At 70.8% G+C, this 55,656-nt stretch carries 57 protein-coding genes and 1 pseudogene (2 of these 58 running past the window's edge); 44 read left to right on the top strand and 14 right to left on the bottom strand.

Features of this window, described 5'->3' with window-relative positions:
- Nucleotides 1-325 carry the 5' portion of a (2Fe-2S)-binding protein gene (locus AB0J55_RS22220; RefSeq protein WP_364251366.1) on the bottom strand. The gene continues 302 nt to the left of window position 1, outside the view, so 325 of the gene's 627 nt are visible here — the first part of the coding sequence; the start codon lies at nt 323-325; the stop codon falls past the left edge of the window.
- Entirely contained in the window at nt 322-1,173 is an 852-nt protein-coding gene (locus AB0J55_RS22215; RefSeq protein WP_364251363.1) for a putative RNA methyltransferase, read from the bottom strand. The genes AB0J55_RS22220 and AB0J55_RS22215 overlap by 4 nt, the downstream gene beginning before the upstream one ends.
- 173 nt (nt 1,174-1,346) lie before the next feature.
- Between AB0J55_RS22215 and AB0J55_RS22210 the strand changes: the two genes are divergently transcribed.
- The 4 genes from AB0J55_RS22210 to AB0J55_RS22195 all read left to right on the top strand — a co-directional run bounded on the left by AB0J55_RS22210 (nt 1,347) and on the right by AB0J55_RS22195 (nt 7,174).
- Nucleotides 1,347-2,732 (top strand): ammonium transporter, encoded by a 1,386-nt coding sequence (locus AB0J55_RS22210; RefSeq protein WP_364251360.1) that lies wholly within the window; start codon nt 1,347-1,349, stop codon nt 2,730-2,732.
- The gene (locus AB0J55_RS22205; RefSeq protein WP_354909621.1) at nt 2,729-3,067 is read left to right on the top strand and encodes a P-II family nitrogen regulator; all 339 of its coding nucleotides are present in this window, start codon (nt 2,729-2,731) and stop codon (nt 3,065-3,067) included. The genes AB0J55_RS22210 and AB0J55_RS22205 overlap by 4 nt, the downstream gene beginning before the upstream one ends.
- A 10-nt stretch (nt 3,068-3,077) precedes the next feature.
- Nucleotides 3,078-5,390, top strand: coding sequence for a [protein-PII] uridylyltransferase (locus AB0J55_RS22200; RefSeq protein ID WP_364251356.1), 2,313 nt, complete (start codon nt 3,078-3,080; stop codon nt 5,388-5,390).
- A gap of 89 nt (nt 5,391-5,479) precedes the next feature.
- On the top strand, nt 5,480-7,174 hold the full coding sequence (locus tag AB0J55_RS22195) for a DUF262 domain-containing HNH endonuclease family protein (protein WP_364251353.1): 1,695 nt from the start codon (nt 5,480-5,482) through the stop codon (nt 7,172-7,174).
- Here the strand turns inward: AB0J55_RS22195 and AB0J55_RS22190 are convergent.
- The 3 genes from AB0J55_RS22190 to AB0J55_RS22180 form a co-directional block, all read right to left on the bottom strand.
- Complete coding sequence (locus tag AB0J55_RS22190) at nt 7,171-8,475, bottom strand: GGDEF domain-containing protein (RefSeq protein ID WP_364251350.1); 1,305 nt, start codon at nt 8,473-8,475, stop codon at nt 7,171-7,173. The genes AB0J55_RS22195 and AB0J55_RS22190 overlap by 4 nt on opposite strands.
- Nucleotides 8,476-9,277: 802 nt before the next feature.
- Nucleotides 9,278-10,030 carry a glucose 1-dehydrogenase gene (locus AB0J55_RS22185; protein ID WP_364251347.1) on the bottom strand — a complete coding sequence of 251 codons (753 nt, stop codon included), beginning with the start codon at nt 10,028-10,030 and terminating at the stop codon, nt 9,278-9,280.
- Nucleotides 10,031-10,053: 23 nt separating this feature from the next.
- Complete coding sequence (locus AB0J55_RS22180) at nt 10,054-10,638, bottom strand: TetR/AcrR family transcriptional regulator (RefSeq protein ID WP_364251344.1); 585 nt, start codon at nt 10,636-10,638, stop codon at nt 10,054-10,056.
- 120 nt (nt 10,639-10,758) lie between these two features.
- On the opposite strand from AB0J55_RS22180, the gene AB0J55_RS22175 reads away from it, so the two are divergent.
- On the top strand, nt 10,759-11,121 hold the full coding sequence (locus tag AB0J55_RS22175) for a hypothetical protein (protein WP_103350112.1): 363 nt from the start codon (nt 10,759-10,761) through the stop codon (nt 11,119-11,121).
- A gap of 53 nt (nt 11,122-11,174) precedes the next feature.
- Entirely contained in the window at nt 11,175-12,050 is an 876-nt protein-coding gene (locus AB0J55_RS22170; protein ID WP_364251341.1) for a Ku protein, read from the top strand.
- Nucleotides 12,051-12,551: 501 nt separating this feature from the next.
- Here the strand turns inward: AB0J55_RS22170 and AB0J55_RS22165 are convergent.
- Both AB0J55_RS22165 and AB0J55_RS22160 read right to left on the bottom strand, forming a co-directional pair.
- On the bottom strand, nt 12,552-13,001 hold the full coding sequence (locus AB0J55_RS22165) for a MarR family transcriptional regulator (RefSeq protein ID WP_364251338.1): 450 nt from the start codon (nt 12,999-13,001) through the stop codon (nt 12,552-12,554).
- Between the two features lie 9 nt (nt 13,002-13,010).
- Nucleotides 13,011-14,789, bottom strand: a complete 1,779-nt coding sequence (locus AB0J55_RS22160) for an ABC transporter ATP-binding protein (protein ID WP_364251335.1) — start codon at nt 14,787-14,789, stop codon at nt 13,011-13,013.
- A 195-nt stretch (nt 14,790-14,984) separates the two neighbouring features.
- Between AB0J55_RS22160 and ffh the strand changes: the two genes are divergently transcribed.
- The 18 genes from ffh (at nt 14,985) to AB0J55_RS22070 (ending at nt 29,831) form a co-directional block, all read left to right on the top strand.
- Nucleotides 14,985-16,520: a signal recognition particle protein gene (gene ffh / locus AB0J55_RS22155; RefSeq protein ID WP_364251333.1), complete on the top strand. Its 1,536-nt coding sequence runs from the start codon at nt 14,985-14,987 to the stop codon at nt 16,518-16,520.
- Between the two features lie 8 nt (nt 16,521-16,528).
- Nucleotides 16,529-17,605 (top strand): amidohydrolase family protein, encoded by a 1,077-nt coding sequence (locus AB0J55_RS22150; protein WP_364251937.1) that lies wholly within the window; start codon nt 16,529-16,531, stop codon nt 17,603-17,605.
- A 45-nt stretch (nt 17,606-17,650) separates the two neighbouring features.
- Nucleotides 17,651-18,376, top strand: coding sequence for a type II CAAX endopeptidase family protein (locus AB0J55_RS22145; RefSeq protein WP_364251330.1), 726 nt, complete (start codon nt 17,651-17,653; stop codon nt 18,374-18,376).
- 100 nt (nt 18,377-18,476) lie between these two features.
- Nucleotides 18,477-19,280: a type II CAAX endopeptidase family protein gene (locus tag AB0J55_RS22140; protein ID WP_364251327.1), complete on the top strand. Its 804-nt coding sequence runs from the start codon at nt 18,477-18,479 to the stop codon at nt 19,278-19,280.
- A 171-nt stretch (nt 19,281-19,451) separates the two neighbouring features.
- Nucleotides 19,452-19,895, top strand: coding sequence for a 30S ribosomal protein S16 (gene rpsP / locus AB0J55_RS22135; protein WP_191310269.1), 444 nt, complete (start codon nt 19,452-19,454; stop codon nt 19,893-19,895).
- On the top strand, nt 19,892-20,131 hold the full coding sequence (locus AB0J55_RS22130) for an RNA-binding protein (RefSeq protein ID WP_003103110.1): 240 nt from the start codon (nt 19,892-19,894) through the stop codon (nt 20,129-20,131). Before rpsP ends, AB0J55_RS22130 begins: the two co-directional genes overlap by 4 nt.
- A 22-nt stretch (nt 20,132-20,153) precedes the next feature.
- Nucleotides 20,154-20,666 (top strand): ribosome maturation factor RimM, encoded by a 513-nt coding sequence (rimM, locus tag AB0J55_RS22125; protein WP_364251324.1) that lies wholly within the window; start codon nt 20,154-20,156, stop codon nt 20,664-20,666.
- Between the two features lies 1 nt (nt 20,667).
- Complete coding sequence (gene trmD / locus AB0J55_RS22120; protein WP_364251321.1) at nt 20,668-21,447, top strand: tRNA (guanosine(37)-N1)-methyltransferase TrmD; 780 nt, start codon at nt 20,668-20,670, stop codon at nt 21,445-21,447.
- 133 nt (nt 21,448-21,580) lie between these two features.
- Nucleotides 21,581-21,949, top strand: coding sequence for a 50S ribosomal protein L19 (gene rplS, locus AB0J55_RS22115; RefSeq protein ID WP_072480952.1), 369 nt, complete (start codon nt 21,581-21,583; stop codon nt 21,947-21,949).
- A gap of 31 nt (nt 21,950-21,980) precedes the next feature.
- Nucleotides 21,981-22,919: a signal peptidase I gene (gene lepB / locus AB0J55_RS22110; protein WP_364251318.1), complete on the top strand. Its 939-nt coding sequence runs from the start codon at nt 21,981-21,983 to the stop codon at nt 22,917-22,919.
- Nucleotides 22,920-23,001: 82 nt separating this feature from the next.
- Nucleotides 23,002-23,844 carry a ribonuclease HII gene (locus AB0J55_RS22105; protein ID WP_364251934.1) on the top strand — a complete coding sequence of 281 codons (843 nt, stop codon included), beginning with the start codon at nt 23,002-23,004 and terminating at the stop codon, nt 23,842-23,844.
- On the top strand, nt 23,841-24,164 hold the full coding sequence (locus tag AB0J55_RS22100; RefSeq protein WP_003096226.1) for a DUF2469 domain-containing protein: 324 nt from the start codon (nt 23,841-23,843) through the stop codon (nt 24,162-24,164). The genes AB0J55_RS22105 and AB0J55_RS22100 overlap by 4 nt, the downstream gene beginning before the upstream one ends.
- Nucleotides 24,165-24,429: 265 nt before the next feature.
- On the top strand, nt 24,430-24,807 hold the full coding sequence (locus AB0J55_RS22095) for a YraN family protein (protein WP_364251315.1): 378 nt from the start codon (nt 24,430-24,432) through the stop codon (nt 24,805-24,807).
- Nucleotides 24,807-26,318: a YifB family Mg chelatase-like AAA ATPase gene (locus AB0J55_RS22090; RefSeq protein WP_364251312.1), complete on the top strand. Its 1,512-nt coding sequence runs from the start codon at nt 24,807-24,809 to the stop codon at nt 26,316-26,318. Before AB0J55_RS22095 ends, AB0J55_RS22090 begins: the two co-directional genes overlap by 1 nt.
- Nucleotides 26,315-26,650: a hypothetical protein gene (locus tag AB0J55_RS22085; RefSeq protein ID WP_364251309.1), complete on the top strand. Its 336-nt coding sequence runs from the start codon at nt 26,315-26,317 to the stop codon at nt 26,648-26,650. The genes AB0J55_RS22090 and AB0J55_RS22085 overlap by 4 nt, the downstream gene beginning before the upstream one ends.
- Nucleotides 26,647-27,789 carry a DNA-processing protein DprA gene (dprA, locus tag AB0J55_RS22080; protein WP_364251306.1) on the top strand — a complete coding sequence of 381 codons (1,143 nt, stop codon included), beginning with the start codon at nt 26,647-26,649 and terminating at the stop codon, nt 27,787-27,789. The genes AB0J55_RS22085 and dprA overlap by 4 nt, the downstream gene beginning before the upstream one ends.
- Before the next feature lie 103 nt (nt 27,790-27,892).
- Entirely contained in the window at nt 27,893-28,873 is a 981-nt protein-coding gene (locus AB0J55_RS22075) for a tyrosine recombinase XerC (protein WP_364251303.1), read from the top strand.
- Between the two features lie 109 nt (nt 28,874-28,982).
- On the top strand, nt 28,983-29,831 hold the full coding sequence (locus tag AB0J55_RS22070; RefSeq protein ID WP_364251300.1) for a FliA/WhiG family RNA polymerase sigma factor: 849 nt from the start codon (nt 28,983-28,985) through the stop codon (nt 29,829-29,831).
- Here the strand turns inward: AB0J55_RS22070 and AB0J55_RS22065 are convergent, their stop codons facing one another.
- Nucleotides 29,832-30,305, bottom strand: coding sequence for a M23 family metallopeptidase (locus AB0J55_RS22065; RefSeq protein ID WP_364251931.1), 474 nt, complete (start codon nt 30,303-30,305; stop codon nt 29,832-29,834).
- 888 nt (nt 30,306-31,193) lie between these two features.
- Here AB0J55_RS22065 and rpsB point away from each other — a divergent pair.
- The 5 genes from rpsB to AB0J55_RS22040 all read left to right on the top strand — a co-directional run bounded on the left by rpsB (nt 31,194) and on the right by AB0J55_RS22040 (nt 35,629).
- A complete protein-coding gene (gene rpsB / locus AB0J55_RS22060) occupies nt 31,194-32,054 on the top strand; it encodes a 30S ribosomal protein S2 (RefSeq protein ID WP_364251297.1) in 861 nt (286 codons plus the stop codon).
- Nucleotides 32,055-32,144: 90 nt separating this feature from the next.
- Nucleotides 32,145-32,960, top strand: coding sequence for a translation elongation factor Ts (gene tsf, locus AB0J55_RS22055; protein ID WP_191310245.1), 816 nt, complete (start codon nt 32,145-32,147; stop codon nt 32,958-32,960).
- Between the two features lie 117 nt (nt 32,961-33,077).
- On the top strand, nt 33,078-33,821 hold the full coding sequence (pyrH, locus tag AB0J55_RS22050; RefSeq protein WP_003065595.1) for a UMP kinase: 744 nt from the start codon (nt 33,078-33,080) through the stop codon (nt 33,819-33,821).
- Between the two features lie 48 nt (nt 33,822-33,869).
- Nucleotides 33,870-34,427 (top strand): ribosome recycling factor, encoded by a 558-nt coding sequence (gene frr, locus AB0J55_RS22045; RefSeq protein ID WP_003065592.1) that lies wholly within the window; start codon nt 33,870-33,872, stop codon nt 34,425-34,427.
- A gap of 329 nt (nt 34,428-34,756) precedes the next feature.
- Entirely contained in the window at nt 34,757-35,629 is an 873-nt protein-coding gene (locus AB0J55_RS22040; RefSeq protein ID WP_364251929.1) for a phosphatidate cytidylyltransferase, read from the top strand.
- Here the strand turns inward: AB0J55_RS22040 and AB0J55_RS22035 are convergent.
- A complete protein-coding gene (locus AB0J55_RS22035; RefSeq protein ID WP_364251292.1) occupies nt 35,579-36,508 on the bottom strand; it encodes a LysR family transcriptional regulator in 930 nt (309 codons plus the stop codon). The two genes, AB0J55_RS22040 and AB0J55_RS22035, sit on opposite strands and share 51 nt — an antisense overlap.
- Before the next feature lie 94 nt (nt 36,509-36,602).
- On the opposite strand from AB0J55_RS22035, the gene AB0J55_RS22030 reads away from it, so the two are divergent.
- Nucleotides 36,603-37,928 carry an MFS transporter gene (locus tag AB0J55_RS22030; RefSeq protein ID WP_364251289.1) on the top strand — a complete coding sequence of 442 codons (1,326 nt, stop codon included), beginning with the start codon at nt 36,603-36,605 and terminating at the stop codon, nt 37,926-37,928.
- Here the strand turns inward: AB0J55_RS22030 and AB0J55_RS22025 are convergent.
- On the bottom strand, nt 37,916-38,761 hold the full coding sequence (locus AB0J55_RS22025; RefSeq protein WP_364251286.1) for a VOC family protein: 846 nt from the start codon (nt 38,759-38,761) through the stop codon (nt 37,916-37,918). The two genes, AB0J55_RS22030 and AB0J55_RS22025, sit on opposite strands and share 13 nt — an antisense overlap.
- A gap of 111 nt (nt 38,762-38,872) precedes the next feature.
- On the opposite strand from AB0J55_RS22025, the gene AB0J55_RS22020 reads away from it, so the two are divergent.
- Nucleotides 38,873-39,682 (top strand): class I SAM-dependent methyltransferase, encoded by an 810-nt coding sequence (locus AB0J55_RS22020; protein WP_364251283.1) that lies wholly within the window; start codon nt 38,873-38,875, stop codon nt 39,680-39,682.
- Here AB0J55_RS22020 and AB0J55_RS22015 read toward each other — a convergent pair.
- Nucleotides 39,622-40,251 carry a PadR family transcriptional regulator gene (locus AB0J55_RS22015; protein ID WP_364251280.1) on the bottom strand — a complete coding sequence of 210 codons (630 nt, stop codon included), beginning with the start codon at nt 40,249-40,251 and terminating at the stop codon, nt 39,622-39,624. The genes AB0J55_RS22020 and AB0J55_RS22015 overlap by 61 nt on opposite strands.
- A gap of 162 nt (nt 40,252-40,413) precedes the next feature.
- On the opposite strand from AB0J55_RS22015, the gene AB0J55_RS22010 reads away from it, so the two are divergent.
- From AB0J55_RS22010 to AB0J55_RS21985, 6 genes are all read left to right on the top strand, one after another.
- Complete coding sequence (locus AB0J55_RS22010; protein ID WP_364251277.1) at nt 40,414-41,421, top strand: iron chelate uptake ABC transporter family permease subunit; 1,008 nt, start codon at nt 40,414-40,416, stop codon at nt 41,419-41,421.
- A complete protein-coding gene (locus tag AB0J55_RS22005; RefSeq protein ID WP_364251274.1) occupies nt 41,418-42,440 on the top strand; it encodes an iron chelate uptake ABC transporter family permease subunit in 1,023 nt (340 codons plus the stop codon). The genes AB0J55_RS22010 and AB0J55_RS22005 overlap by 4 nt, the downstream gene beginning before the upstream one ends.
- Before the next feature lie 10 nt (nt 42,441-42,450).
- Entirely contained in the window at nt 42,451-43,269 is an 819-nt protein-coding gene (locus tag AB0J55_RS22000) for an ABC transporter ATP-binding protein (RefSeq protein WP_364251271.1), read from the top strand.
- Nucleotides 43,259-44,266: an iron-siderophore ABC transporter substrate-binding protein gene (locus AB0J55_RS21995; RefSeq protein WP_364251268.1), complete on the top strand. Its 1,008-nt coding sequence runs from the start codon at nt 43,259-43,261 to the stop codon at nt 44,264-44,266. The genes AB0J55_RS22000 and AB0J55_RS21995 overlap by 11 nt, the downstream gene beginning before the upstream one ends.
- Nucleotides 44,267-44,279: 13 nt before the next feature.
- Nucleotides 44,280-44,765 (top strand): Lrp/AsnC family transcriptional regulator, encoded by a 486-nt coding sequence (locus AB0J55_RS21990; protein WP_364251265.1) that lies wholly within the window; start codon nt 44,280-44,282, stop codon nt 44,763-44,765.
- Nucleotides 44,766-44,872: 107 nt separating this feature from the next.
- Complete coding sequence (locus tag AB0J55_RS21985; RefSeq protein ID WP_364251262.1) at nt 44,873-47,167, top strand: pyruvate dehydrogenase; 2,295 nt, start codon at nt 44,873-44,875, stop codon at nt 47,165-47,167.
- Here the strand turns inward: AB0J55_RS21985 and AB0J55_RS21980 are convergent.
- On the bottom strand, nt 47,160-47,738 hold the full coding sequence (locus tag AB0J55_RS21980) for a hypothetical protein (protein ID WP_364251259.1): 579 nt from the start codon (nt 47,736-47,738) through the stop codon (nt 47,160-47,162). The two genes, AB0J55_RS21985 and AB0J55_RS21980, sit on opposite strands and share 8 nt — an antisense overlap.
- A 139-nt stretch (nt 47,739-47,877) precedes the next feature.
- Between AB0J55_RS21980 and rlmN the strand changes: the two genes are divergently transcribed.
- From rlmN to AB0J55_RS21960, 4 genes and pseudogenes are all read left to right on the top strand, one after another.
- Complete coding sequence (gene rlmN / locus AB0J55_RS21975) at nt 47,878-48,984, top strand: 23S rRNA (adenine(2503)-C(2))-methyltransferase RlmN (protein ID WP_364251256.1); 1,107 nt, start codon at nt 47,878-47,880, stop codon at nt 48,982-48,984.
- 33 nt (nt 48,985-49,017) lie between these two features.
- Nucleotides 49,018-49,290, top strand: a complete 273-nt coding sequence (locus tag AB0J55_RS21970) for a hypothetical protein (protein ID WP_364251253.1) — start codon at nt 49,018-49,020, stop codon at nt 49,288-49,290.
- Nucleotides 49,291-49,547: 257 nt separating this feature from the next.
- The gene (locus tag AB0J55_RS21965) at nt 49,548-50,069 is read left to right on the top strand and encodes a hypothetical protein (protein ID WP_364251250.1); all 522 of its coding nucleotides are present in this window, start codon (nt 49,548-49,550) and stop codon (nt 50,067-50,069) included.
- Nucleotides 50,070-50,220: 151 nt separating this feature from the next.
- A pseudogene (locus AB0J55_RS21960) lies at nt 50,221-50,362 on the top strand (23S rRNA (adenine(2503)-C(2))-methyltransferase RlmN); the annotation flags it as partial.
- Between the two features lie 158 nt (nt 50,363-50,520).
- On the opposite strand, the gene AB0J55_RS21955 reads toward AB0J55_RS21960, so the two are convergent.
- Nucleotides 50,521-51,972, bottom strand: a complete 1,452-nt coding sequence (locus AB0J55_RS21955; protein ID WP_364251926.1) for an NB-ARC domain-containing protein — start codon at nt 51,970-51,972, stop codon at nt 50,521-50,523.
- A gap of 422 nt (nt 51,973-52,394) precedes the next feature.
- On the opposite strand from AB0J55_RS21955, the gene AB0J55_RS21950 reads away from it, so the two are divergent.
- Complete coding sequence (locus AB0J55_RS21950) at nt 52,395-53,246, top strand: hypothetical protein (protein ID WP_364251247.1); 852 nt, start codon at nt 52,395-52,397, stop codon at nt 53,244-53,246.
- Nucleotides 53,247-53,339: 93 nt separating this feature from the next.
- Here AB0J55_RS21950 and AB0J55_RS21945 read toward each other — a convergent pair whose 3' ends face one another.
- A complete protein-coding gene (locus AB0J55_RS21945) occupies nt 53,340-54,542 on the bottom strand; it encodes a cytochrome P450 (RefSeq protein WP_364251244.1) in 1,203 nt (400 codons plus the stop codon).
- A gap of 163 nt (nt 54,543-54,705) precedes the next feature.
- Between AB0J55_RS21945 and AB0J55_RS21940 the strand changes: the two genes are divergently transcribed.
- Together AB0J55_RS21940 and AB0J55_RS21935 are read left to right on the top strand one after the other, a co-directional pair.
- Nucleotides 54,706-55,260 carry a sigma-70 family RNA polymerase sigma factor gene (locus AB0J55_RS21940; protein ID WP_364251241.1) on the top strand — a complete coding sequence of 185 codons (555 nt, stop codon included), beginning with the start codon at nt 54,706-54,708 and terminating at the stop codon, nt 55,258-55,260.
- Between the two features lie 11 nt (nt 55,261-55,271).
- Nucleotides 55,272-55,656 carry the beginning of a hypothetical protein gene (locus tag AB0J55_RS21935; protein WP_364251239.1) on the top strand. It continues 662 nt past the right edge of the window, so only the first 385 of its 1,047 coding nucleotides appear in the window; its start codon is at nt 55,272-55,274; its stop codon lies beyond the right edge, outside the window.

The following is a 55,656-nucleotide window of genomic DNA, read 5'->3' as shown; positions in this document are numbered from 1 at the left end:
CGATCGCGGTGCCCAGGGCGCCGGTGAGCGCGGCGCCCAGCTCGGGCAGGCCGCCGTCGAGGGCGCGGGTGGACCGGGCGCCCAGGAACCGCCCGTCGGCGACGAGGTCGAGCTCCACGGCGTCCAGCGAGGGATTTATCAGCGTCCCGGCCACCAAGCCCTCGACTGCCGGGGCCACGAGGACGGACGACAGCGAGTACCACCAGATCGTCCCCAGCACCTCCGGCCGCGCGCAGCCGTACAGCTTCGCCGCGCCGCCGATGCGGGACCGCACCCAGTCCTCGTCGGCGAGCCGGGTCGCGGACACGGTCCAGTCCGGCTTCACTCCTTCCTCCGATACGACGAGACGGTGAACGACACCGTGACGACCTGGGCCTCGGTCAGCGCGTCCAGGCGCTCCCGGCGGCCGTCGCGGTCCAGGTGGAACCCGGCGGGGCCCATCTCGACGGCCTGGCGCACCTGCCGCGGCGTCAGCTCGACCTCGCGCCGGACCTCCGTGCGGTCCGTGCGCGTGAAGTACCCGCCGAGGGTGGCGTCGAGGCGCTCGTCCTTGCGCTCGTCGACGGCCAGGACGAGGTCGCCCAGCTCACGGAGGTGGTCGGGGGCCGGCGCGGCGACCACCAGGAGGCCCCCGGGCTGCAGCACGCGGTGGAACTCCGGCCCGTTTCGCGGCGCGAAGACGTTCAGCACGACCGATGCCACGCCGTCGCCCACCGGCCACGGCTCCCACAGGTTCCACACCGCCGCGCCCAGCCGCGGGTGCGCCCGGGCCGCCCGCCGCAGCGCGACCGCCGAGACGTCGAGGGCGAGCCCGAACGCCTCCGACGTCTCCAGCACGCGAGCGAGGTAGTACCCCGTGCCCGCGCCCGCATCGATCACCAGGCCGCCGGCTTCGGCGCAGACCCGGGCCAGCTCGTCGGCGAGGGGCTCGTAGGCGCCCGACGCGAGGAAGTCCGCACGCGCGGCGACCATCGGCGCGGTGTCCGCCGTCCCGGCCGGGATTCGCGCGTGCAACAGGTTCACGTAACCCTGGCGCGCTAGATCGAAAGAGTGGCGGTTCCCGCAACGCAGCGTGCGTTCCGCTGCGCCGATCGGGTCGCCGCACACCGAACACCGCAGTGCGGCGACCACCGGGGGTGGCAGTGGGTCATTCCCGTGGTCGGCCGGTGTCATGGGGATATTCGACCACGACGTTTCGCAACCGGACACCCGAGGCGGGGGTCCGGGAAACCTGCCCGTAACAACCGGGCGCGGACAGTTCACGCGGGTGAAACCTCGCGCGCCGCCCCGTGAAACACCGCGCGCCAAAACTGCCAACGCACGAACCCAGGGCACGGGAGGACGATGTGCTGAACGCAGGAGACACCGCGTGGGTATTGGCCAGCGCCGCGCTGGTCATGCTCATGACCCCAGGACTGGCGTTCTTCTATGGCGGCATGGTCCGCGCGAAGAGCGTCCTGAACATGCTGATGATGAACTTCATCGCGCTGGCCGTCGTGGGGGTGCTGTGGGCCCTGTACGGCTTCTCGATGTCCTTCGGCGACGACGCGTTCGGAGGATTCCTCGGTAACTTCCACTTCGCCGGCCTCGAGAACACCTTCGGCAAACTCGCCGGGTTCGCCGTCGCCGCGACCGACACCTCGCCGGCGGTCGCCTGGCCCGGCTCGGACGGCCTGCCCGTCCTCGCGTTCGTGATGTTCCAGCTGATGTTCGCGATCATCACGCCCGCGCTGATCTCCGGCGCCATCGCCGACCGCGCGAAGTTCTGGGGCTGGACGCTGTTCGTCGTCATCTGGGTGACGGTCGTGTACTTCCCGGTCGCGCACTGGGTGTTCTCCTTCAACGGCTTCATCGGTGAGAACGCCGTCGGCGGCTGGATCGCCAACAACCTCAAGGCACTCGACTTCGCCGGTGGCACCGCGGTCCACATCAACGCCGGTGCCGCGGGTCTCGCGCTGGCGATCGTGCTCGGCAAGCGCAAGGGCTGGCCGAAGGACACCGGGCGCCCGCACAACGTGCCGTTCGTGCTGCTCGGCGCGTCCCTGCTGTGGTTCGGCTGGTACGGCTTCAACGCCGGTTCGGCGCTGGCCGCCAACGACCTCGCCGCGGTCGCGTTCACCAACACCACCGTCGCCACGGCCGCCGCGGTGCTGGGCTGGCTGCTGATCGAGCAGATCAAGTTCGGCAAGCCGACCACCCTCGGCGCGGCTTCCGGTGCGGTCGCCGGCCTGGTCGCCATCACCCCGGCGTGTGGTTTCGTGAGCCCGCTCGGGGCCATCGCGATCGGCCTGATCGCCGGTGCGGTCTGCGCGCTTGCCATCTCGCTCAAGTTCAAGTTCGGCTTCGACGACTCGCTCGACGTCGTCGGCGTCCACCTGGTCGGCGGCATCGTCGGCACGCTGCTGATCGGCTTCTTCGGCACCACGAGCGTCAACTCCCTCGGCGCGGACGGCCTGTTCTACGGCGGTGGGTTCACCCAGCTGGGCCGCCAGGCGGCGGCCGCCGGCGCGGTGCTCGCGTACTCCTTCGTGCTGTCCTTCATCATCGGCTTCGTGATCAAGAAGGCCGGCGGCTTCCGCGTCAGCACCGAGGACGAGGTCAGCGGCATCGACGAAGCCCAGCACGCGGAGAGCGCCTACGACTTCACCGGGACGGGCGGGGGCCTCGGCCACCCGAACACCATCCCGGTCAAGTCCACCCCGGCCGCGAAACTCGAGGAGAGCAAGGCATGAAGCTCATCACGGCGATTGTGAAGCCGTTCACGCTCGACGACGTCCGCTCCGCGCTGGAGCAGCTGGGCGTGCTGGGCATGACGGTCAGCGAAGTCCAGGGCTACGGCAGGCAGAAGGGCCACACCGAGGTCTACCGCGGTGCGGAGTACTCGGTGGACTTCGTGGCCAAATTGAAGATCGAGGTCGTCACCGACGACGCAGGAGTGGAGAAGGTGCTCGACGCCATCACCACGGCCGCGCACACCGGCAAGATCGGTGACGGCAAGGTGTGGGTGACGCCGGTGGAGACCGTCATCCGGGTACGGACCGGCGAGCGCGGCACGGACGCTCTATAAGGCGTCTGGGATGGCCGACGGGGGCGAACTGGTCAAGGCCACCGAGCGCTTGCTCGAGGGCAGGCACGGGAGGCTGGGGGCGTCCGCGCTGCGGGCGGCCCTGGTCGACCTCTACGAGTTCTGGCTGAGCAGGGGAGCCTCGGCGGCCGGCGTCGACACCGCGGAACCGGGTGTCGCGCTGGTCGCCGTGGGCGGGCTCGGCCGCCGGGAGCTGGTGCCGTTCTCCGATCTCGACCTGCTGCTGGTGCACAACGGCAACAGCGGCGTCGGCGAGATCGCGGACGCGCTCTGGTATCCCTTGTGGGACGCGAAAGTCGGGCTCGACCACTCGGTCCGCACGCCGGGTGAGGCGCTGAAGGTCGCTTCGGAAGACCTGCGCGTGGCCATGGGCCTGCTCGACGCCCGGCACCTCGCCGGGGACGCCGAGCTGACCGGCCGGCTGGTCGCCGCGGCACGGGACCAGTGGCGCCGCACCGCGCGCAAGCAGATCCCGGACCTGACGGCGTCGGTCCGGCAGCGCTGGGCCCGCAGCGGCGAAATCGCGCAGTCCGCCGAACCGGACCTCAAGCACGGCCGGGGCGGGCTGCGGGACTTCGCCGTCCTGGAAGCACTGGCGGCGGCGCAGCTCACCGCGCGGCCGGGCGAGGAGCTCCTGGAAGCCAAGGGGCTCCTGCTCGACGTCCGCACCGAGCTGCGGCGCGAAATCCGCCGTGAACGGGACGTCCTGTCCGCACCGGAAGCCGAGCTGGTCGCGGCCGAGCTGGGCTTCGGCGACCGGTTCACCCTGGCCCGCAAGCTTTCCGGCGCGGGCCGCACGATCGCCTACGCACTGGACGTCGCTCTCCGGTCCACTGTGGAGCCACCACGGGCGCGCTTCGGCCGGCGTCCCGCGCGGACGCCGCTCGCGGAAAACGTGGTGCTGCACGGGAACGAGGTCGCGCTGGCCCGCGACGCCGTCCCGGCGAAGGACCCGGCGCTGCTGCTTCGGGTCGCCGCGGCGTCGGCGCGCACGGGCAAGCCGATCGCGCTCGGCACCCTCAAGGCACTGGCCGAGTCGGCGCCGGAGCTGCGCGCACCGTGGCCGGCCGAGGCGCTGAACGCGCTGGTCGAGCTGCTGGGCGCGGGCGAGGGCCTGGTCGACGCGGTCGAGTCCCTGGACCGGACGGGCCTGTGGTCCCGGCTGTTCCCGGAATGGGGCGCGGTCCGCGACCTGCCGCCGCGCTCGCCGGTGCACCAGTGGACGGTCGACCGCCACCTGGTCCGCACCTGCGTCGAGGCGGCCAAGCTGACCACCACGGTCCCGCGGCCGGACCTGCTGCTGATCGGCGCGCTGCTGCACGACATCGGCAAGGGCCGCGACGCCGACCACTCGGAACTGGGCGCGAAGATCTCCGCCCAGGTCGCGACCCGGCTGGGCCTCACCCCGGCCGACACGGCGACGGTGTCGGCGATGGTCCGCCACCACCTGTTGCTGCCCCACACGGCGACCCGGCGCGACATCAGCGAGCCGGACACGGTGGCGCGGGTGGTGAAGACCCTGGACAGCGACATCGTCCTGGTCGAGCTGCTGCACGCGCTGACCCAGGCCGATTCCTTGGCCACCGGCCCCGGCGTGTGGACGGACTGGAAGGCCCGCCTGCTGGCCGAGCTGGTGTCGGGCTGCGAGGAAGTGCTGCGGGGCAAGGGTTTCACGGCCCCCGCCCCGATGGACGACGAACAACGCGAACTCGTCGCTTCGGCGGTGGCCTCGGGCACGGGCGAGATCCGGATCAGCTCGCACGGCAAGGTGGTGACGGTCCTGCTGGCGGTCCCGGCCCAGGCGGAGCTCCTGGCCCCGGCGGCGGGCGTACTGGCCCTGAATTCCCTGGAGGTCCACTCGGCAATCCTGCGCGGCCACGACGGCGGCCGGGCGGGGCTGTTCACGGCATCCCCGAAGTTCGGTTCCCTGCCGGACGCAACACTGCTGCGCGAGCAGTTCGCCCGCGCGGTGGCGGGAACGCTGCCCTTGACCCAGCGCCTGGCGGCGAAGGAGCGCGATTACGCCTCACCTGCGGCCCCGGTGGCCCCGAAGGTGCTGTGGTTCGACGACGAGACGTCGGGCCCGGACACGGTGGTGCTGGAGCTGCGCGCGGCGGACCGCATCGGCCTGCTGTTCCGGGTGGCGGGAGCGTTGCGCCGGTGCGACGCGGAGGTCCGCTGGGCGAAGGCATCGACGTTGGGCGGGGCGGTGGTGGACTCGTTCGCGGTGACACCCCGGAGCGGCCGGATCGAGCCGGGCTGGCGGCGTGAGGTGGAGCAGGCCGTCCTGGCGGCGGCTTCCTGAGTGCGTTGTTCGGAGCCGCGCGCTCGCGCGGCTCCGAACGATGCGGTAACTGCTGTAACAAGTGATCCTCTTGCGCCGAGTTCATGCGCATGGCCGGGACCAAAATCCAAGCAGCAGAGCACGCCGTCGAGGAGATCTTCGACGACACCTACCAGTTCACCATCCCTCCTTACCAGCGTCCCTACGCCTGGACGACGGAGCAGGCCGGGGAGATGTTCGACGACCTCCTCGCCGCCTCCCGGGCGAAGGACTCGATCGCGGAATCGGATCCCTACTTCTTGGGGAGCATCGTCCTCGTCAAGGCGGAGAAGCAACCGCTGTCCGAGGTGGTCGACGGGCAACAACGCCTCACCACTTTGACGATTCTCCTCGCCGTCCTCCGCGCATACGTCTCGCCGGGCTTCGCCGCATCGCTCGAGAAACGCATCTTTCAAGAGGGCGACCCGGTCAAGGGCACCGCCGACCAGCCGCGGCTCCGGCTGCGGGACCAGGACCAGGGGTTCTTCGAGAAGTACATCCAGGAGCGCTCGGGCAACGACGAGTTGCCGGCTCTTCAGAACGTGACCCTCGACAGTCAGCTCCGGATGGTCGAGAACGCGCTCCTGCTCAAGTCACGAGTGGGCGCCTTGTCGGGCACAGACCGCGAGCGCCTGGTCTCGTTCATCTACGGCAACACTTACCTCGTTGTCGTGACGACCGCCGACTTCGAGTCCGCTTACCGGATCTTCTCGGTCCTGAACGAACGCGGCCTGGATCTCACCCACACCGACATCCTGAAGTCGGAGATCATCGGCAAGATCCCGGAAGCCGACAAGGACGCTTACACCACCAAGTGGGAGCAGGAGGAGAACGATCTCCGACGCGACGGCTTCGGCGACCTCTTCTCCCACATCCGGATGGTGTATGCGAAGACCAAAGCCCGGGAGTCGATCCTCAAGGAGTTCCGGGCCTCTGTGCTGCAAGCGGTTCCTGACGGCAAGAAGTTCATCGACGACGTGCTCGTCCCCTTCTCGGATGCCTTCGAGGTGGTCACGCGGGCCGGCTATGCCGGGGGACCGGACGCCAAAGCGATCAACCGGCTGCTGGGCTGGCTGAACCAGCTGGGCAACACGGACTGGATCCCGCCGGCAATCAGCTACTTCAGCCGTCCGACGGCCGATTCGGCGTCTCTTCTCCGGTTCCTGACCGACCTCGAACGGCTCGCCGCCAGCATGCTCATCCGCCGTGTGGACATCACCCGCCGGATCGAGCGCTACGGACGCGTGCTCGACTGGATGGAGAACGACCGCGATCTCTACTCGGCGGAGTCGCCGCTGCAACTGTCCGCCGCCGAGCAGAACGAGACTCTCGGCAAGCTGGACGCCGAGATCTACACGGTGCTTCGCGTCCGGCTTTACGTGCTGCAACGTCTGGACTCGGCGTTGTCGGACGGCGGGGCGAGCTACGACGATTACCCGTCGATCAGCGTCGAGCACGTCCTGCCGCAGAACCCGGCAGCGGGCAGTGGGTGGACCACGGCGTTCACCGCGCAGGAGCGGGCCTACTGGGTGCATCGGCTGGCGAACTTGGTCCTGCTCTCGAGGAGGAAGAACTCTCAAGCGAGCAACCTCGAGTTCGAGGCGAAGAAAACCAAGTACTTCGAGAAGACCAGCTGGGCGCCGTTCGTGCTGACTTCCCAGGTGGCCGCGAGCGACGTCTGGACCCCGGCCGTCCTCGAGGAGCGCCAGGAAACCCTGCTGAAGGTGCTCGGCAGCCTCTGGCGGCTGGAGGCAGCGGCCTCCTAGGCGGTCGCCGTGCCGTCGACCACCTGGTTGCGGCCCGCGTCCTTGGCTCGGTACAGGGCCTTGTCCGCGGCCTGCAGCAGGCGGTCGACGGCCGTTCCGCCGTCCGGGTAGGTCGCCACGCCGATCGAGGCCGACAGGTTCGCGATCATCCGGATGTCGGTGCCGTCCTCGTACTCGACCTTCAGCGCTTCGATCGCCGACCGGATGCGCTCGGCCACCGCCAGGACCGCCGCCGGGCCGATGTCCGGGAGGAGGACCACGAACTCCTCGCCGCCGAAGCGGCCGACCGAGTCGTAGTCGCGGACCGCGCTCTTGATCGTCGCCGCGACCGCGCGCAGGACCGTGTCGCCCGCCAGGTGGCCGTGCTGGTCGTTGATCAGCTTGAAGTGGTCCAGGTCGATCATCAGGACGCCGAACGTGCTCCGCGTGCTGCGCTGCGCCCTGGCCAGCTCGCGGGAGGCGAGCAGGTGCCAGCCGGTCGTGTTGAACAGGCCGGTCTTCTCGTCGGTCGTCGCGGCGATCTCCAGCTGCTTGATCAGCACCGCCCGGTGCAGCACCAGCAGCGGCGGCACGATCGCGACGGCCAGCGCGGGCAGCGTCGCCAGCGTCAACGCCGTGAGCATGCCCAGGCAGAGCGTCGCGACTTCGAGGAGGTTGTCGCCGAGGCCGCCGAAGAACGCCTTCACCGAGCGGGTGGTGATGGTCAGCGCCGGGATGATCGTGATCGCCGCGACCAGGAAGTACGTGCCGGCCGCGAGCGCGATCGCGGTGACGCCGCGCCAGCCCGCCGTCAGCGCGGCGGACATGTCGCCGACCCCGAGCCACGCGAGCACGAAGTCGGCGGAGTAGCAGGTGACGACGACCAGCGTCGCGTTCAGCGCGATCCGGAACGGCGGGACGCGCTTGATCCGCGCCAGGCTGCGCGTCCCGAGGTGCACGTACAGGACGACGACGAGGGCGGCCCCGAGCGCCGGCGGCAGGAGCAGCACGCCGGCGAACGTCCAGACCGACGTCAGGTTGATGTGCGGGGTGTCGGAAACCAGCCGCCGGACGCGCTCGACCTGCCGCCCCAGCTCGGCCTGCAGCACGCCGAGCCCGGCGAGCACCCCGAAGACGACGAGGTCCCAGGTCCGCACGGGCACCACGACGGCGGTCCAGACGGTGGCGACGACCGCGACCGACTCGACGAGGAAGCAGTAGAAGACGAGCGACCGCCGCTGTCGCCAGAGCGTCCAGAGAGCAGGGTTCAGCGCCCCTCGGATCCGGGCCGGGTGGCGTTCGGCCGGACGGGCGCCGTCCATACTCAAGGCGGTGCAACTCCCCTGGGGGTGATCCGACGATCCACAACCACCCCACCACACCGGACGGCCGCGATCGACGATTGCCACACGTTCGGAGCAGTGAAGGGAGGCTGCCGCCGTGCGCAACCGCGAATCCTGAGGCCCCCTGAGTTCCGATGTCCGCGCGAACCGCCGGAGGGAGGCCGCCATGCGCAACCGCGAGTCCTGAGCCTCGAGCCCTTTGTCACCGCCTTCGAGAGGAGCGCTGTCGTGCGCAATCGCGAGTCCTGAATCCCCGGCCGTCGATCCCTGCGTCCGGAAGGAGTGCTGCTGTGCGTAACCGCGAGTCCTGAGTTGCCGCGACCCCCTGTCATCGCGCTGGGAAGGAGGCTGCCGTGCGTAACCGTGAGTCCTGAGCTGCTGCGCCCCCCGTCACTGCGCTGGGAAGGAGGCTCGTCGTGCGTAATCGCGAGTCCTGAGCTGCTCCGACCCCTGTCAGCCCCCCGAGAAGGAGAGCCGTCGTGCGTAACCGCGAGTCCTGAAGTCGCTGCAACCCCCGCCACCGCGTCCGAGAGGAGAGCGCTGTGCGTAACCGCGAGTCGTGAGCCCGAGGCCGTCGACCCCTGCGTCCGGAAGGAGAGCTGCCATGCGCGACCGCGAGTCCTGAGCCGCCGCGTTCCCGTCACCGCGCCCGGAAGGAGAGCCGTCGTGCGCAACCGCGAGTCCTGAAGGTCCGCCGCCCCCAGCCCGTCCCAGCCGAAGAGAGGAATGCCGCCATGCGCAACCGTGAGTCGTGAACGGTCACCGCGTCCGGGTGGGCCGCTCAGGCGGTCGCGCCGCCGTCGACCACCAGGTCGTGCCCCACGGTGAACGCCGCCTCGTCCGAAGCCAGCCACAGCACCGCGGCGGCCACTTCGGCCGTGGCGCCCACCCGGCCCAGCGGGATCGCGTCCTTCAGCCGCGCGGCGCGGTCCGCGTCCGTCTCGCCGGGGCGGCGGGACATGTCCGTGTCGGTCGCACCCGGGCTGACCGCGTTGATGCGGACCCCGTCGCCGATGTGGTCGCGCGCCGCCGTCCTGGTCAGCGCGCTCACCGCGGCCTTCGACGCCGCGTAGGCGGCCATGTTCGGCAGCCTGCCGTGCGCGCCGATGTTCGACGCCATGTTGACGATCGCGCCGCCGCCGTGCACCCGCATGTGCGCGACCTCGTGCTTCAGGCACAGCCACGTTCCGGTGACGTTCGTGTCCAGCACGGCGCCGAAGCCGTCCTCGTCGAGGTCCGCGACCGGCGCCGGCGACCCCAGGATGCCCGCGTTGTTGAACGCGACGTCGAGCCGGCCGTGCCGCGCGACGACCGTCTCGACCATCCGCGCCACGTCCCCGGAGTCGGTCACGTCGACGGTCACCGCGCTCGCGTCGCCGCCGATTTCCCCGACCGCGGACGCCAAGCGCTGCTCGTCGCGGCCCGCGACGACCACGGTCGCGCCTTCGGCCGCGAACGCCCGTGCCGTCGCCCGTCCGATACCCGAGCCGCCGCCCGTCACCAGGACGACCTTGCCCGCGAAACGTGCCCCCATCGTGTACTCCCGTTCTGGTCCGATCAGTCTTGAATGAGTCGTAGAGCTTGCGAGACGGCCGCGTGTACCCGGCTCTCCGCGTCCGCGCCCTTGCCGAGGACGCGCAGTCCCTGGAGCACGGTGAGCAGGAACCGCGCCAGCGTCGCCGGGTCGCTTCCGCCGGGGAGTTCGCCCTGCGCCCGCGCGCGTTCCAGCGCCATGGTGAGGGCGACCTCGAGGGTGTCCCAGCTGCGTTCCACCAGCCGGGCGACATCGGGGTCGTGGGGGAGCAGTTCGATCGCCGCGTTGACGACGAAGCAGCCCATTTTCGCCTCGTCGCCGAGGATTTCCGCCACATAGCCGTCGAAGAGCCGGCGCACCGCGGCCACGCCGGAACCCGGCTCCGACAACTGGGACATCACCCTGGCGTCGGCCTGCTCCGCGTAGCGCTTCAACGCCGTGACGTAGAGGTCGTGCTTCGTGCCGAAGGTGGCGTACAGGCTGGCCTTGGCGACGCCGAGATGCGTGACGAGATCGCTCACCGACGTCGCCTCGTACCCCTGGCGCCGGAAGAGTGTGAGGGCGCCGTCGCAGGCTTCGCCGACGTCGAACTCCTTGACCCGGGACATGATCGAAACCCTAGTGTCATCGAGAACGATCGGTCAAATATGTGAGCGGCGGTGTGTCGGATCCGGTGACGGCGCGTGCGGTGGCACTATGGCTGCTCTGACCGGCCCGAGGGGTGATCGATGCAAGATCGGCTGACGCTGCCGCCGACGGTTGTCGCCACCCACCTGCGCACCTGCGCCGAAGAACTCGCCGCTGGCCTGCGCTGCGGCGGCCCGGGCGCCACGACCGGCGAACTCACCGACGTCGTCGCCCAGCTGGTGGCCGGCCAGGAGGCCATTTCCCACGCGCTCGCCGGCCTCGCCGCCCGCGTCGAAGGCGGTTCGGCCGCACTCGCCGCGGCCCCGCCCCTGGACGTCGAGGTGGTCACCGAGGTGCTCCGCGCGGCGGCCATCGCCTCCCGCTGTTCCGCGGAGGCCCTGGATGAAGTCACGCCGTCGTTCGAATGTGTGAGCGAGGCCGTCGCGCCTGACACCCGTTTGTAGCTGTCGAGCCCCGCAGGTGGCTGTCTAGCCTGGGAGCTGCGGAGGTGGTTCGCATGCGTGCGGTGTGGACGGGCACGATCGGGTTCGGCAGTTACGCCGTTCCGGTGAAGGCGTACAGCGCCACCGAAGAGCGGGAACTCCCGCTGCATCAGGTGCACGAAGCCGACGGCGGCCGCGTCCGGGTCAAGCGGGTCTGCGAGGTCGACGGCGCCGAGGTGCCGCCCGAAGAGATGGTCCGCGGCTACCCGGTCCCCGGCGGCGACGTCGTCCTGCTGTCCGACCACGAGCTGGCGTCCCTCCCGATGCCGGGCCGCACGATCGCCATCCGCGGGTTCGCCCCGCTCGCCGACGTCGACCCGATCTGGTTCGCGAAGAGCTACTACCTCGAGCCGGAGCCGGCGGGCACGAAGCCGTACGTGCTGTTCAGCGAAGCCCTCCAGCAGTCGGGCCGGATCGCGCTGGTCACGGTCGCGCTGCGCCGCCGCGAGACGCTCGGCGCCCTGCGCGTGCGCGACCAGGTCATCGTGCTCGAGACGATGCGCTGGCCGGACGAGGTACGCGAGCCCGACTTCCCCTTCCGCCACGCGGACGTCGACATCCGCCCCGGCGAGCTGCGGCGCGCGGTGAACCTGGTCGAGGAGCTGACGGGCGAGTTCGACCCGGGTAGCTACCCCGACCGTTACCGCGAAGCGTTCCAGGCGTTGGTCCAGGCGAAGATCGACGGCGCCGAAGTCGTCCAGCCGACGGCCGCGGAGCAGGCCGAGGGTGTCACCCGGCTGCTGGTGGCGCTGCAGGAGAGCGCCGCCGAAGCGGAGGGCGCGCGCAACGCGGCCGTCGCGAAGGCGAAGGCCGCAGCGTCGAGGGCGGCGAAGGCGCGTACGACGGCGAAGCGGGCTGCGACGCGCAGGGGCACGAAGACCTCCGGCTGAGTATTACTACCCACGGGTAATTGAGGGTTCTCACACTCAACCCGCCGACCCCGGCGCGGCAGACTTTGTCCTGCCGGCGGGTACCGGACCACCGGCCAGCAAGGAAGTCCGGACGGCCCCTGGGGAGGTGAGCCGTCCGGGCACCAGGGTTCCGGGGCGGGCCGGAGGAGGAGCGGCCCGTTTCGGAACCCGTCTCGCACCGCGGGGGAGGCGGTGTGGGCAAGGGGGTGTCCGAAGGCTGCCGTGGAGGGATCGAGGGGTCTCCACGGCAGCTTTCAGGCGTCTGCGCCCGGGGGTGGGGATGAATTCACGCGCTCCAAGGTAGGCGACTCCGGGGGCAGCGGCCGGCGCTGACCAGCCCCGATTCGGGCGCGGACGGATACGCCCGGCTCAGGAGGGCTGGCTCGGAGCCCGCCGCCGGGCGTCGGCTCGAGGTGCGCGCAGGCGTCCGCGCCCAGGGCCAGGACGTCGGCTACGAGCCCACCGGCCGGCTCGGGCGGATCAGGCGTCTGCGACCCGGATCAGCAGGTCGGCCGCCAGCCGCAGCAGCTGCCGCTCGGTCGGCGACAGCGTCGACTCGAGCGCCGCCGCCAGCCACCGTTCGCGCTGGCTGCTGTATTGGCGCAGCACGGCAAGCCCGTCCGCGGTGATGCTGATCCGCGCCCGGCGCCCGTCGTCGGGATCGGGCAGCCGGTCGATCCACCCGCGGATCGTCAGCGCCGCCATGATCCGGGTGAGCGACTGCGGCTGCAGCCGTTCCGCCTCGGCCAGCTCGGTCGGCGTCTGCGTGCCCGCGCGGTAGAGCCGGCTCAGCACCGCCAGCACCGCCGGTCCGGGGTTGCCCTGGTCCGCCTCGGCGCGCATCCGCCAGTTCAGCCGTCCCACGCCTTCGCGCACGCGCCGGGCCAGGTCGGCGAGTTCGGTGTCCGCGGGGATCGTGTCGGGCTGCATGGCCCCAGGTTAGAGGGTTCCCCGCACCAACCGGGCATAACGCCCGCCGCGCGTCAGCAGCTCTTCGTGCGTTCCTCGTTCGGCGATCCTCCCTTCGTGCAGTACCACGATCTGGTCCGCGTGTTCCACTGTGGACAGCCGGTGCGCGATCGTCAGCGTCGTGCGGCCCGCGGCGAGCCGGTCGAGCTCGGCCTGCACCGAGCGTTCGGTGCGGGTGTCGAGCGCGCTGGTCGCCTCGTCGAGGATGAGCACCGGCGGGTTGCGCAGCAGGATCCGCGCGATCGCCATCCGCTGCTTCTCGCCGCCGGAGAACCGGTAGCCGCGCTGGCCGACGACCGTGTCGTACCCCTCGGGCAGGCCGGCCAGCGTGTCGTGGATGTGCGCCGCCTTCGCCGCCCGCTCGATCTCGTCGTCCGTCGCGTCCGGCTTGGCGAAACGCAGGTTCTCCCGCACGGTGTCGTGGAAGAGGTAGGTCTCCTGCGACACCAGCCCGACACCCGCCGCGAGCGATTCCAGGGTGACGTCCCGGACGTCGGTGCCGTCGATCGTCACCGAACCGCTGCTCACCTCGTAGAGCCGCGCGACGAGGTAGGCGAGCGTCGTCTTGCCCGAGCCGGTCGAGCCGACCAGCGCCGTCGTGGTCCCGGCCGGGACGTCGAGGTCGATCTCGTGCAGGGTCGGCGGGCCGTCCTGGTCGTAGCGGAACGAGACGCCGCGCATCGCGATGTCGCCGCGGCGCACCTCCAGCTCGCGCGCACCGGGCTTGTCGGTGATCTCCACCGGCAGGTCCAGGACCTCGAAGATGCGGCCGAACAGCGCTTTCGACGTCGCCACGTTCTGCCCGATCGACTGCATCGCGCTCGCCGGCGCGACCAGCCGGTTGAGCATGCTGGTGAACGCCACGACGGTGCCGAGCGAGATCGGCGACGCGCCGCCCGCCAGCGCCAGCCCGGCGATCCAGTAGACCAGCGCCGGGATCACGCTCAGGCTCATCGCCCGTGACGCCGTCTGCCAGCGGCCGGCCAGCGCGGCGGCCCGTTCCAGCGACGCGATTTCCCGCGACTCCGCCCCGAACCGCTCGCGCATGGCCCGCTCGTTCCCCATCGTCTTGGCCAGCAGCACCCCGGTGACCGACAGGGACTCCTCGACCATCGTCGTCAGCCGCGCCATCCGGCGGGTGCGGCCGCGGGCCAGGTTCCGCCGCTTCTTGCCCAGCCGCAGCGTGAACAGCAGGAACAACGGCACGACGATCAGCGAAAGGGCCGCCAGCTGCCAGTCGAGCAGGATCAGCGCGGTGGCGATGGCGATCGTCGTGGTCGCGTTCTGCACCATCGACCCGGCGGTCGTGGTGATCACGTTGTCGACCCCGCCGATGTCGTTGAACACCCGCGAGAGCACTTCGCCGCTCTTCGTCCGCGTGAAGAAGCCGAGTGACATCCGCTGCAGGTGGCCGTAGACCGAGACGCGCAGCTCGTTCATGACCCGTTGCCCGATGGTGTTGGACAGCCCGGTGGTGGCGACGCCGAGCGAGCCGCTGCCGACCGAGCAGACGATCATCCCGGCCGCCAGCAGGCTGATCAGCAGCGTGTCCCGGTGCGGCAGGGCGTCGTCGAGGATCTCGCGCAGCAGGAACGGCGAGACGACACCGAGGCCGGCCTGCACCACGATCAGCGCGAACAGCGCGCCGAGCGGACCGCGGTGCGGGCGGAACAGCCCGGCGATCCGCCGCAGCGGGACGGGCTCGTCGATGTCTGCGGCCGGTTCGCGCAGCACGGGGACGGAGGTCATGCACCTATGTTTACCAAAATCCGCGCCACGCACCACCGATTTTCGGCAATGCACCCGAAAGTGCGTCGAAGGGTAGTTAACTCACGCGTACTACTGGGCGCACACCCGCGGAGGGAGGCAGCCGGAGCGACTACCCTCGACAAGGCCGGCTGTGTCCGGCGCGCCACCATCGACCCAGCTGGAGCGTGCACACCCGTGTTCGACACCCTCTCCGATCGGCTCACCGCCGCCCTGCAGACGCTCACGCGCAAGGGCAAGCTGTCCGACGCCGACATCGACGCCACCGCGCGCGAGATCCGGATCGCGCTGCTGGAGGCCGACGTCGCCCTCGGCGTGGTCAAGACCTTCATCGCGAGGATCAAGGAGCGGGCGAAGGGCGCCGAGGTCTCCCAGGCGCTCAACCCCGCGCAGCAGGTCATCAAGATCGTCAACGAGGAGCTCGTCGGGATCCTCGGCGGCGAGACGCGCCGGCTCAACCTGGCCAAGACCCCGCCGACGGTGATCATGCTGGCGGGTCTGCAAGGTGCCGGTAAGACCACCCTCGCCGGCAAGCTCGCGCTGTGGCTGAAGAAGCAGGGCCACGCGCCGATGCTGGTCGCCTGCGACCTCCAGCGCCCGAACGCCGTCACGCAGCTGCAGGTCGTCGGCGAGCGCGCCGGCGTCGTCACCTTCGCGCCCGAGCCGGGCAACGGCGTCGGCGACCCGGTCGACGTCGCCCGCCGCGCCATCGCCGAGGCCAAGCACGCGCAGCACGACGTCGTGGTGGTCGACACCGCGGGCCGCCTGGGTGTCGACGAAGAGCTGATGAAGCAGGCTGCCGACATCCGCGACGCGGTCGAGCCGGACGAGGTCCTGTTCGTCGTCGACGCGATGATCGGCCAGGACGCCGTGACCACGGCCGAGGCGTTCCGCGACGGCGTCGGCTTCAGCGGCGTCGTGCTCACGAAGCTCGACGGCGACGCCCGCGGTGGTGCCGCGCTGAGCGTCCGCGAGGTCACCGGCCAGCCGATCCTCTTCGCCTCCAACGGCGAGAAGCTCGAAGACTTCGACACCTTCCACCCGGACCGGATGGCGTCGCGGATCCTCGGCATGGGTGACGTGCTCACCCTGATCGAGCAGGCCGAACAGGCCTTCGACCAGAAGCAGGCCGAGAAGGCCGCCGAGAAGCTGTCGAGCGGCCAGCTCACTCTGGAGGACTTCCTCGAGCAGATGCTCGCCGTCCGCAAGATGGGCCCGATCGGCAACCTGCTCGGCATGCTCCCGGGCGCCGGCCAGATGAAGGACCAGCTGGCCCAGGTCGACGACAAGCACCTGGACAAGCTGCAGGCGATCATCCGCGGCATGACCCCGGCCGAGCGCGAAGACCCGAAGATGATCAACGGCTCGCGGCGGCTGCGCATCGCCAACGGTTCGGGCGTCACCGTCCGCGAGGTCAACGACCTGGTCAACCGGTTCTTCGAGGCCCGCAAGATGATGGCCCAGATGGCCGGCCGGTTCGGCTTCGGCGGGGGCGGCGGCTCGAAGTCCCGCAAGGGCAAGAAGGGCAAGAAGGGCCGCGGTCCCACGCCCCCCAAGGTCCGCGGCGGCTTCCCCGGCGGCATGCCGATGCTGCCCCCGGGCGGGAAGATGCCGGGCGGCATGCCCGACCTGTCCCAGCTGGGCGGCATGAACGACGTCCCGGGCTTCGACCCGACGAAGTTCAAGCTCCCGAAGAACCCCAAGGACAATTGAGCCGCGCTGTGGAGAAGGCACTGCACGCCGCCGGGGTGGTCCTGCCCGGCGGCGAGCCGGGGGAGCTGTGGATCACCGGCGGCCGGATCTCGTTCGAGCCGGTCCCGGACGCCGAAACGCTGGGCCGGGACGTCTTCCTCGTGCCCGGCCTGGTCGACGCGCACTGTCACCCGGGCATCGGCGTCGGCGGCCCCGTGTCGCTCGAAGAGGCAACCGAGCAGGCGATCGCCGACCGGAACGCCGGGACGCTGCTCATCCGCGACTGTGGCCTGCCGATCGACGTCCGGCCCCTGCAGCAACGGGCGGACCTGCCGACGATCATCCGTGCCGGGCAGCACCTCGCGCTGGCCAAGCGGTACATCCCGGGCCTGGGCATCGAGCTGGACGACCCCGCTCAGCTGCCGGAAGCGGTAGCCGAGCAGGCGCGTGACGGCGACGGCTGGGTCAAGCTCGTCGGCGACTGGATCGACCGCGGCGCAGGCGACCTCGCGCCGCTCTGGCCGGACGACGTCCTGGCCGAAGCCGTGAAGGTCGCGCACGAGAACGGCGCCCGCGTCACCGCGCACGTGTTCGGCGAAGCGGCGTTGCCCGGGCTGATCGCGTCCGGCATCGACTGCCTGGAGCACGGCACCGGCCTGAGCGCCGATCAGCTGGCCGAGCTGGCGCGCCACGACGTCGCGCTCGTACCGACGCTGATCAACATCGAGAACTTCCCGGGCATCGCGGACAAGGCGGGCAAGTACCCGACGTACGCCGCGCACATGCGCGCGTTGCACGCCGGCGTCGGCGAAATGGTCGCTTCAGCCATCGAAGCGGGCGTACGCATCTTCGCGGGCAGCGATGCCGGCGGAATGGTCGAGCACGGCAGGCTCGTCGACGAGATCGAAGCCCTCCACCGCGCCGGCATGACCCGCGAAGCGGCCCTCGCGAGCGCGTCCTGGGCCGCCCGCGACTGGCTCGGCCACCCCGGCATCGCCGACGGCGCGCCCGCCGACCTGCTCGTCTACCCCAGCGACCCACGCGAGGACCTGGCCGTCCTCCGGCATCCTTCGCACATCGTGCTCGGCGGGGTCGTGTACGCCTAGACCCCGCTGATTTCCTTGCGGGGTCGGCACTTTAGCGTGGGAGACGTGACGGACGACGACGGCGCACGGCGCGTGCTGGGGGCGCATTGGTGTTTCGTGGCGTTCTTCGCGGGGATCGCCGGCTACTACCTGACCAACCTGATCATCGCCGCCGCGGTCAACCGCAATGTCGGCGAATTCGACCCCCTGGAGCTGCGGGACATCGGCCCGCTGCTGCTCCTGGCGTTCGTGCCCAACCTGCTGCTCGGCCTCGGCCCGGCGGCGGGATCGTGGCTCTGGGGCGACGGCCTGCGCGCGGACTTCGGGCTCAAGCCGACCTGGCGCGACGTCCGGATCGGCCTCGCCTGCGGGGTGCTCGCGCTGGTCGTCGGCTACCTGCTCAACCTGATGCTGATCGCGGTCTACGGCGCCGACGACGTCTCCGACAGCCCGCTGACCGACCTCGCCGACACCTTCGACGGCGACACGGTGTGGCTGGTGCTCGCCGCGGTGATCGTCATCGCCGGCGCCCCGATCACCGAGGAACTGCTGGTCCGCGGCACGCTGTGGAACGCGCTGTCGTTCCACCGGATCCCGCCGTGGGCCGTGCTCGTGCTCACCTCGCTGGTGTTCGCCCAGCTGCACGGCGAGCCGACCCGCACCATCGCCCTGTTCGGCCAGGGCCTCGCGATCGGCCTGGCCCGGCACCTGTCCGGCCGGGTCAGCGCGGGCGTGATCGCCCACGCCGCCAACAACCTGCCGCCTGCGGTGCTGCTGTTCGTCGCGCATTAGCCGTTGCGAAGTTCGATGGACAGTAGTTGGACGGATACTGTGCGATCACATCCCGGCGGCTAGGCTCGACGCAGGAGCCGAGCGACGCGGAGGGCAAGGCGTGACCACTTCCCAGCCCCGGGACCCGGCTGCCGACCCGACGCCGTTCCCCGAGCCCGAGGAGCCCGCCGCGACCGCCTTCCTGCCGCCCCCGCCGCGGCACCGGTGGGGTTTCGGCGCCTTCCTGCTCGTCGAAGCGGTGCTGCTGGCGTCCGCGGCCTTCGTGTCCGCCCTGGTCGGCGACACCGGCCCCGGTCCGCTGCCGATGCGCGTCGTGCTGCTCGGGACCATGCTGCCGACGATGATCGCGGCGGGCGTGGCCGTGCTGATCACCTTCGTGCGCGGCAACGGGCCCATCGCCGATCTGCGGCTCGAGTGGCGCTGGGCCGACGTGAAGACGGGGTTCCGGTACGGCTGCGTCGGGCTCGTCTTCACCACCATCGCCGCCTACCTGTGGACGCACCTGGTCGGCGACGCCAACGCGACGTCGGCGATCAGCGCGCTGGTCGAAGACCGCCGGATGTCGATCTCCGCCGCCGTCGTGATGTTCGTCTACCTCTGGCTGCTCGGCCCGATCTGCGAGGAGATCATCTACCGCGGCCTGCTCTGGGGCGCCGCCGAGCAGCTGCAGTGGCGCAGCGAGCGCTGGGGCCGCGTCGCGGCCTTCCTGCTGTCCACGGCGGTGTTCGCCGCCAGCCACCTGGAGCCGCTGCGGACGACGTTGCTGCTGGTCATCGCCGTGCCGATCGGCCTGGTGCGGCTGGTCACCGGCCGCCTGCCGGGCAGCATCGTCGCGCACCAGGTCAACAACTTCCTCCCGGCGCTGACCATCCTGCTCGGGGCGCTCGGCGTGGCCTCTTTCTGAGCCTCTTTCGGGGGTCGCGGGTGCCGTCTGGCAGAATGGGTCACTGCCTGCTTCCGCCGGACCCTCTCACCGCGCGAAAGCTCCTGACCTCCGGGTGCCCGCGTCCGTGTCCCCACTCGGCCCGCGTGCGCCCAGCCCAGCACCAGAGAGACTCGAGGAGAACCCACACCCGTGGCCGTCAAGATCAAGCTGCAGCGCCTCGGCAAGATCCGTGCGCCGTACTACCGCATCATCGTCGCCGACGCGCGCACCCGCCGGGACGGCAAGGCCATCGAGACGATCGGCAAGTACCACCCGAAGGAAGAGCCGAGCCTGATCGAGGTCGTCTCCGAGCGCGCCCAGTACTGGCTGGGTGTCGGCGCGCAGCCGACCGAGCCGGTCCAGCGCCTGCTGGAGATCACCGGTGACTGGCAGAAGTTCAAGGGCCTGCCGGGCGCCGAGGGCACCCTGAAGGTGGCCGAGCCGAAGCCGTCCAAGCAGGACCTGTTCAACGCGGCGCTCGCCGCGGCCGGCGAGGAGCCCACCACCGAGGCCACCACGCCGAAGAAGAAGTCCGCCCCGAAGAAGGCCGAGGCCGAGAAGGCGGAGGCCGCTGAGGGCGAGAAGTCCGAGTGAGTTTCCTCGCGGACTCCCTCGAGCACCTGGTGCGCGGGATCGTCGACAACCCGGACGAGGTCCGGGTCGAGCTGCTGACCACGCGCCGTGGCCGCACGCTCGAGGTGCACGTGCACCCCGACGACCTCGGCAAGGTGATCGGCCGGGGTGGTCGCACGGCGACCGCCCTGCGCACCGTCATGGGTGGCATCGGTGGCCGCGGCGTCCGCGTTGACGTCGTCGACACCGACCGCTGAGCCTTTCGGAAGCACGGTCAGGATGGACGTCGTAGTCGGCCGCATCGCGAAGGCGCACGGTATCCGCGGGGAACTCGCGGTGGACGTGCGCACGGACTCGCCGGAAGAGCGGTTCAAGATCGGTGCGGCCGTCACGACGAAGCTGCGTGACGGCAGCAAGAGGGAACTCACCATCGCAGCCGCCCGCGAACACAGCGGGCGGCTGCTGGTGCGTTTCGAGGAGGTCCTGACCCGCGACGTCGCCGAGACGCTGCGGGGCGCGCTCCTGCTCGCCGACACCGACACCCTGCCGCCGACTTCGGACCCCGACGAGTTCTACGACCACGAGCTGGCCGGCCTGCGCGCCGAGCTGGCCGACGGCACCGTCGTGGGCAAGGTCGTCGAGGTCGTCCACTCGCCCGCGGGTGAGCTGCTGGAGCTGGACGTCGAGGGCCGCGAAGTGCTGGTGCCGTTCGTCCGCGCGATCGTCCCCACGGTGGACGTCGCCGGCGGCCGGGTCGTGCTCGACCCGCCCGAAGGGCTCCTGGACGCCTGAGATGCGGATCGACGTCGTCACGATCTTCCCCGAGTACCTCGACCCGCTGCGCGCCGCGCTGCTGGGCCGGGCGATCGACCGCGGCCTCATCGAGGTCGGCGTGCACGACCTGCGCGACTGGACCCACGACGTGCACCGCGCGGTCGACGACGCGCCGTACGGCGGTGGCCCCGGCATGGTCATGAAACCGCAGATCTGGGGCCCGGCCCTGGACGACGTCTGCACGTCGGAGACGCGGCTGGTCGTGCCGACGCCGGCCGGGCGGCCGTTCACCCAGGAGCTGGCGCACGAGTACGCGTCGGAGAAGCACCTCGTGTTCGCGTGCGGCCGGTACGAGGGCATCGACCAGCGGGTCGTCGACGACGCGGCCCGCCGGATGCCGGTCGACGAGGTGTCGATCGGCGACTACGTCCTGGTCGGCGGCGAGGCGGCGGTGCTGGTCATCGTCGAGGCCGTCGTCCGGCTGCTGCCCGGGGTGCTCGGCAACGCGCGCTCGGCCGCCGAGGACTCGTTCTCCGACGGCCTGCTCGAAGGGCCCAGCTACACGCGCCCGGAGGTGTGGCGGGACCTCGCCGTGCCGGACGTGCTGCGGTCCGGCAACCACGCGCTGATCGACCGCTGGCGGCGTGACCAGGCCCTCGAGCGCACCGCCCGCCGCCGCCCCGATCTCCTGGCGGCGCTGCCGGAAGGTAGTCTCGACAAGCACGACCGCGGGGTCCTGGAGGGCTTGGACCCCGGGCAGGCCGAGGGCCGGTTCTCCCGGCCCGATCCCGGTCTGTAATACTTGACAGGTTGGCGTGAGTGGACCTCCTCGTCCACGAGCCCGCCATCAGCCCCCCGGGTCGCCCGCAGCGGCACCGTTGCGCGCCCGGGATCTGTACGCAAGCCATACCGAAGACGAGGACGGACCACCGATGAACACCCTGGACGCGCTGGACAAGCAGTCGCTGCGTTCCGACATCCCGGACTTCCGCCCGGGCGACACGCTCAAGGTGAGTGTCCGCGTCATCGAGGGCAACCGCGAGCGCAACCAGGTCTTCCAGGGCGTGGTCATCCGCCGTCAGGGCGGTGGCATCCGGGAGACCTTCACCGTGCGCAAGGTTTCGTTCGGCGTCGGCGTCGAGCGCACCTTCCCGGTGCACTCGCCGAACATCGCCTCGATCGAGGTCTTCAAGCGCGGTGACGTCCGCCGGGCGAAGCTGTACTACCTCCGCGACCTGCGCGGCAAGGCCGCCAAGATCAAGGAGCGCCGCGAGAACCGCGAGACGGCCTCGGCTAACTGAGTCACCACCCGGTTACCGGTAGCCTGACGACGTGGCCGAACCCGTGTCCCAGAACGCTCCCGAGGATGACCCCGACCGCTCCGAGGAGGACAAGCCCAGGCTGTCCCGCTCCGAGGAGCGCGGGGGATCCCGCCGGCGGCGAGCCAAGCCCGCCAAGAAACGGTCGTTCTGGAAGGAACTGCCGATCCTGCTCGTGATCGCCCTGGTGCTCACGATCCTGATCCAGACATTCCTCGCGAAGGTCTTCATGATCCCTTCGGGCTCCATGGAGGCCACCCTGCACGGGTGTCCCGGGTGCACCGGAGACCGGATCCTGGTCGACCGGGTGACCTACGACTTCACCGAGCCCGCCCCGGGTGACGTGATCGTGTTCAAGGGCCCGCAGGCGTGGATCAACAACGAGATCGCGCCGCAGGAGTCGAGCAACATCATCGTGCAGGGCCTGCGCGGTCTCGGCTCGCTGGTCGGGTTCGCTCCGCCGGACGAGCGCGACTTCGTCAAGCGGGTGATCGCGGTCGGCGGGCAGACCGTCCAGTGCTGCGACTCGCAGGGCCGGATGATCGTGGACGGCAAGTCGCTCGACGAGCCGTACATCCACTGGGAAGACCCGGCGAACCAGGAGCAGAAGACCTTCGACCCGGTCAAGGTGCCGGCCGGGATGGTCTGGGTGCAGGGCGACAACCGCAACAACTCCGACGACTCCCGGTTCCAGGGCGGCGGCGGCGTGAACGGTGCGGTCCCCGTGGACAACATCATCGGCAAGGCGCGGATCATCGTCCTGCCGCCGAGCCGGTGGGGCGGGATCACCGACCACAACCCGCAGGCGTCGGCGCAGCCGGTGGCGCTGGGCGCGCCGGCCTGGCAGAGCGGGCTCCCGCTGGGTGCCGGTATTGCGGCGGCGTGGCCGGCGCTGTTCCTCGGGCGCAAGCTCAAGTCCGGACTGCGCCGGGCGGCCGGGCGGAAACCCTAGCCTTTCCCGGCAGACGGGTGATCCAGCCTTGACACTTCCCGTTCCCCTGACGGCGGCCGAGCCGATCCGGCCACCGCGAGCCGTGGTGCGCGGCGACCTCTTCTGGGGTCTGCAGGGCGCGCTCGACCGCCGTGGCCTCGGTCCGGTCGCCGGCGTGGACGAAGCCGGCGCCGGGGCGTGCGCCGGGCCGCTGGTGGTCGCGGCCTGCGTGCTCAAGCAGGGCGACGCGGCGAAGCTGACCGAGCTGACGGACTCGAAGCTGATGACGGCCAAGGCGCGCGACCGGGTCTACGACCTGGTCCTCGCCCGCGCCGTCGACTACTCGGTGATCGTCGTCCCGACCGAAGAGGTCGACCTCTACGGCATCCGGGTGATGAACCTGGAGGCCATGCGCCGCGCGGCGGCGGCGCTGCGCGTGCAGCCGGGGTACATCCTCACCGACGGGTTCCGCGTCCCGGGCCTGACGGCTCCGAACGCGGCGGTCATCAAGGGCGACCGTTCGGTCGCCTGCATCGCGGCCGCGTCGGTGCTGGCGAAGGTGACGCGAGACCGCATCATGGCGGGCTACCACGAGGAACTCCCGCACTACGGCTTCGACGTGCACAAGGGTTACAGCACGTCCGATCACCTGGCGGCGCTGCGCGAGCACGGCCCGAGCGACGTCCACCGCTGGTCTTACACGAACGTGGCGACGGTGGCGGTCAAGCGCGGGCTGCGCCCGGCGCGGCCGGTCCTGCTCACGTATGCGGCGCTGGAGAAGGCCATCGAGACCCCCGGTGCGTCGAGCCTGGCGGCGGTCCTCGACGAGGCATTGGAACCGCAACTCAGCCTGCCGCTGCATGCCCCGGCCGCGGGTGTGGGTCACAATGAACGCTCTGCCGGCGGAGCACCAGCACGATCCCGAGGAGGGGCGCGGATTTCATGAGCGCAGAGGATCTCGAGAAGTACGAGACCGAGATGGAGCTCTCGCTGTACCGCGAGTACCGCGACATAGTCGGCCAGTTTTCGTACGTGGTGGAGACCGAGCGACGGTTCTACCTGGCCAACGCGGTGGACGTCCAGGTCCGCGACGGCGGCGGCGAGGTGTACTTCGAGGTCCGCATGTCGGACGCCTGGGTCTGGGACATGTACCGCCCGGCCCGCTTCGTCAAGCACGTCCGGGTGATCACGTTCAAGGACGTCAACGTGGAGGAACTGGACAAGCCGGACCTCCGCCTCCCCGAGGACGGTCCGTTCTCGGGCTGACCCCGGGTTTCGACCACACCGCGCCGGCTCAGTGTGAGCCGGCGCGGTGTTTTTCCGCGGGTCCGCCGCCCGTAGCACACCCCACCGACAATCCGGGCTTCCCCACGGCGATCCGTGGGTGAGTTGTCCCCAGCACCCCGGTTGTCCACAGATCCGCGATTCCGGCCTGGCCCGGCCGGCTCGCCCCCTGCCATCGTCGAAGGCACACGCACCGTGATCGCCGGGACCGCCCCGGTGACGAGGGCGAACCGACGAGGGGGCGACCATGACGGGCACCGACGAGCTCGCAAGACACCGCCGCGACCTGGGTGCCTGGGGCGAGGACCTCGCGCTCCGCTACCTCCAGGACCGCGGCCTGGTCCTGCTGGCCCGCAACTGGCGCTGCCGCGAGGGCGAACTGGACCTCGTCTTCACCGACCGGACCCGCGTCATCGTCTGCGAGGTCAAGACCCGCACGGGCACCGAATTCGGCCTCCCGACCGAAACGGTCACAGAGGAGAAGGCCGGCCGAGTCCGCCGCGCGGCCCAACGCTGGCTACGAGAGTTCCGCATCGGCTGGTGCCCGATCCGCTACGACGTGGTGACGATCCTGGCGGAACCGGGCACCCAGGCCCGCCTCCAGCACATCGAGGCGGCGTTCTGATGCCCATCGCGAAAGCCTTCTCGGTGGCGCTGCTCGGGATCGACGGCCGGGTGATCGAAATCGAGGCCGACCTCGGCGGTGGTCTGAGCCGCGTCACCCTCGTCGGCCTGCCCGACGCGGGGTTGCGGGAGGCCAAGGACCGCGTCCGCTCCGCCGTCCGCAACTCCGGTCAGCCCTGGCCGGACGGCAAGGTGACGCTCGGGTTGTCCCCGGCGAACCTGCCGAAGGTCGGCTCGGCCTACGACCTCGGCATCGCCACCGCCGTGCTCGCGGCGACGGGCGCGGTCCCGGCGACCCGGCTGCTCGGCACGGTGCTGCTGGGCGAGCTCGCTCTCGACGGCCGGGTCCGCCCGGTCCGCGGCATCCTGCCCGGCCTCCTGGCGGCACGCGCGGCGGGTTACCGGCGAGCTGTCGTCCCGGCGGACTCCCTGGTGGAGGCGGCTCTCGTCGACGGCATCGAGGTCGCGGGCGCGCCGCACCTGCGTGATCTGGTGGCCTGGCTGAAGAACGAGGCCGGGCTGGCCGCACCCGAGCCGCCGGGACCCGCCGCGCCCCCGGCGGTGCCCGACCTCGCCGACGTCGTCGGCCAGCCCGAAGCGCGCTGGGCCCTGGAGGTCGCCGCCGCGGGCGGTCACCACCTGCTGTTCACAGGGCCGCCGGGCGTCGGCAAGACGATGCTGGCGAGGCGGCTGCCGGGTCTCTTGCCGCGGTTGTCGTCCGAGGAATCCCTGGAAGTCACCGCGGTGCATTCGGTCGACGGATCGCTGTCGAAGTCCTCGCCGTTGGTCACCGTGCCGCCGTTCGTCGCCCCGCACCACTCGATCACGGTCGCGGCCCTCATCGGCGGCGGCAGCGGTCTGGCATCCCCGGGAGCGATCAGCCGCGCCCACCGGGGAGTGCTGTTCCTCGACGAAGTCTGCGAGTTCGGCGGCCAGCGCCTCGAGTCGCTGCGTACGGTGCTGGAGGAGGGCGAGGTACGCATCGCCCGCGTCAAGGGCGCGATCACGTATCCGGCTCGGTTCCAGCTCGTGCTGGCGACCAACCCCTGCGCGTGCGCCCCGCCGAAGGACGCCGACTGCGTGTGCTCGCCAACAGCCCGCCGGCGCTACCTCAGCCGCCTGTCCGGGCCGCTCCTCGATCGCGTCGACCTGAGGGTTCGCCTGCGTCCGCTGAGTGCGCTCAGCGCACACGACACGGGAACCGCGGAGCCGACGGAAAAGGTGCGCGGCCGGGTACTCCAAGCCCGCGAGCGCGCCACCCGGAGGTGGAACGAGCACGGCTGGCGCTCGAATTCGGAAGTCCCCGGTCCGGCGCTGCGCCGCGAGTTCACGCTGCCCACAGAGGCAACGGCGCTGCTCGACCGAGCCATGGAGCGCGGCGCATTGAGCGGCCGCGGCGCGGATCGTTGCCTGCGCATCGCCTGGACTCTGGCTGACCTGGACGGCGAGCCACGCCCAGGCGCCGAACAGATCGGGTCAGCCCTGGCCTTCCGTGAGCGGGTGGCGGCATGAGCATCTGTGTGTCGCGGCGGATTGCTGCTTGGGCGGCGTTCGTCCACTCGACGTGGGTCGGCCGGGAGCGGATTGACGTGGGCGCTGTCGAGCTATTGCAGATTTGCGCGACCTCCCTGAGGGTGCCCGGTTCGTTGGCGACCGCCTCGATTGCGTTCGTCCGCCGGGGGCCGGCCGACAAGGGTCGGCTTGGCGTCGGCCTTCCGGCAGCGCGAGCCAGGCTGTGGTTAGCCATCGAGAAGTTGACGTCGGGTCGCATCGGTTTCCGCACCGACTGCCACCTAGGAGTGGTCGGTTCGGCGCTGGCTTTCCGTGAGCGGGTGGCGGCATGAGTGCCGACGAGCTGCGGCAGGCTCGCGCCTACCTGCTGCGCGTGGCCGAGCCGCCGGCGCCTGCGCTCGTCGCCTTCGTCGCCGAGCATGGGCCCGTGGCCGCCGCTGGGCGGGTTCGGCGTGGTGATTGCCCGCCCGAGGTGCTGAAGGTGACCGAGGCGCGGCAAGGCTATGACCTTGTCGCCCAGGACTTCGCCCGGGCTGCCGAGGCAGGTGCTCGCCTTGTCGTGCCCGAAGACGACGAGTGGCCGGCCTGGCCGTTGCTCGCCCTGGATCTCGCCGCCCGGCGTGGGGTGGCCGAAGCCGTGCCGCCCTTGGCTTTGTGGGTGTCCGGGGATGTTGCGCTCGGCACCGCCGCCGATCGGGCCGTGGCCGTGGTCGGTGCCCGTGCCGCCACCGAGTACGGCGAGCACCACGCCGCCGAGTTCGCCTACGGGCTCGGCGTCCGGGGTGTGCCGGTTTTCTCGGGCGCCGCCTACGGCATCGACGGCGCGGCGCACCGAGGCGCGCTCGCCGCGTCCGGCGTCACCGTTGCCGTACTGGGCTGTGCCGTCGATGCCGGCTATCCCGCGGGGCATGTCGCCCTGCTGAAGCGGATCGTCGGGTCCGGCGGTGCGGTCGTCAGCGAGTACCCGCCCGGTACCCCGCCGGCCCGGCACCGGTTCCTGGTCCGCAACCGGCTCATCGCCGCTCTCACCGAAGGCACCCTGGTCGTCGAGGCCGGACGGCGCAGCGGCGCTCGCAACACCGCGAGCACTGCGGGCGCGCTCGGCAAGGTGGTGATGGCGCTGCCGGGCCCGGTGTCGTCCGGGATGTCCGCCGGCTGTCACGACCTGATCCGTGATGCCCGGGCGACGCTGGTCTCGACCGTCGACGAGGTCCTCGAAACCGTGGGCCACTTCGGCGCTGCTGAAGACACCACCAGGGGCCGCCCGAAACGGCGTACCGACCGGCTGGGGCCCGAGGCGTTGCGCGCCTTCGAGGCACTGGCTGTGCGCGCCGACCGGTCCGACTCCGAAATCGCGGCCGAATCGGGCCTGCCGCTGCGGCGGGTGCGGGCGTTGCTGCCGGAACTGGAAATCGACGGATTCGCCGTCCGCGGGGAAGCGGGCTGGCGACGACGGAAGGAAAGCGCGTGACCACCACGGAATCCGGGCGAAATCGTCGACGGTGTTCGGCCGGTCCGGTGCGGACGCGTGGCGATCCTTGACCGGAGGCGGTTGTTCGCGCAGCGTGACATCCATGCCGTCATCACGCTCCGGACGGGCCCGCCGCCCCGATCTGCGCGCGCTCCGGGCCGCGTTGCCCGAACCCGTGCGGGCCGTCGTCGCCGGGTACGAACGGCACCTCGGGCTCGAACGCGGCCTGTCCGCACACACCGTGCGGGCGTACGTCGGTGATGCGGTGGCGCTGCTGGGGTTCGTCGTGGACGGCGGAGGCGGGCTCGCGGATCTGGACCTCGCGCGGTTGCGGGCGTGGCTCGCCGCGCAGCAGTCCGGCGGGGCGAGCCGGACGACGCTCGCCCGGCGGGCCGCCTCGGCGCGGACGTTCACCGCCTGGGCACATCGCACCGGCGTCCTGGCCACCGACCCGGGCGGCCGGCTCGCCGCCCCGCGGGCGCACCGCACCCTGCCCGGGGTGCTGCGTGCCGGGCAGGCGGGGGAGGTGATGCAGGCGTCGGCGGCCGGGGCCGCGCAACGCGATCCGGTCGCACTCCGTGATCGCGCGATCGTCGAGCTGCTCTACGCCACCGGCATCCGGGTGTCCGAGTTGTGCGGGCTGGACGTCGGCGGAGCCGACTTCTCCCGCCGTGTCGTGACGGTGCTCGGCAAGGGCGGCAAGGAACGGGTCGTCCCGTTCGGCGTGCCGGCGGCCGAGGCGCTGGGCGACTGGATCGAGGAGGGGCGGCCGAAGATCGTCGCTGAAACGGGTGGTGAGAGCGCCGAGGCCGCGCTTTTCCTCGGTGTGCGGGGGAAACGCGTCGACCCGCGGGCGGTGCGGCGCGTGGTGCACGACGCCGTCACCGCGGTGCCCGGAACAGTCGACATGGGGCCCCACGGCCTGCGGCATTCGGCCGCGACCCATCTGCTGGAAGGGGGTGCCGATCTCAGGAGCGTTCAGGAACTGCTTGGTCACGCTACGCTTGCCACGACGCAGCTCTACACTCATGTGACCGTCGACCGGTTGAAAGCGATCCATGACCGAGCGCACCCCAGGGCCTGAGGCGGTCCGGGGAGGCTCGCCGGGGTCGTCAGCAGCAGGCCCGGCGGCGCACGCGCATCCGCACGAGCACGGAGACGACACTGAGCCGCATGCCGAGAACGACGGTGCAATGACCGCAGGCCCGCACGTGACCGAAGCCGCCGGAGTGACCGCTCGCGGTGAGGCTGCCGCGCCCGCGGACACCCGGGCGGGTTACGACGTCGACGCCGGGATCGCGGCGCTGTGGCAGCAGTTCGCCGACAGCCCCGACCAGGCGTCGCGCGATCGGCTCGTGCTGCACTACGCCCCGCTGGTCAAGTACGTCGCCGGCCGGGTCGGCACCGGCCTGCCGACCCACATCGACGTCGGTGACCTGGTGCAGTCGGGCATCTTCGGCCTCGTCGACGCGATCGAGAAGTTCGACCCCGAGCGCGGCCTGCGTTTCGAGACGTACGCGATGCAGCGCATCCGCGGCGCGATCCTCGACGACCTCCGTTCGCAGGACTGGGTGCCGCGCGCGGTCCGCAGCAAGGCCAAGGAGGCCGAGCGCGCGATGGAGCGCCTCGGCGCCCGCCTGCACCGCACCCCGACCGACGCGGAGCTCGCCGCCGAACTCGGTATCGGCCTCGACGAGCTGCGCGACTTCTACGGCCAGCTGCAGCTCACCAGCGTCGTCGCGCTGGAGGACTTGGTGGCCGCGGGCAAGGACAGCGGCTCGCTGGTCGACACGCTGCCCGACGACGACGCCGTCGACCCGGTCGCGGTGCTCGTCGACCAGGACAACCGCCGCCAGCTCGCCCAGGCGATCGCGCAGCTCACCGAGCGGGACAAGATCGTGGTCAGTCTCTACTACTTCGAGAGCCTGACCCTCGCCGAGATCGGCAAGGTCCTCGGCGTGACGGAGTCGCGGGTGAGCCAGCTGCACACGCGGGCGGTCATGCGGCTGCGCGCCAAGCTGGTCGAGCAGACCGGCACCTGATCAGCCACCACCTCCCCACGGCTTGAGCCGGTATTCGCCGGTCTCGCCGGTCAGCGCGAGCGGATCGACGTACTCCTCGCCCCGCCGCACGCCCCAGTGCAGGCACGCCGCGGCCGGACAGCCCGGGTGCCCGGCGAGGACGGTGCCGAGTACCTGCCCCCGGTAGACCTGCTCACCCACGGCGACCTTCGGCGCAACGGGCTCGTAGGTGGTCCGCAGCCCACCGTCGTGGTCGACGGACAGCACGGGCCGCCCACCCACCATCCCGGCGAAAACGACGACCCCCGCATCGGCCGCCAGCACGTCCTGCCCGGGCACGGCGGCCAGATCGACCCCGCGATGCCCGGCGCCGAAGGGGGTTTCGGGAGCGTCGAAATATTTGGTGACCACCGGAACGGGTGACAAGGGCCAGGAAAGCCGCGACTGCCGCAGAACAGGGGAAGCGCCCAGGCCGGCGATCGGTGAGGGCTGGATCGCAGCGATCCACGGCGTGGTCGCCGACGGGCCGGGCAAAGGGAAGCTTGCTGGCGGCGGTTCCAGGTCGCCGGTCCGCAAATCTGAGGCCAGGTCAGCGAGGAGGACAGCCGGCAATAGCGGTGCGAGGTCGCTGGCCGACGGCTCTGCGGTCAGGTCAGCGAAGGGGGCAGCCGGCGATGGCGGTGCTACGTGGCCGGTCCACGGATCCGGGGGCAGGCCGGCGAGGAGGGCTGCCGGCGATGGCGGCGCCAAATCGTTGGCCGACGGATCTGCAGCCAGGGCGACGAGCAGCGGCGGTGCCGGGCCGCTCATCCACGACCCCGCCACCCTTGCCACCCCGGATCCACCCGTTCGGGCGCCGCCTGTCCCCAGGGCCGCCGATGCCGTCAGCTCACCTCCGAACCCCGGCACCCGAACCTCCCCGCCGCTGCTTCCGATCCCACCTCCGAAACTGCCGAACACCCCCGTGACCAGGGCAACCACCGCCAAAACCCACCGTCGGCAACGCATGATCGACTCCATGGCTCCAGCGTGCGGTACCCGGCCGGTTCGTGGGGTGGCGATCGTGAATCTGTGGATAACCGGAGGCGATGTGGACAACTGGACCGGTGAGCGGCCGCCGGTGGGGGCGGGGGTGGTGGCAGGGGGTAGAATCTTTTCCGCGGTCCGCATCAGCGGGCTGACTTCGCGTGCACGTGCGCGTTCCCCGGTCTGGAAGCAGCCGGGTGGGCGCGCGGCGTCCGGCGGTCCCCGAGGTCCTCGCCCCGGGGTCCGGATGCCGGCACGGGCACCAGGGCGGACGGCCACCCGGCCGCGAGCGACAAACCGAGCAGCGCGTCAGCGGAAGCGAAGCGCGCACTACACAGAAGAGGTGTGATTCCGGCAATGGCCGTCGTCACCATGAAGCAGCTGCTCGACAGCGGCGTGCACTTCGGGCACCAGACCCGCCGGTGGAACCCGAAGATGAAGCGCTACATCTTCACCGAGCGCAACGGCATCTACATCATCGACCTGCAGCAGACGCTGACCTACATCGACCGTGCGTACGAATTCATCAAGGAAACCGTCGCGCACGGCGGCACCATCATGTTCGTCGGCACCAAGAAGCAGGCTCAGGAAGCCATCGCCAACGAGGCCGCGCGCGTGGGCATGCCCTACGTCAACCAGCGCTGGCTCGGCGGCATGCTGACCAACTTCCAGACCGTGCACAAGCGCCTCCTCCGCCTCAAGGAGCTCGAGGCCCAGGAGCAGACCGGCGGCTTCGCCGGCCTCACCAAGCGCGAGATCCTGACGCTGACCCGCGAGAAGGAAAAGCTGGAGAAGACTCTCGGCGGTATCCGCGACATGGCGAAGGTGCCGAGCGCGGTGTGGATCGTCGACACGAAGAAGGAGCACATCGCCGTCGGCGAGGCTCGGAAGCTGAACATCCCGGTCGTCGCGATCCTGGACACCAACTGCGACCCGGACGAGGTCGACTACCCGATCCCGGGCAACGACGACGCGATCCGCTCCGCCGCGCTGCTGACCAAGGTCGTCGCCGAGGCCGCGGCCGCCGGTCTGATGGCCCGCTCCAGCCGCAACGGTGCTTCGGCCGACGCCAAGCCCGAGCCGGGCGTCGCTTCGGACGAGCCGCTGGCCGAGTGGGAGAAGGAGCTGCTCGCCGGCTCCGAGACCGCCGCCGCCGACGCGACCGAGGCCGCTGCCGCGACCGAGGCCGCCACCGAGCAGGCGACCGCTTCCTCCTGACGCTCCACCGTCCGTGCGGCCGCGCCCCCTGGGCCCGGCCGCACGGGCGTGGCAACCCACAGATTTCCTGCAAAGGACGGATTTACCAGAATGGCGAACTACACCGCCGCCGACGTGAAGCGCCTGCGCGAGATGACCGGCGCCGGCATGATGGACTGCAAGAAGGCCCTCGAGGAGAACGGCGGCGACTTCGACAAGGCCGTCGAGTTCCTCCGCATCAAGGGCGCCAAGGACGTCGGCAAGCGCGCCGAGCGCGCCACCGCCGAGGGCCTGGTCACCGGCGACGGCGGCGTCCTCATCGAGCTCGACTCCGAGACCGACTTCGTCGCGAAGAACGCCGACTTCCAGGCGCTCGCCGCGAAGATCGTCGAGGTCGCGAAGACCCTCAAGACCTCCGACGTCGAGGCGCTCAAGGGTGCCGAGCTCGACGGCAAGACCGTCAACGAGGTCGTGCAGGAGCTGTCGGCCCGCATCGGCGAGAAGCTCGAGCTGCGCCGCGTCGTGGCCTTCGAGGGTCAGACCGCGACCTACCTGCACCGCCGCGGCTCCGACCTGCCGCCGGCCGTCGGTGTGCTCGTCGAGTTCACCGGTGACGACGCCGAGGCCGCCCGCGGGGCTGCCATGCAGGTCGCCGCGCTGCGCGCCAAGTACCTGACCCGCGACGAGGTGCCGGCCGAGATCGTCGAGAACGAGCGCCGCATCGCCGAGCAGACCGCCCGCGAGGAAGGCAAGCCGGAGCAGGCCATGCCGAAGATCATCGAGGGCAAGGTCAACGCCTACTACAAGGACAACGTCCTGCTCGAGCAGCCGTCGGTCAAGGACAACAAGAAGACCGTCAAGGCCCTGCTCGACGAGGCCGGCGTGACGCTGACCAAGTTCGCGCGCTTCGAGGTCGGCCAGGCCTGAGTTCAGGCCAGGGCGTAGGTTCTACCCCCACAGTGCCCCGTCTCCGTCCATCGGGGACGGGGCACTGTCGGGTCCAGAGGAATTCACAGCGGTCGAGGGGCGTAGGAGGCGACATAGATGGGTGACCGGGTCGAAGGTGGCTACCGGCGGGTGCTGCTGAAACTGGGCGGCGAAATGTTCGGCGGTGGTTCGATCGGCGTCGATCCGGATGTCGTCCACTCGGTCGCGCAGCAGATCGCCGACGTCGCCCGCACCGGCGTCCAGGTCGCGGTGGTGATCGGGGGCGGCAACTACTTCCGCGGCGCCGAACTCTCCCAGCGCGGCATGGACCGCGACCGCGCCGACTACATGGCGATGCTGGGCACCGTGATGAACTGCCTGGCGCTGCAGGACTTCCTGGAGAAGGAGGGCCTGCCGACCCGCGTGCAGACCGCCATCACGATGGGGCAGGTCGCCGAGCCGTACATCCCGCGCCGCGCCGAGCGGCACCTGGAGAAGGGCCGCGTCGTGATCTTCGGCGCCGGGGTCGGCATGCCGTACTTCTCCACCGACACCGCGGCCGCGCAGCGGGCGCTCGAACTGGGCTGCGAGGCCGTGCTGATGGCCAAGGCCGTCGACGGCGTCTACACCGCGGACCCGAAGGCCGACCCCACCGCCGAGATGTTCCGCGAGATCACCCACCGCGAGGTGCTGGAGCGGGACCTCAAGGTCGCCGACGCGACGGCGTTCAGCCTCTGCATGGACAACAACATGCCGATCATCGTGTTCAACCTGCTCACCGAGGGGAACATCGCCCGTGCGGTGAGTGGTGAAAGAATCGGCACGTTGGTCAGCACCCCCGCCGACGGGGTGCCGGCCTAGACCTGCTGGGATCAGCAAGCGCCACCCATCACAACAACGGGAGTGACCGTGATCGACGAGACCCTCCTCGATGCCGAGGAGAAGATGGAAAAAGCGGTGTCCGTCGCCAAGGACGAGCTGCAGTCGGTTCGCACCGGCCGGGCTTCGTCGGCGATGTTCTCGCGGATCGTCGTCGAGTACTACGGCTCGCCGACCCCGCTGAACCAGCTGGCCAGCGTGAACGTGCCGGAAGCCCGCATGGCGCTCATCAAGCCGTACGACCAGTCGCAGCTCGGCGCGATCGAGAAGGCGATCCGGGAGTCCGACCTCGGGGTGAACCCGAGCAACGACGGCCAGGTCATCCGCATCGTCATCCCGCAGCTCACCGAAGAGCGGCGCAAGGAGATGGTGAAGGTCGCCAAGGGCAAGGGCGAGGACGCCCGCGTCTCGATCCGCAGCGTCCGCCGCAAGGCCAAGGACGAGCTCGACCGCATCGCCAAGGACGGCGAGGCCGGCGAGGACGACGTCGCGCGCGCGGAGAAGGAACTGCAGAACCTGACCGACACCTACGTGCACAAGGTCGACGAGCTGGTCAAGCACAAGGAAGCCGAGCTGCTCGAGGTCTGATGGCACAGGTGAGCGAGGAACGCGAGGACCGGGTGGACGCGACCGGAGACGAACCGGCCGGCGCTCCCGGGACGCCGGGACCGGCCGACGCCGGCCTCCCGGCCGCGCCGGAGTTCCCGGGAACAGCGGGGGCGAACGGGCCGGAGTCGCCGGGTGCGACCGCCGCGACCTCGGGAACGGCCGACGCGGGCCGGATGCCGGCTGGGCCTGCGGCCCCGGCGAACGCGTCCCGGAACGGGGCCTCGGCCGCCGGCAGTCCGGATCCGGGGGCGACCTCGGCAACGGCCGCGGCGGCGGGGGAGGCGGACCGGTTGTCGGCCGCCGGGACCGTGGGTGCCGAAACCGGTGCTTCGGACACCCCGGCGCCGCCGGAGGCCGTCAAGAAGGCGTCCAAGGCCGGCCGGAACCTGCCCGCCGCCATCGGTGTCGCGCTGCTGCTCGGCGCGGCCATCATCGTTTCCCTGCTCACCGTGCGGTTCCTGTTCATCGGGATCATCGCGATCGCGATCGCGGTCGGCACCTTCGAGTTCGCCGGGGTGCTGCGCCGGGTCGCCGACATCAAGGTCGCGATGATCCCGGTGCTCGTCGGCGGGCAGGCCATGATCTGGCTGGCCTGGCCGTTCGGGCGGGAAGGCGCGCTCACCGCCTTCGTCCTCACCGTGCTCGCGTCCCTGCTCTGGCGGCTGCCCGGCGGCGCCAAGGGCTACCTGCGCGACATCAGCGCGTCCGTCTTCGCCGCCGCGTACCTGCCGCTCTTCGGCGCCTTCGCGGCCATGCTCGTGCCGCCGCACGACGGCGTCGGGCGGGTCCTGACCTTCCTCATCGGGGTCGTCGCCTCGGACACCGGTGGCTACATCGCCGGTGTCCTCGGCGGCAAGCACCCGATGGCGCCCAGCATCAGCCCGAAGAAGACCTGGGAAGGCTTCGGGGGTTCGCTCGTCGGCGGTGTCGTCGCCGGGGCGCTGACGCTCAGCCTCCTGCTCGACGGCCACGTCTGGCAGGGCGTGATCTTCGGCGTCGCCATCGTGCTCACCGCGACCCTCGGCGACCTCGTCGAGTCGCTGATCAAGCGCGACCTCGGCGTCAAGGACATGGGCACGCTGCTGCCCGGGCACGGCGGGATCATGGACCGCCTCGACTCGCTGCTGCCCTCAGCCGTCGTGTCCTGGCTGCTGCTTTCGGCGTTCGTGCCGCTCGGCTGAGGCCGCGGCCCACCCCATCGTCGCCCGCAGGCCGAGCAGCCGCTCGACGACGAGGGCGACTTCCGGCCGGTCGTCGTCGCGCCGGTGCAGCAGCGACCACGCCCAGCCCGGCTCCGGAGCGCCGATCGGGCGCCGCACCAGGCTCGGCGGGAACGGGGCCGTGTGCCGCTTCGGCGACTGCAACACCGGCACCCGCATCCGCGTGACGTGGTCGAAGAACGCCTGTCCCGTGACGCCGCCGTCGTCGATCCGGACGACGTGCGCGCCGCCGGCCGCCGCGTAGGCCAGCGCGAACTCGTTCCACGCCAGCCACGACGACTGGTCGGAGTCCACCAGCACCGACACCGCCGCCGCGGGCACCTCGGCCGCTCGGGCCAGCCGGTGGTCGCCCGGCAGGACCGCGGGCAACGTCTCGACGCGCACCAGGTGCGCCGCGAGATCCAGCTCCGTCAGCCGTCCCGCGTCGATCCACGCCAGCGCCAGGTCCAGGGTTCCTTCGGCGACGCGGACGGCCTGCGTGTGCGACGGCAGCACCCACTCGTCGAGCCGGACGACGTCGCCGAGCAGCTGCGTCAGTTCGGCCGGCAGCCAGCTCACGTGGCCCAGCCGCAGTTTCGTCCGCGCGGTGCCGCGGACCCGCCGCGCGGCCGCGTCGGCCAGCTCCAGGATCTGCCGGGCGTCGCCGACCAGGGCGGCGCCGGCGCGGGTGAGCTCGACGTGCCGCCGGTCGCGCACGAACAGCGCCGTGCCCAGCTCGCGTTCCAGCTGCTTGATCTGCTGCGACAGCGACGGGCTCGCGATGTGCAGCCGTTCCGCGGCCCGCCCGAAGTGCAGCTCCTCGGCCACCGCGAGGAAGTACCGCAGCTGCCGCAGTTCCATGGCAGCACGGTAGACCTGCGGTGGGAGGTTCCGCCTAACAGAGGTAGGCGATGGTTCGTGGACGGCCGAAGCGTCGGGGAGTTTGACTCGGCACATGCCCACCGAAACCCGAACCCCGGCGAAGCTCGCGTTGTCCGCCGTCTGCCTGGGCTTCCTGATGATCACGCTCGACGCGACCATCGTGAACCTCGCGCTGCCCGCGATCGGCGCCGATTTCGGTGAGCCGTCGACCGCCGCGCTGCAGTGGATCGTCGACGCCTACACCGTCGCGCTCGCCGCGTTCCTGCTCACCTGGGGTGCGGCCGGCGACCGCTGGGGTTCGCGGCGCGTCTTCGAGGCGGGAGTCGCCGTCTTCGTCGTCGCCAGCGTCGCCTGCGCGCTCGCCGGGAACACCACCTGGCTGATCGCCGCGCGGGCGGTGCAGGGTGCGGGTGCCGCCGCGCTGCTGCCGTCGTCGCTCGCGCTGATCGTCCACCAGTTCCCGGACGCGCGGGACCGGGCTCGCGCGCTCGGCGTCTGGGGCGGCATGAGCGGCGCCGGGCTCGCCGCCGGGCCGATGCTCGGCGGGCTCGCCGTGGGCCTGGCGGACTGGCGCCTGGTCTTCGCGGTCAACGTCCCGGTCGGGATCCTCGCGATCGTCCTGACGCGGCGGGCGGTCGCCGAGCCGCCGCGCCGCGAGACGACCCACCTCGATCTCGCGGGACAGCTCCTCGGCACGGCGTCGCTGGCCGCCTTCGTCGCCGGGTTCATCGAAGCCGGGCACGCGGGCTGGTCCGCGCCGGCGACGCTCGTCCTGCTCACCGGGGGAGCGGGGGCCGGTGCGGTGTTCGTGGCGGCCGAAAAGCGTGTCCGGGAACCCGTGCTCCCGCTCGGCATCCTGAAGAACCGGAACTTCGCGGTCGCCGCCGGGATCGGCGGCCTGTTCAACTTCTGCCTCTACGGCACGCTCTTCTGCCTTGCCCTGTACCTGCAACGCGCCTGGTCGCTCGGGGCGCTCGCCGCGGGGCTCGCCCTCGTGCCGCTGACCACCGCCGTCGGGCTCAACGCGTTCTTCAGCGGACGCCTGACCGGGCGCTTCGGCCCGCGCGTCCCGATGGTCGTGGGCGCGCTCGCCGGGTTCGCCGGCGCCCTCGGCTTCGCGGTACTGCCCGCGGACCGCGCGCTCGTGCTGTTCGTCGTGGCCTCGGTCGTCTTCGGCTGCTGCTCGCTCGCCATGCCCGCGATGACGTCGCTGGCGATGAACGCCTTGCCGGGGCAGGCCGGGCTGGCGGCGGGCGTGCTCAACGCGGCCCGCCAGACCGGCGGGGCGATCGGGGTCGCGCTCGTCGGCGCGCTGCTCCCGGCGGCCGGGATGGGGCTGGTGGCGGTCGGGTACGCGCTGGTCGCGGGGCTGGCGTTCGCCGCGCGTCAGTCGTCGTAGGGGTCGTCGACCTCGGCGCGGCCCCAGCCTTCGGCGACGCGCGAGTGGTCGATCACCGCGAAGACCGCGCCTTCGGGGTCGGCGAGGATCGACATCCGGCCGAACGGGGTGTCGTAGGGCTGGATCACGACCGTGCCGCCGTGCATGATCGACTCGCCCGCGACCGCGTCGACGCCGCGGGCCGGGTCGATGTCGAAGTAGACGAGCCAGTGCGGCGGGGTGTCCAGGCTGTACTCCGAACCCATCACGTACCGGTACAGCACCGGTTCGTGCTCGATGAGCCATTCGACGTAGTCGAGCATCTCGCCGTCGCCGATCTGATGGCTGGAGTAGGTGAACAGCTTGGTGTAGAAGTGGTCCGCCGCGACGCCGTCGTGGGTGTTGAGGTCCGCGCCGCTGAAGGTGTTCGGGATGCCGGTGACGAACTCCCAGTTCGGCGGCACCTCCCAGAACACGACCGGCGCGCCGCACGCGTCGAGGGCGTGCATGATCGTGCCGCGGTCCGGGATCGCCACCGGCCCGAGGGTGATCCGGCCGCCGAGGTGCTCCACCCACTCGGCCGCGCTGGCGGTGTGGGGCACGGAGATGTGCGGCACCCACCCCAGCGGCGCGCCCTGGGCGGCGCGGTACAGACCACCGACGGGGAGGTTGTTGATCGACGCGATGGCGTAGCGGCCGTCGGACGTCGCCGGGTCGCGCAGCGTGGTGTACTCCCAGCCGAAGAGGGCACCGTAGAATCTTTCCGCCACGGCCTGCTCGCGGCAGGCCAGCTCGATCCAGCACGGAATTCCGGCCGGGACCGGGGACGGGGTACTGGGCGGGCCGAATGCCATGTGGTGCTCCTCCCGAGACCCACCGAATTCTAGGCGTGATCCGTGAGGTTTCGGCCAAGATTTCGCCGCCGGAGGATCACTCCGGCCAACAGGCCCCGGAAGGAGCAGCGGGTGCGGTGGTCGTCGCGGCGCACGGAGGTCGTGCCGAGCCCGAACATCTGGTACTACCAGGCCGACTACGAGCTGGAGAACCGCGCGCAGGACAGCGGCGGAGAGATCTGGCGGGTGCTGCGGGAGGAGCACGACTGGACCGGCCGGGACGTGCTGGACGTCGGCTGCGGTGACGGGTTTCACTTGCCGCGCTTCGCCCGCGACGCCCGTTCCGTGCTCGGGGTCGAGCCGCACGAGCCGCTGGTGCGAAGTGCGCTGAAGCGGGTCGAGGGTCTGTCGAACGTGGACGTCCGGATGGGCCGGGCCCAGCGGCTGCCGGTCCGCAGCGCGAGCGTCGACGTGGTGCACGCGCGCACGGCGTACTTCTTCGGGCCCGGGTGCGAGCCGGGGCTGGCGGAGGCCGAACGGGTGCTGCGGCCGGGCGGCGCGATCCTGATCGTCGACCTCGACGTGACCAGCGAGCCCTACGGCCGCTGGATGCGCGCGGACCTACCGCACTACGACCCGGGCGCCGTGGAACGGTTCTTCGCCCGGGCCGGGTTCGGCTGCCGCCGCGTCGCGACCGAATGGCGGTTTGCCACCGCCGCGGACCTCGAAGCGGTGCTGAAGATCGAATTCAGCCGGCCGGTCGCCGAACAGGCGATCGCGGAGTCCTTGCAGCGTAACGGGAATCGCGGTCAGGACCTGACGCTGCCGGTGGGCTACCGCGTCCACACGCGGGTGAAGCCCACCGGCCTCGTCCTGCCAGGTCACTCGGCTGCCGTCTCGCCCGAAGCGGACTCTTCCTCGTCTTCGCCGAGGATGCCGTAGAGCGAGCGCCGGGCGTCGTTGAGGACCTCGGCCGCGCGGGCCTGCTGGCTCTCGGTGCCCGCGCGCATGATCTGCACGACGGCGGCGGCCAGGTTCTTGCCCGCCTTCGCGAGCCCGACCTCGGTCGGGTCGACGTCCTGCGCGATCTGCTCCCACGGCGGGGTGCTGTCCTGCTCCTCCGCAGCAGTGCGGCCAGCGTCGGTCAGCTCGAACAGCTTCTTGCCGTGCTCGTCCTTGCTGATGACCAGGCCTTCGTCGGCCAGCAGCTGCAGCGTCGGGTAGACCGAGCCGGGGCTCGGCCGCCAGAAGCCGCCGGAGCGCTCGCCGATTTCGCGGATGATCTCGTAGCCGTGCCGGGGCTGCTCGGCGAGCAGCGCCAGGATCGCGGCGCGGACGTCACCGCGGCGGCTGCGCCGTCCGCCGTGACCCCGCCGGTGCGGGCCGTGGCCGCGGCCGCGTCCACCGGGGCCGAAGCCCGGGGGGAACTCGCCGAAGCCGCCGAAGCCGCCGAAGGGCCCGAAAGGTGCGCGCCCACGTTCGTGAGCGAAGGGGTGTTGGTGCCTACGCATGTCTGTGTTCCTTTCTCGAACTGTTGCGACACGTTCACGATATATCGGAAACGGTCGCCCGGCAACCCGTCTCCGGTGAGCTGGCTCACGGAACTTGAGTCTTCAAGATCCGGCAGCCTAGATTAGGCAAGCCTAACCACCTGTTAGCGAAGGTAACGACCTGTGCGGACCCGCTCGCTCCCGCTGACGGCCGGGCTGCTGGTCCTCACCGCGGCCCTCGCCGCCGCCGTGCTGCTCAGCATCGCCGTCGGTACCCGCGGCCTGAGCCCGGGCACCGTGCTCGACGCGCTCTTCCACTTCGACCCGGCCGACCCCGGCCACCTGGTCGTCCGCGAACTCCGCCTCCCGCGCACCCTCGCCGGGGTCCTGTCCGGCGTCGCGCTCGGGCTGTCCGGCGCCGTCATCCAGGGCGCCACGCGCAACCCCCTGGCCGACCCGGGCCTGCTCGGCGTCAACGCCGGTGCCGCGCTCTTCGTCGTCCTCGGCATCGGCACGTTCGGCATCACCAGCGTCGGCGGGTACGTCTGGTTCGGCTTCCTGGGCGCGGCGGCCGCCGGCGGGGTCGTCTACGGCGTCAGTTCGCTCGGCCGCGCCGGGGCGACTCCGGTGAAGCTCGCCCTCGCCGGGGCCGCGGTGACGGCGGCGCTGGCCTCGGTGACGAGCGCGCTGCTGCTCACCGACCAGACGACCTTCGACCAGTTCCGGTTCTGGCAGGCCGGCTCGCTGACCGGCCGGGACGCGGCGACGATCAGCCAGGCCGTGCCGTTCGTGGTCGTGGGCGTGCTGCTCGCCCTGGTCGCCGCGCGCCGGCTCAACGCTCTCGCGCTCGGCGAAGACGTCGCCCGTTCCCTCGGCCAGAACGTCCCGGTGGCGCGGCTGGTCTGTGCGCTCGCCGTGGTCGTGCTCTGCGGTTCGGCGACGGCGATCGCCGGGCCGATCGCGTTCGTCGGGCTGACCGTCCCGCACGCCGCGCGCCTGGTCACCGGGCCCGACCACCGCTGGCTGCTCCCGTACTCGGCGTTGCTCGCGCCGCTGCTCCTGCTCGTCTCCGACGTCGTCGGCCGCGTTATCGCGCGTCCGGCCGAGGTGCAGGTCGGGATCGTCACCGCGCTCGTCGGGGCGCCGGTGTTCGTGTTCCTGGTGCGGCGCCGGAAGGTCGTGGCGGTGTGACCGCCGCCGGCGTGGTCGCCGCCGCCCGTCGTCGCGGGGCGGTCCGGGCGCGCGCGGTGTCGGTGGTGCTGACCATCGCCATCGTGGCCGTCTTCGCGGGTTCCCTGGCCGTGGGCGACTTCCCGGTGCCCCTCGGCGACCTGCCCGGACTGCTCTTCGGCGGCCAGGGGCGCGCGGCCTACGTCGTCACCGAACTCCGGCTGCCCCGGGCGATCACCGGTGTCCTGGTCGGCGTCGCCTTCGGGACGTCCGGCGCGCTCTTCCAGCGGCTCCTGCGCAATCCGCTGGCCAGCCCGGACGTCATCGGCGTGACGCAGGGCGCGAGCGCGGCGGCGGTCGTCGCGATCGTGCTGTTCGGCGCGGCAGGCCCGGTGGTTTCGGCCGCGGCGCTGGCCGGCGCGCTGCTCGCGGGGGCCACCATCTATCTCCTGGCCCGCCGCGGCGGTATCCACGGCTACCGCCTCGTCCTGGTCGGCGTCGGGGTCGGCGCGATGCTGACCAGCGTCGTGTCGTACCTGATGACCTGGGCCGACGTCACCCTCGCCCAGCAGGCCCTGGTCTGGCTGACCGGCAACCTCAACGGCCGCAGCTGGGACCACGTCGTCCCGCTCGCGGCCGCGCTCGCCGTCCTCCTGCCGGCCACGCTGATCCTGAGCCGCGCGTTGACCGGCCTGCAGCTCGGCGACGACACCGCGGCCGGGCTGGGGATCCACGTCGAACGCAGCCGCGTCGCCCTCCTGCTGGCCGCCGTCGCCCTCGCCGCCTTCGCGACGGCCGCTGCGGGGCCGGTCGCCTTCGTCGCCTTCGTCGCCAATCCGGTCGCGACGCGGCTCGTCGGCGGCGCCCGCGCGGGCCTTGCGCCCGCCGCACTGACCGGAGCGCTCGTGGTGCTGCTGGGCGACTTCGCGGCCCAGCACCTGCTCGGGACGCAGCTGCCGGTCGGTGTCGTCACCGGCGCCGTGGGCGCGCCGTACCTGCTGTGGCTGCTCGCCACCGCCAACCGCGCCGGGCGAGTGTGAGAGGAACGCCGTGACACTGCACACCGAGGACCTCGAACTCGGCTACGGGCCGCTGCGGGTGGTCAAGGGCCTCTCCGTCCGGATCCCGCCCGGCAAGGTCACCATGATCGTCGGGACCAACGCCTGCGGGAAGTCGACGCTCCTGCGCGGCCTCGCCCGGCTGCTGACGCCCACGAAAGGCGCGGTCTACCTGGACGGCAAGGGCATCACGACGTGGCGCAGCAAGGACGTCGCGACCGTGCTCGGCCTGCTCCCGCAGTCGCCGGCCGCGCCCGAAGGCATCACCGTCGCCGACCTCGTCGGCCGCGGCCGCTACCCGCACCAGGGCGTGTTCCGCCGCTGGAACGCCGAGGACGACGACGCCGTCGCGAAGGCGATGCTGGCGACGGACACCGTGGAGCTGGCCGCCCGCCCGGTCGACGAGCTGTCCGGCGGGCAGCGCCAGCGCGTCTGGATCGCCATGGCGCTGGCCCAGCGGACGCCGTTGCTGCTGCTCGACGAGCCCACGACGTTCCTCGACATCGCCCACCAGGTCGAGGTGCTCGACCTGCTGGCCGAGCTGAACGCCGCGGACGGCCGGACGATCGTCATCGTCCTGCACGACCTCAACCTGGCCGCCCGCTACGGCGACCACCTGATCGCGATGAAGGACGGCCGGATCGCCGCCGAGGGCGCGCCCGCCGACATCCTCACCGCCGAGCTCGTCGCCGACGTCTTCGGCATGCCCTGCCGGGTCATCGAAGACCCGGTATCCGCCACGCCCCTGGTCGTCCCGATCGGCCGGCGGCGGGCCGCTCCCCGAGAAGAAGGAACCCCCGATGCGTCCTAAGTGGACATCCATGGTCGCCGTCCTGGCGTCGGTCACGCTCCTCGCCGCCTGCAGCCAGCCGTCGAAGCCCAGCAGTTCGGGTGTCGGCGACCAGGACGTCGCCACCGGCGGCCGGCTGTTCTCCACCGCGGACAGCGCGACGGCCAAGCTCGGCGCGGACGCCGGTCCCGGTGTCTTCCCGCGCACGGTCACCCACGCGCTGGGCACGACGAAGCTGGACAAGAAGCCCACGCGGGTCGTCGTGCTCGACAGCGGCGAGCTCGACGACGTCCTCGCGCTCGGCGTCACCCCGGTCGGCATGGCGACGACAGCCGGGCAGAATGGCGTGCCGTCCTACCTGGCCGACCGCGTCAAGGGCATCCCGGCCGTCGGGGACATCAACAACCTCAACCTCGAACGGATCGCGGCGCTGACGCCGGACCTGATCGTCGGCAGCAAGCTGCGCGCCAACGACCTCTACCCGCAGCTGTCGAAGATCGCGCCGACGGTGTTCAGCATCCGGCCCGGGTTCCCGTGGAAGGAGAACCTGCTGCTGGTGGGGGCTTCGCTGGGTGAGGAGACGAAGGCCGTCGGGCTGCTGAACGACTACCAGAAGCGGGCGAACGAGGTGAAAGCCGGGATCAAGGGTGCGCCGGAGATCTCGCTGCTGCGGTTCGTCTCCGGCAACGTCCGCCTCTACGGCAACCTGTCCTTCATCGGCGTGATCCTCAAGGACGTCGGCCTCGCGCGGCCGCGGAACCAGAACATCGACGAGCTCGCCGCGCTGACCTCGAAAGAGCACATCGACGAGGCCGACGCCGACTGGATCTTCTATTCCAGTTACGGGGCCGGCCCGAACGCGGACGAGAAGGCCGTCACGGGCGGCGGTCTGTGGGCCGGGTTGAGCGCGGTCAAGGCCAAGCACGCCATCCCGGTCGCCGACGAGGTCTGGTTCCTCGGCCTCGGCCCGATCGGGGCGATGAAGGTCCTGGACGACCTCCAGAAGTACCTGGGCTGAGAAGATCGGGCGCGTGCCGGAAACCATCGACGAGATCGACGCGCGCCTGCTCCAGGCGCTGGGGGAGGACCCGCGGTCCACAGCGGTCGCGCTGGCCGAGCGGCTGGGCCTGTCCCGCAACACGGTGCAGGCCCGGCTCGTGCGCCTGGAGCAGCGCGGCGTCCTGCGGTCGTTCGAACGCCGCATCGACCCGGCGCGCCTCGGCTATCCGCTGCGGGCGTTCGTGAACGCGCAGGTCGACCAACGGCGTCTCGCCGAGATCGGCGAGTCCCTCGCCGCGATCCCCGAGGTCACCGAGGTGTGCGGGCTGACCGGGGCCAGCGACCTGATGGTGCAGGTGGTGGCCGTCGACGCCGACGACCTGTACCGGATCGCCGGGCACATCCTGGCCTCGCCCGGTGTCGAGCGGACGAACATCTCGCTCGTCATGCGCGAACTCGTCCCGTACCGCCTGGCGCCCCTGCTGGAGCGCGTGCATTCTGCGCAGCCGGGGGCCTGATCCTTCGACCTCAGGTGTGCATTCTGCGCACCTTCGGGGGCATCGGTTGTGCGATGCGTCCACCAGTGCTGTCCTGGTGTGCGCTTCCTGCCCGAAAGGTGCCGACGATGACCCATGCCCCCGTGACCGCCCCGGCGCTCACCGCGATCGAGCAGCGGGTCCTCTGGCTCGCCACCGCGATCGTGCACCAGGCCAACCGGGTCCGGCCCAACCCGTCGGGGCTTAAGGTCGGCGGCCACCAGGCGTCGTGCGCGTCGCTGGTGTCGATCATGACGTCGCTGTGGTTCCGGCACCTGCGGCCCGAGGACCGCGTCTCGGTGAAGCCGCACGCGTCGCCGGTGCTCCACGCGATCAACTACCTGCTCGGCGAGCTCGACGAGGCCTACCTGCCGACGCTGCGGGAATTCGGCGGCCTGCAGAGCTACCCGAGCCGCGCCAAGGACCCCGACCCCGTCGACTACTCGACCGGTTCGGTCGGCATCGGCGCCACCGCCCCGATCTGGGGCGCGCTGGCCCGCCGCTACCTGACCACGCGGGGGTCTTCGGCGGGCACCGGCCGCCAGTACTCGCTGGTCGGCGACGCCGAGCTGGACGAGGGCGCGATCTGGGAGGCCATCCTCGACCCGGCCGTCGCCGAGCTGGGCGAGATCGTCTGGATCGTCGACCTCAACCGCCAGTCGCTCGACCGGGTGGTCCCGAACATCGCGGCCGGGCGGCTGCAGGGCATGTTCGACGCCGCCGGCTGGCAGGTGCTGACGCTGAAGTACGGGCGGCTGCTGGAAGAGCTGTTCACCCGGCCCGGCGGCGCCGAGCTGCGGGCCCGCATCGACGGGATGCCGAACCCCGAGTACCAGCGGCTCCTGCGCTGCGACGCCGCCCAGGTGCGCGACCGGCTGCCCGCGGGCAACGCGGCCCTGGCGTCGCTGGTCGAGACGCTGGACGACGAGACGCTGCTCGCCGCCATCCGCAACCTCGGCGGCCACGACCTCGGCTCGCTCGACGAGGTCTTCGCGGCCATTTCGGACGACCGGCCGACGGTCATCTTCTGCTACACGGTCAAGGGCCGCGGCCTGCCCACCCAGGGGCACCCGCAGAACCACTCGTCGTTGCTGACCGTGGCGCAGATGGAGGAGCTGGCTGCTTCGCTGGGGACGGACCTCGCTTCGCCGTGGGAGGGCTTCGCCGACGGGTCGCCCGAAGCCGCGTTGTGCGCCGAAGTCGCTTCACGCCTTCGCCGTCCGGACGTCCCTTCGGCGCCTTCGCTGGACCTGCCCGTCGACATCGGACGTACGCCCTCCGGGACCGCTACGACGCAGGCGGCGCTGGGACGCGTCCTGCTCGACCTGACCCGCGAAGCACCCGAAGCGGCGAAGCGCGTGGTGACGGTCAGCCCCGACGTCAGTTCGACGACCAACCTCGGCGGCTGGGTCAACAAGGTCGGCGTCTGGTCGGCCACCGAGCGCCGCGACTGGTTCGAGGACGACCCCGAGACGATCATGCACTGGCGGGAGAAGCCGACCGGCCAGCACGTCGAGCTGGGCATCGCCGAGACGAACCTGGTCGGCCTGCTGGGCGAGCTCGGGGCGACCTGGAGCCGCTGGGGCGAGCCGCTGCTGCCCGTCGGCGTCATGTACGACCCGTTCGTCGAGCGGGCGCTGGAGCCGTGGTCGTTCGGCATCTACGCGGGCGGGCAGTCGATCCTGATCGGCACGCCGTCCGGCGTCACGCTCGCCCCGGAAGGCGGCGCGCACCAGTCGATCACCACGCCGTCGATCGGCATCGAGCAGCCCGGCTGCGTCAGCTACGAACCGGCGTTCGCGATCGACACCGAGTGGACGCTGTTGGCCGCGCTCGGCCGGCTCGGCAAACCGGGCGGGACGTCGTCGTACTTCCGGCTCTCGACCCGCCCGGTCGACCAGACCCTCGCCGCGGTGCCGGCCGACCCGGCCGCGCGGGAACGCCGTCGCCGCCAGGTCGTGGCGGGCGCATACCTGCTGCGGCGGGCTGCTTCACCGGCGGTGACGCTGGCGGCGATGGGTGCGCTCGTCCCGGACACCCTGGCGGCGGCCGAGCGGCTGGCCCAGGTCGGCGTCGAGGCCGACGTCGTGTGCGTGACCAGCCCGGGCCTGCTGTTCGAGGCCGTCCAGGCGCGGTCCGGCCGGGGCAGCGCCGAGTCGTGGATCCTCGACCAGGTGTTCCCGGCCTCCCGCGCTCGCCCGCTGGTGACGGTCCTCGACGGGCACCCGCACACGCTGGCGTTCCTCGCCGGGATCAACCGCGTGCCGTCGGTCGCGCTGGGCGTGACGAGCTTCGGGCAGTCGGGGTCGCTGGAGGACGTCTACCGCTACCACGGCATCGACACGGACGCGGTCATCCGGGCCGCGCTCGACGTCGTCAGCTGAAGGTCGCGCCGGCGAGTAGGGTGTCCATCTTGGCGTCCCAGCCGGGGAAGGACCCGTACTGGACGACCAGGATCCGGCTCGTCGGCAGCCACCACGACCGGACCTGGTTGTTCTGCGCCGAGTTCTCGCAGGTGACCTTCCAGCGGCCGTACTCGGCCGTCTTGGGCCCGATCTTCGCGAAGCCGGAGTCGAGGAGCGTGCTGCCGGTGGCGCCCGCGGCCTTCCCGGGCGGCGACGCGGGGGTGATGCAGGTCGGCAGGTCCGTGCCGGTGTACCAGCCGAAGGGCCGCTTCGTGCTGGGGAGGTTGATCGGCGCGTCCGGATCCACCTTGCGGAGGTCCAGGACGCGCGCTTCGCAGGCCACGGGGCCTTCGGCGATGCAGCCGTCCAGCAGGCCGTCCGGGCTGTGCTCGGTGTAGGTGGCGTTCGGCGGCAGCGGGAGGTGCAGGGATCCCACGGTCGCGTGCGTCCCGGCCACCGGGCTCGGCGCGGCCGGTCCCTCGGTCGTGGTGCTGCAGCCGGCGGCGCCCAAGGCGACCGCGACAGCCAGGACAAGGTGCCGGAAGGACACGAGCTCACCTCTTTCGTCGAACGCCGTCGATCATCCCTGTGGGTGATGCGGAGGTGGCGACCGGGGCTGGTGACCTGGGGCATACCCGGCCGGGGTGGCCCGGGCGGTCCTGGTGGGGGCGTGGGACACTGGTCTGGTTATGACTGCCCTTCCCCTCGTCTTCGACGCGCCCAAGCGCGGCCTCCCGCCGCGCCACCTCGCCGACCTCTCGGTGTCCGAGCGCGCGGCCGCGGTCGCCGAGTTGGGGGAGAAGCCGTTCCGCGCGAAGCAGCTGTCGAACCACTACTTCTCCCGGCTGACGGTCGACCCGGCGGAGATGACCGACATCCCGGCGGCGTCGCGCTCCCGGCTCGTCGAGTCGCTGATGCCGACGCTGCTGACCGAGGTCCGCGCCTTGGCGGCCGACGACGGCGCGACCCGCAAGACCCTGTGGCGCGCGCACGACGGCACGCTCCTGGAGAGCGTCCTGATGCGCTACCCGGACCGCGCGACGCTGTGCATTTCGAGCCAGGCGGGCTGCGGAATGGCGTGCCCGTTCTGCGCGACCGGCCAGGGCGGCCTCGACCGCAACCTGTCGACGGCGGAGATCGTGGACCAGGTCCGTTCCGCGGCGGCGGTCATGCGCGACGGCACGATGCCGGGCGGCCCGGGCCGGCTGTCGAACATCGTCTTCATGGGGATGGGCGAGCCGCTGGCCAACTACAAGCGCGTGGTGGCGGCGGTCCGGCGGATCACGGATCCGGCGCCCGGTGGTCTGGGGATCGGCCAGCGTTCGGTGACGGTGTCGACGGTGGGGTTGGCGCCGGCGATCCGGAAGCTGGCGGACGAGAAGATGCAGGTGCGGCTGGCGGTGTCGTTGCACACGCCGGATGACGAGCTGCGGGACACGCTGGTGCCGGTGAACAACCGGTGGTCGGTGGACGAGGTGTTGTCGGCGGCGCGGTATTACGCCGACACGTCGGGGCGTCGGGTGTCGATCGAGTACGCGTTGATCCGGGACATCAACGATCAGCCGTGGCGGGCGGAGCTGCTGGCTCGCCGGTTGCGGCAGCACCTGGGGCAGCTGGTTCACGTCAACGTGATTCCGCTGAACCCGACGCCGGGCAGCAAGTGGGACGCGTCGCCGAAGCCGGTGGAGCGGGAGTTCGTGCGGCTGGTCAACGCGGGCGGGGTCGCGTGCACGGTGCGGGATACCCGTGGCCAGGACATCGCCGCGGCCTGCGGCCAGCTGGCCGCAGAAGGCTGATCTTGTTCGTTCGATGATGGAGTGCTTGTCGTGATGTATGCCCCCAGCCTGTTGGATCCGGCTGCGGAGGAGCTTCGGCTCGCGGACGTGGTCGGTCGTGGAGCCACCGAGGTGGCTCGTGAAGCGCGGACGTTGTTGGGTGAGCGGTTCAGCTCGGTGACGTTCATGTACGTGCTGATGCGGGCGTTCGAGGTCGAGTACACCGCGGCGCGGGACGCGGCTCGGTGGCACGAGTTCCACGGGGGACCGCGCGCGCTGTCGGACGCGGACCTGGAGAACCTGCTTGCTCCCTGGCTCGAGCGCTGACCCTGGTTCAGCTGATCCGGTAGAGGTGCCCGCTCTGGACGGCGAGCACCACGAGTGCTTGGGGTGCCTCGCCCGAGGCCTGTCACTCGTGCCATCGCACTCGACGGCCTCGCGCTCAAAAGACTGGAGAAGAACTTTGTGGGCGCTGCCGGGTTCCGATCCGCAGCGCTCGCCTCGGATTGGGCCAGTCAGCTTGCGACGTCGACTGCCTGGACTCTCGGCCATGACCGACCTGCTGATCTACAACGGACCGGCCGTTGCCGAAGGCCGAGGTGACACGCACCGGCGGCGTCGGGGGACCGATGAAGTTCGTGGCTCAGGTCGTGCTCGACGCTTCGACGATCCTGTCGATCTTCTTGTGCCAGAACGATCCCGGTCTGTGCGACGAGTGGGACCCGGTATCGGGCGGTAACCGTGCCCTGCTGTTCCGGCGTGGGGACCTTGTCCCCGCCCTGGTGCCGGACGGGGACGAGACGCAGCTCGCGGAGGTGTGCGGCATCGAGGTAAAGCCGGTCGATGCCGACGGCTACGACGAAGCGCGCGGTAAGTGGTCAGTCGAGGCGGGCCGTCCCGAGGCTGAGATCCTCGGCATGGTGGGCGGTACGCCGGCGTGGCTGCAGAACCACGAGACCCCGGTGTGTCGGGTCTGCGCGACAGTGATGGAGTTCGCCGTGCAACTCGAGGAAGGCCGCGACCACAGCATCAACTTCGGCAGCGGGTGCGGGTACGCGTTCGTCTGTCGTGCCTGCGAGCAGGGCAGGTTCCTCTTCCAGTGTTGATCACCGAGCCACGAGCAGATCGTCCGTCGGTGTGGTCGCGGCCAGTTCGCCGACCTGGTCCCGCTCGGAACGATGGGCTCGAACCGTTCGTCGACGAGCCGGGGCACACGTTGGTTGGTGCATGTGAACGTGATTCCTTGAACCCAACGCCGGTCCGAAGTGGGATGCGTCGCCGAAGCCGGTGGAGCGGGATTTCGTGCGCCTGATTGACGCGGGCGGTGTCACGTGGGTGGTCTGGAACACCCGGCCAGGAGATCGTCGCCGCTTGTGGGCAGCTTGCTGCTGCGGGGTAAGCCCTCGTGACGTGAGATGTGTAGTCGGCAGCCCGACAATGCTCGCTCAGCGGCATGGGTGCGTTCGGGTCGACGCGGCACCGCGGGGCCTTCTGTCCGAAGAGGTGCATTGCATGAATTCCGGGGTATCCCGGCCGTCGACGGCCGACCCAGCGTGATCACCGTGCACTACCCGAGAGCCTGTGGGCTTCGTGGATCGGTTCGTCACATTCGACAGCCAGATCGAGGGCCAGGTGCAGATTCTTGACCGCTTCCTCGTGGCAACCCAGGTGCGTGTAGGCGTGCCCGAGATTCCGAAGAGTATTCATCTTTGCGGCCGGTCCGGGTAAGAACTCCAGGATCTCCGAAGTGGCTTGCCGCACGGTGAGCTGATCCTGGCGTTGCCCCCGCCGTTCGCAGAACGTCGTCAATCCCCAGGCCAGCTGCCATACTTCATCATGCCAGCCAGACGTCTTCGCGATGTGTTGAGCTGCCAACAAGCCAGCCCGCTCAGCGTCGAACCAAGCCATTGCTGCGCCACCATCGGTCATCGAGGCCGCCTTGACACCCGGCACGGCCGACGCGACCTGGATGGCCTTGCGGTGTGGCGCGAGAAGGCGGTCGGCTGCGCAGGCCGTTTGCGCGTAGAAACTCACGACCCGGCGCAGGGACGCGCTTCGTATCTCTTCAGAAAGATCACTGTGGGCCGTGGCGTCGGCGTACGCGCGAATCAGGTCATGCATGGAGTACCGGTGGTCCGGGTTGCGGTCGAGCATCGACGCCTGCTCCAAATGTTGCAGCACCGAAGCGACTTGCCCTTCATTGAGACCAGTTAGCTTCGCGACTGCCAGCAGGGAGATATCAGGACCTGGGGCGATGCCGAGAAAAGCGAACACTGTGTGCTGTTGACCTGTGAACCGCCGCAAAGACCAGGAAAGCACGGTCGGCAAGCTCGTCAGGGGATCATCGCCGTCGAGTGCGGCCAGACCCAGCTCGCGTAGTTCGGCGGTGAATTCGGTCAGAGAGAGCCGGGGGCGAGTGCAGGCACTACTCGCTGTAAGAGCCAACGCTAGCGGGTGACGGCCACAGAGTCGGATGAGCTCCGTCGCGGCGTCGCGTTCAGCGGCGACGCGCGCATGACCCAGGCGCTGGGCGAGAAGTTGATGCGCTTCGTCCTCACGAAGGAGAGTCAGGGGTAGGTGCTCGGCACTGTACCGGGTAATCAGCAATGACAGCGTCTTTCTGCTCGTGACCAACACGGTGCAGGCGGGCGAGTTCGGTAACAGAGGTTCGACCTGCTCATCAGTGGCAGCGTTGTCCAGGACAATCAACATCCGCTTGTTCGCCACCAAGCTGCGATACATGTTCATCTGCGTGGCCACATCTGGAGGTATGCACCCAGGAGCGACACCCAGTGCCTCCAGGAACATGCGCAGGGCGTCGGCCGCGTGGAGAGACACCTCTGAGGGGGAGAACCCGTGAAAGGCAACGAACAACTGACCATCGGGGAACTCGGTGGCATGCTCATGTGCCCACTGCACCGCGAGCCACGTCTTGCCGATCCCGCCGGCGCCTGCCAGCGCTGAGATCAGCATCAACCGGCCGGGATCGTCCGGGTGGCCCGCGGACATGCTCAAGGTGGAAAGTTCGTGAGCTCGGCCCACGAAGGAGCTTGGCTTCGGAGGAAGTTGTCGCAGTCTTGCCCTCATTGCACTTCACGCCGCGTAGCAGTCGCTGTCAGTTACACCTGATGCGACGCTCATCGGCATGAGAGTGCACCTGGACATACGGCCAGCCGGCAGCATGAGAGTGTGAGGTGTGGCGCCAAAAGATTCAGTCGGCAATGACCGATTTTCCGGCCAACGTGGAGGATGACGCGGGTGACTTACCGATCAGGCGCTTGATCCTGTGGAACCCGGCCTCGCCGCTTTACCCGTAAGTGCGCTCGGCGACGTCATGCACTGGCGGTTGAAGTGCACGAAAGTTCGCACGTGCGTACATTGACCTCTCGTGCGACTTGCCCGAGCGTGGTCAACGTGCCCCGGGAGGACGCATGTTCGAACACGAGACCTCGGCTGCGCCGATCGGAACCAGGGCAGGAAAGGTACTCCCTCGCCACCATGCGGCCACCTCTGGGCGCGTCGAGGGACTGTTGGCGCTCCAACGTACGGTCGGTAACGCGGCCATGGTCGCGCACCTTGCTGCTGTCCAACGGTGTGGTACCCGATCAGGCAACTGTGAAGACGGCCCGCAATCCGTGCAGCGACAGCCGGAGGATGACCGTTTCGACCACGTCCCCGTCACGCTCGTGGCGGCGGCCTCCCTCCGCCCGCCGCCGGACTGGTCTGGGAGCGTCTGCGAGTGGCTGCGTTCCGTCATCGACCGCCTGCTCAACGGCAGTGCCGACGGGTGGTCGACCAGCGGTCTGAAGGAACGCTACGCGGACATGCTCGGAGACAAGAAACTCTGGGCTACGCGGCGCACCGGTCCTCGGTCATGGGAGAGCCACCAGCAGGCTTACGAACAGCAGAGGCGGGGGTTGGCGAACCGGCTGCAGCAGTGGCGCGATCAGAACTGCGACGACGAGGGAGGTCCCGGTCTTCCTGCCGACGTCTTCGAGTGGGTCAACCGCCCCGCACCCAGCCATCCGGCCGGTGTTGTACCGATGTCGGCGAACCAGACACGTTCGTCCCTGCCGACCTGGGAAGAAGTCGCTGAAGTCGCCGTCGTCGTGGGTCTGAGCCTCAGTGTGGTCGCCGCCATTCTGGTCGCCCTCGCGGACCCGGAGCCGGTGTCCAAACTCGCCGCGATCGGACTGACGGAGGAGATCACCACCGCCCTGCTGGTCCGCCTGGGCTACGCGGCGGCATTGACCGGCGGCGCGGCAAGTACCGCCGCACGGTGAAGCAAGACGAGCCTGTCGATCCGACTCGATTCGAGTAACGCGCGCGTTTCAGCCGGACGCTCCCCGGCATCAATCGGTCACCTCCGCACGGAATCACCACGTGACCAGCAGCCGCCGCAGGCTGCGGGTCAGGCTCTCGGGCTGCCATGCCAGCTCCTCATCTCGCTCGGCCACCTCCAAGCCCGGCATCCTGGTCACCAGGGCGTGCAACGCGACCTGCAGTTCCATCCTGGCCAGCGGCGCGCCGAGGCAGAAATGCGCGCCGCGGCCGAACGACAGGTGGTGGGACGCCTCGTGGCGGGCCACGTCGAACCGGTGCGGATCGGGGAAGACGGCCGGGTCGCGGTTGGCCGCGTTCACCACCGGGAACACCGCGGTGCCTGCTGCGACCGTCCGGCCGGAGAATTCGACGTCCTCACGGGTCATTCTCGGCTGCCCGGCGTGGCCCAGGGCGACGACCCGGAGCAGTTCCTCGACCGCGTTCGGCACCAGGTCGGGCGCCGCCACCAGGCGGGCCCACTGGTCCGGGTGGCGGGACAGCAACAGCACGGACTTCGCCAGCTGAGCCATCGTCGTCTCCTGGCCGGCGCCGATCAGCAGCATCACGGTGATCAGCAGCTCGGCTTCGCTGAGCCGGTCGCCATCCTCGTCGTGCACCTGGGTCAGTCCGGAGAGCAGGTCGTCGCCCGGGTGGTGACGCTTGCGCTCGATCAACCCGAGCAGGTGCGACGCGGCGATGGCACCGGTCGCCGCGAACGCCTCCTGGTCGAACGCGGTGGTGATGGACATGGCCTCGATGAAGGCGAGCAGGGGTTCGCGCTCGGCGTGGGCGATGCCGAGCAGTTCGCAGATCACGATGCCCGGCAGTGGTTCGGCCAGCGCGCCGACCAGGTCCGCCGGTGGTCCGGCGGCGAGCATCCGATCCAGCAGGCCGGTCGCGATCTCCTCCACCCTCGGCCGCAGGAGTTCCACGCTGCGGGTGGTGAACGCCTTGGCCACCAGGCGACGCAGTCTCGTGTGGCCGGGCGGGTCCATGTTCGGCATCATGTCCGGTGACTGCAGGCCGGGGACGATGGCGGGGGCGTCCGGTGTCGCCAGGGCGGCGCGGCTCATCCGGGGATCGGACATCGCGCGCTGGACGTCGTCGTAGCGGGTGACCAGCCGGACCTCGTGCCCGCCGGCCAACCGGACCCAGGGCACCGGATCGGTGTGCAGCATCCGGATCGCCTCGGCGGCCGGTTCGGTCGAGGGCGGTGCCTCGAACGGGAACAGCGGTGGTCGGCCGTGCGCTGTCATCGCGCTCTCCCGTTGCCGTGCCGAAGCGACGATGGCCTGGTGTACCCGCCGACAGTGTGATCCAGCTCCGCTCGAGCTGTAAAGGGTTCGCGCGCGCCTGAACGCTTTGGGCGCGCGTCGGCAAAGACGGGGTGTCAGGGCGAAGCGAAACCCGAGGAGCTTCATGTCGTCAGACGCGGAACTGATCGGCAGGTCGCTGCGCGGGGACACCGATGCCTTCGTGGAAGTGATCAGCCGGCACGAGACCGCGCTCGGGAACTACCTGGCGCGCCGCGTGGGACGGCAGGCCGCCGAGGACGTGCTCGGTGATGTGTGGGTGGCGGCTTACGAGTCCCGTGCGAACTACGACCTTTCGTATCCCGAAGCCAGGCCGTGGTTGTACGGCGTCGCGCTGAACAGGCTGCGCCGGCACTGGCGGTCCGCGCCGGCCGAGGATCCGGCGTCGGACCTGACCGGCGTGGCGAGTGACTGGGATCCGTGGCCGGCGGTGGATGCCCGCGTGGACACGCAGGCACTGCTGAGCAGGGCGCTGGCCCGGCTCAAACCGGAAGAGCGGGAGGTGCTGGGCCTGGTCGCCTGGGAGGACCTGACGGTCGCCGAGGCCGGGCGGGTGCTCGGCATCCCGGCCGGTACCGCCCGCCGCCTGCTGCACCAGGCGCGCAAGGCGTTGCGTGAAGCCCCCGAAGTGGTCGCGCTGCTGCAAGTCCCGACAACGTGAAAGACAGCCCCATGGACGAAATGGATCTCATGAAGAATCTGCGTGACGTGCCGTCTCCCGGTCCCGAGGCCTATGACCGGGCCCGCACGGCCCTGCGGGCGGCGATGGGGGAACCCGTGGCGCCGGTCGTGCGACCGAAGCGCTGGTTCTCCTGGCCCAAGGTCGGCGTCGCCGCCGTGGGCGCGGCAGCCGTCGCGGCGGCGGTGGTGCTGGGTACGTCGGGCGGCAGCGTCCCGGCCGGCCCGTCCGGCCCGGCCCCGCAGGCGGCCGGCGTACCGCAGGCGGCCGAGGCGCCGCTGGTGAAGCTGGCCTCCGCGGTCAAGGCGGCCGGCACCCAGCCGGGAGACGCGTCGCTGATCGTCAACACGAAGTTCGGGGTGGACGACAAACCGGACC

Origin of the sequence: Amycolatopsis sp. NPDC049688 (genome assembly GCF_040674975.1) — a bacterium.
Classification (GTDB): Bacteria; Actinomycetota; Actinomycetes; order Mycobacteriales; family Pseudonocardiaceae; genus Amycolatopsis.
Note: the sequence above shows the minus strand (reverse complement) of the source record. Positions and strands in the feature narration are given on the sequence as shown.

Coding starts and splice junctions, on each gene's coding strand:
- AB0J55_RS22215 (WP_364251363.1), bottom strand. CDS start 1,173: ATGACACCGGCCGACCACGGGAATGACCCACTGCCACCCCCGGTGGTC.
- AB0J55_RS22205 (WP_354909621.1), top strand. CDS start 2,729: ATGAAGCTCATCACGGCGATTGTGAAGCCGTTCACGCTCGACGACGTC.
- AB0J55_RS22200 (WP_364251356.1), top strand. CDS start 3,078: ATGGCCGACGGGGGCGAACTGGTCAAGGCCACCGAGCGCTTGCTCGAG.
- AB0J55_RS22195 (WP_364251353.1), top strand. CDS start 5,480: ATGGCCGGGACCAAAATCCAAGCAGCAGAGCACGCCGTCGAGGAGATC.
- AB0J55_RS22190 (WP_364251350.1), bottom strand. CDS start 8,475: ATGGACGGCGCCCGTCCGGCCGAACGCCACCCGGCCCGGATCCGAGGG.
- AB0J55_RS22185 (WP_364251347.1), bottom strand. CDS start 10,030: ATGGGGGCACGTTTCGCGGGCAAGGTCGTCCTGGTGACGGGCGGCGGC.
- AB0J55_RS22180 (WP_364251344.1), bottom strand. CDS start 10,638: ATGTCCCGGGTCAAGGAGTTCGACGTCGGCGAAGCCTGCGACGGCGCC.
- AB0J55_RS22175 (WP_103350112.1), top strand. CDS start 10,759: ATGCAAGATCGGCTGACGCTGCCGCCGACGGTTGTCGCCACCCACCTG.
- AB0J55_RS22170 (WP_364251341.1), top strand. CDS start 11,175: ATGCGTGCGGTGTGGACGGGCACGATCGGGTTCGGCAGTTACGCCGTT.
- AB0J55_RS22165 (WP_364251338.1), bottom strand. CDS start 13,001: ATGCAGCCCGACACGATCCCCGCGGACACCGAACTCGCCGACCTGGCC.
- AB0J55_RS22160 (WP_364251335.1), bottom strand. CDS start 14,789: ATGACCTCCGTCCCCGTGCTGCGCGAACCGGCCGCAGACATCGACGAG.
- rimM (WP_364251324.1), top strand. CDS start 20,154: ATGGACGTCGTAGTCGGCCGCATCGCGAAGGCGCACGGTATCCGCGGG.
- trmD (WP_364251321.1), top strand. CDS start 20,668: ATGCGGATCGACGTCGTCACGATCTTCCCCGAGTACCTCGACCCGCTG.
- rplS (WP_072480952.1), top strand. CDS start 21,581: ATGAACACCCTGGACGCGCTGGACAAGCAGTCGCTGCGTTCCGACATC.
- AB0J55_RS22100 (WP_003096226.1), top strand. CDS start 23,841: ATGAGCGCAGAGGATCTCGAGAAGTACGAGACCGAGATGGAGCTCTCG.
- AB0J55_RS22095 (WP_364251315.1), top strand. CDS start 24,430: ATGACGGGCACCGACGAGCTCGCAAGACACCGCCGCGACCTGGGTGCC.
- AB0J55_RS22090 (WP_364251312.1), top strand. CDS start 24,807: ATGCCCATCGCGAAAGCCTTCTCGGTGGCGCTGCTCGGGATCGACGGC.
- AB0J55_RS22085 (WP_364251309.1), top strand. CDS start 26,315: ATGAGCATCTGTGTGTCGCGGCGGATTGCTGCTTGGGCGGCGTTCGTC.
- dprA (WP_364251306.1), top strand. CDS start 26,647: ATGAGTGCCGACGAGCTGCGGCAGGCTCGCGCCTACCTGCTGCGCGTG.
- AB0J55_RS22075 (WP_364251303.1), top strand. CDS start 27,893: ATGCCGTCATCACGCTCCGGACGGGCCCGCCGCCCCGATCTGCGCGCG.
- AB0J55_RS22070 (WP_364251300.1), top strand. CDS start 28,983: ATGACCGCAGGCCCGCACGTGACCGAAGCCGCCGGAGTGACCGCTCGC.
- rpsB (WP_364251297.1), top strand. CDS start 31,194: ATGGCCGTCGTCACCATGAAGCAGCTGCTCGACAGCGGCGTGCACTTC.
- tsf (WP_191310245.1), top strand. CDS start 32,145: ATGGCGAACTACACCGCCGCCGACGTGAAGCGCCTGCGCGAGATGACC.
- pyrH (WP_003065595.1), top strand. CDS start 33,078: ATGGGTGACCGGGTCGAAGGTGGCTACCGGCGGGTGCTGCTGAAACTG.
- AB0J55_RS22035 (WP_364251292.1), bottom strand. CDS start 36,508: ATGGAACTGCGGCAGCTGCGGTACTTCCTCGCGGTGGCCGAGGAGCTG.
- AB0J55_RS22030 (WP_364251289.1), top strand. CDS start 36,603: ATGCCCACCGAAACCCGAACCCCGGCGAAGCTCGCGTTGTCCGCCGTC.
- AB0J55_RS22025 (WP_364251286.1), bottom strand. CDS start 38,761: ATGGCATTCGGCCCGCCCAGTACCCCGTCCCCGGTCCCGGCCGGAATT.
- AB0J55_RS22015 (WP_364251280.1), bottom strand. CDS start 40,251: ATGCGTAGGCACCAACACCCCTTCGCTCACGAACGTGGGCGCGCACCT.
- AB0J55_RS21995 (WP_364251268.1), top strand. CDS start 43,259: ATGCGTCCTAAGTGGACATCCATGGTCGCCGTCCTGGCGTCGGTCACG.
- AB0J55_RS21985 (WP_364251262.1), top strand. CDS start 44,873: ATGACCCATGCCCCCGTGACCGCCCCGGCGCTCACCGCGATCGAGCAG.
- rlmN (WP_364251256.1), top strand. CDS start 47,878: ATGACTGCCCTTCCCCTCGTCTTCGACGCGCCCAAGCGCGGCCTCCCG.
- AB0J55_RS21970 (WP_364251253.1), top strand. CDS start 49,018: ATGTATGCCCCCAGCCTGTTGGATCCGGCTGCGGAGGAGCTTCGGCTC.
- AB0J55_RS21955 (WP_364251926.1), bottom strand. CDS start 51,972: ATGTCCGCGGGCCACCCGGACGATCCCGGCCGGTTGATGCTGATCTCA.
- AB0J55_RS21950 (WP_364251247.1), top strand. CDS start 52,395: ATGTTCGAACACGAGACCTCGGCTGCGCCGATCGGAACCAGGGCAGGA.
- AB0J55_RS21945 (WP_364251244.1), bottom strand. CDS start 54,542: ATGACAGCGCACGGCCGACCACCGCTGTTCCCGTTCGAGGCACCGCCC.
- AB0J55_RS21940 (WP_364251241.1), top strand. CDS start 54,706: ATGTCGTCAGACGCGGAACTGATCGGCAGGTCGCTGCGCGGGGACACC.